At 37.9% G+C, this 57,671-nt stretch carries 60 protein-coding genes, 1 pseudogene and 1 riboswitch (1 of these 62 running past the window's edge); of the genes and pseudogenes, 23 read left to right on the top strand and 38 right to left on the bottom strand.

What is annotated here, in order from left to right:
• On the top strand, positions 1 to 577 hold the 3' portion of the coding sequence (locus BAZO_RS16515) for a helix-turn-helix transcriptional regulator (RefSeq protein ID WP_004431757.1). The gene continues 380 nt to the left of window position 1, outside the view; only the last 577 of its 957 coding nucleotides appear in the window; the start codon falls outside the window, past its left edge; its stop codon occupies positions 575 to 577.
• 244 nt (positions 578 to 821) lie between these two features.
• Positions 822 to 1,022 carry a cold-shock protein CspD gene (gene cspD, locus BAZO_RS16510; protein WP_004431754.1) on the top strand — a complete coding sequence of 67 codons (201 nt, stop codon included), beginning with the start codon at positions 822 to 824 and terminating at the stop codon, positions 1,020 to 1,022.
• A gap of 144 nt (positions 1,023 to 1,166) precedes the next feature.
• Here cspD and BAZO_RS16505 read toward each other — a convergent pair whose 3' ends face one another.
• From BAZO_RS16505 to BAZO_RS16460, 10 genes are all read right to left on the bottom strand, one after another.
• Positions 1,167 to 1,310, bottom strand: coding sequence for a FeoB-associated Cys-rich membrane protein (locus BAZO_RS16505; RefSeq protein WP_004431752.1), 144 nt, complete (start codon positions 1,308 to 1,310; stop codon positions 1,167 to 1,169).
• A 66-nt stretch (positions 1,311 to 1,376) separates the two neighbouring features.
• On the bottom strand, positions 1,377 to 3,404 hold the full coding sequence (feoB, locus tag BAZO_RS16500) for a ferrous iron transport protein B (RefSeq protein ID WP_004431748.1): 2,028 nt from the start codon (positions 3,402 to 3,404) through the stop codon (positions 1,377 to 1,379).
• Positions 3,401 to 3,628, bottom strand: a complete 228-nt coding sequence (locus BAZO_RS16495; protein WP_004431746.1) for a FeoA family protein — start codon at positions 3,626 to 3,628, stop codon at positions 3,401 to 3,403. The genes feoB and BAZO_RS16495 overlap by 4 nt, the downstream gene beginning before the upstream one ends.
• A 159-nt stretch (positions 3,629 to 3,787) precedes the next feature.
• Entirely contained in the window at positions 3,788 to 4,018 is a 231-nt protein-coding gene (locus BAZO_RS16490) for a MoaD/ThiS family protein (RefSeq protein ID WP_004431743.1), read from the bottom strand.
• Complete coding sequence (locus BAZO_RS16485; protein WP_004431740.1) at positions 4,011 to 4,487, bottom strand: molybdenum cofactor biosynthesis protein MoaE; 477 nt, start codon at positions 4,485 to 4,487, stop codon at positions 4,011 to 4,013. Before BAZO_RS16485 ends, BAZO_RS16490 begins: the two co-directional genes overlap by 8 nt.
• Positions 4,480 to 5,007: a molybdopterin-guanine dinucleotide biosynthesis protein B gene (gene mobB / locus BAZO_RS16480; protein ID WP_004431736.1), complete on the bottom strand. Its 528-nt coding sequence runs from the start codon at positions 5,005 to 5,007 to the stop codon at positions 4,480 to 4,482. The genes BAZO_RS16485 and mobB overlap by 8 nt, the downstream gene beginning before the upstream one ends.
• Positions 4,998 to 6,266, bottom strand: a complete 1,269-nt coding sequence (locus tag BAZO_RS16475; RefSeq protein WP_004431733.1) for a molybdopterin molybdotransferase MoeA — start codon at positions 6,264 to 6,266, stop codon at positions 4,998 to 5,000. The genes mobB and BAZO_RS16475 overlap by 10 nt, the downstream gene beginning before the upstream one ends.
• A 191-nt stretch (positions 6,267 to 6,457) precedes the next feature.
• Positions 6,458 to 6,796 (bottom strand): DsrE family protein, encoded by a 339-nt coding sequence (locus BAZO_RS16470; RefSeq protein ID WP_004431730.1) that lies wholly within the window; start codon positions 6,794 to 6,796, stop codon positions 6,458 to 6,460.
• A 22-nt stretch (positions 6,797 to 6,818) separates the two neighbouring features.
• On the bottom strand, positions 6,819 to 7,130 hold the full coding sequence (locus BAZO_RS16465) for a metal-sulfur cluster assembly factor (RefSeq protein ID WP_004431728.1): 312 nt from the start codon (positions 7,128 to 7,130) through the stop codon (positions 6,819 to 6,821).
• Positions 7,131 to 7,393: 263 nt separating this feature from the next.
• Positions 7,394 to 8,167, bottom strand: coding sequence for a prolyl oligopeptidase family serine peptidase (locus BAZO_RS16460; protein WP_004431726.1), 774 nt, complete (start codon positions 8,165 to 8,167; stop codon positions 7,394 to 7,396).
• 180 nt (positions 8,168 to 8,347) lie between these two features.
• Between BAZO_RS16460 and BAZO_RS16455 the strand changes: the two genes are divergently transcribed.
• The 3 genes from BAZO_RS16455 (at position 8,348) to BAZO_RS16450 (ending at position 9,593) form a co-directional block, all read left to right on the top strand.
• The gene (locus BAZO_RS16455) at positions 8,348 to 9,160 is read left to right on the top strand and encodes a Cof-type HAD-IIB family hydrolase (protein WP_004431724.1); all 813 of its coding nucleotides are present in this window, start codon (positions 8,348 to 8,350) and stop codon (positions 9,158 to 9,160) included.
• A 77-nt stretch (positions 9,161 to 9,237) separates the two neighbouring features.
• Entirely contained in the window at positions 9,238 to 9,396 is a 159-nt protein-coding gene (locus tag BAZO_RS22705; protein WP_004431721.1) for a hypothetical protein, read from the top strand.
• A 2-nt stretch (positions 9,397 to 9,398) separates the two neighbouring features.
• Positions 9,399 to 9,593 carry a DUF3813 domain-containing protein gene (locus BAZO_RS16450; protein WP_004431718.1) on the top strand — a complete coding sequence of 65 codons (195 nt, stop codon included), beginning with the start codon at positions 9,399 to 9,401 and terminating at the stop codon, positions 9,591 to 9,593.
• A gap of 55 nt (positions 9,594 to 9,648) precedes the next feature.
• On the opposite strand, the gene BAZO_RS16445 is transcribed toward BAZO_RS16450, so the two are convergent.
• The 3 genes from BAZO_RS16445 to BAZO_RS16435 form a co-directional block, all read right to left on the bottom strand.
• Positions 9,649 to 10,608, bottom strand: a complete 960-nt coding sequence (locus BAZO_RS16445; RefSeq protein WP_004431715.1) for a methyl-accepting chemotaxis protein — start codon at positions 10,606 to 10,608, stop codon at positions 9,649 to 9,651.
• Between the two features lie 127 nt (positions 10,609 to 10,735).
• Entirely contained in the window at positions 10,736 to 11,248 is a 513-nt protein-coding gene (locus BAZO_RS16440) for a Gmad2 immunoglobulin-like domain-containing protein (RefSeq protein WP_004431712.1), read from the bottom strand.
• 82 nt (positions 11,249 to 11,330) lie between these two features.
• Complete coding sequence (locus tag BAZO_RS16435; protein ID WP_004431709.1) at positions 11,331 to 12,173, bottom strand: YitT family protein; 843 nt, start codon at positions 12,171 to 12,173, stop codon at positions 11,331 to 11,333.
• Between the two features lie 151 nt (positions 12,174 to 12,324).
• On the opposite strand from BAZO_RS16435, the gene BAZO_RS16430 reads away from it, so the two are divergent.
• Positions 12,325 to 13,182: a DegV family protein gene (locus tag BAZO_RS16430; RefSeq protein WP_004431705.1), complete on the top strand. Its 858-nt coding sequence runs from the start codon at positions 12,325 to 12,327 to the stop codon at positions 13,180 to 13,182.
• A gap of 64 nt (positions 13,183 to 13,246) precedes the next feature.
• A complete protein-coding gene (locus BAZO_RS22095; RefSeq protein ID WP_004431701.1) occupies positions 13,247 to 13,390 on the top strand; it encodes a DUF3941 domain-containing protein in 144 nt (47 codons plus the stop codon).
• A gap of 43 nt (positions 13,391 to 13,433) precedes the next feature.
• Here BAZO_RS22095 and BAZO_RS16425 read toward each other — a convergent pair whose 3' ends face one another.
• A complete protein-coding gene (locus tag BAZO_RS16425) occupies positions 13,434 to 14,309 on the bottom strand; it encodes a CvfB family protein (protein ID WP_004431698.1) in 876 nt (291 codons plus the stop codon).
• A gap of 112 nt (positions 14,310 to 14,421) precedes the next feature.
• On the opposite strand from BAZO_RS16425, the gene BAZO_RS16420 reads away from it, so the two are divergent.
• Positions 14,422 to 14,913 (top strand): YajQ family cyclic di-GMP-binding protein, encoded by a 492-nt coding sequence (locus tag BAZO_RS16420; RefSeq protein ID WP_004431695.1) that lies wholly within the window; start codon positions 14,422 to 14,424, stop codon positions 14,911 to 14,913.
• A 57-nt stretch (positions 14,914 to 14,970) separates the two neighbouring features.
• Here the strand turns inward: BAZO_RS16420 and BAZO_RS16415 are convergent, their stop codons facing one another.
• Both BAZO_RS16415 and BAZO_RS22090 read right to left on the bottom strand, forming a co-directional pair.
• Positions 14,971 to 16,455: an aldehyde dehydrogenase gene (locus tag BAZO_RS16415; protein WP_004431692.1), complete on the bottom strand. Its 1,485-nt coding sequence runs from the start codon at positions 16,453 to 16,455 to the stop codon at positions 14,971 to 14,973.
• A gap of 189 nt (positions 16,456 to 16,644) precedes the next feature.
• Complete coding sequence (locus BAZO_RS22090; RefSeq protein WP_235786747.1) at positions 16,645 to 17,052, bottom strand: EamA family transporter; 408 nt, start codon at positions 17,050 to 17,052, stop codon at positions 16,645 to 16,647.
• A gap of 44 nt (positions 17,053 to 17,096) precedes the next feature.
• On the opposite strand from BAZO_RS22090, the pseudogene BAZO_RS16400 reads away from it, so the two are divergent.
• Positions 17,097 to 17,967 (top strand): annotated as a pseudogene (locus tag BAZO_RS16400) (LysR family transcriptional regulator).
• An 18-nt stretch (positions 17,968 to 17,985) separates the two neighbouring features.
• Here BAZO_RS16400 and BAZO_RS16395 read toward each other — a convergent pair.
• Positions 17,986 to 18,906: an EamA family transporter gene (locus BAZO_RS16395; protein WP_004431683.1), complete on the bottom strand. Its 921-nt coding sequence runs from the start codon at positions 18,904 to 18,906 to the stop codon at positions 17,986 to 17,988.
• 136 nt (positions 18,907 to 19,042) lie between these two features.
• Between BAZO_RS16395 and BAZO_RS16390 the strand changes: the two genes are divergently transcribed.
• The 5 genes from BAZO_RS16390 (at position 19,043) to metH (ending at position 27,335) form a co-directional block, all read left to right on the top strand.
• Positions 19,043 to 19,405 (top strand): YueI family protein, encoded by a 363-nt coding sequence (locus tag BAZO_RS16390; protein ID WP_004431680.1) that lies wholly within the window; start codon positions 19,043 to 19,045, stop codon positions 19,403 to 19,405.
• A 153-nt stretch (positions 19,406 to 19,558) separates the two neighbouring features.
• Positions 19,559 to 21,289 carry a CoA-disulfide reductase gene (gene cdr, locus BAZO_RS16385; RefSeq protein ID WP_004431677.1) on the top strand — a complete coding sequence of 577 codons (1,731 nt, stop codon included), beginning with the start codon at positions 19,559 to 19,561 and terminating at the stop codon, positions 21,287 to 21,289.
• Positions 21,290 to 21,480: 191 nt separating this feature from the next.
• Positions 21,481 to 21,687 (top strand): aspartyl-phosphate phosphatase Spo0E family protein, encoded by a 207-nt coding sequence (locus BAZO_RS16380; protein WP_004431675.1) that lies wholly within the window; start codon positions 21,481 to 21,483, stop codon positions 21,685 to 21,687.
• A gap of 138 nt (positions 21,688 to 21,825) precedes the next feature.
• Positions 21,826 to 21,912, top strand: a riboswitch (SAM riboswitch).
• 106 nt (positions 21,913 to 22,018) lie between these two features.
• Positions 22,019 to 23,860 (top strand): bifunctional homocysteine S-methyltransferase/methylenetetrahydrofolate reductase, encoded by a 1,842-nt coding sequence (locus tag BAZO_RS16375; protein ID WP_004431669.1) that lies wholly within the window; start codon positions 22,019 to 22,021, stop codon positions 23,858 to 23,860.
• A gap of 58 nt (positions 23,861 to 23,918) precedes the next feature.
• On the top strand, positions 23,919 to 27,335 hold the full coding sequence (gene metH / locus BAZO_RS16370; RefSeq protein ID WP_039957670.1) for a methionine synthase: 3,417 nt from the start codon (positions 23,919 to 23,921) through the stop codon (positions 27,333 to 27,335).
• A 164-nt stretch (positions 27,336 to 27,499) separates the two neighbouring features.
• Here metH and BAZO_RS21300 read toward each other — a convergent pair whose 3' ends face one another.
• Positions 27,500 to 27,946: a helix-turn-helix domain-containing protein gene (locus BAZO_RS21300; RefSeq protein ID WP_004431666.1), complete on the bottom strand. Its 447-nt coding sequence runs from the start codon at positions 27,944 to 27,946 to the stop codon at positions 27,500 to 27,502.
• A gap of 361 nt (positions 27,947 to 28,307) precedes the next feature.
• Between BAZO_RS21300 and BAZO_RS16360 the strand changes: the two genes are divergently transcribed.
• Together BAZO_RS16360 and BAZO_RS16355 are read left to right on the top strand one after the other, a co-directional pair.
• The gene (locus tag BAZO_RS16360) at positions 28,308 to 28,511 is read left to right on the top strand and encodes a helix-turn-helix domain-containing protein (RefSeq protein ID WP_004431663.1); all 204 of its coding nucleotides are present in this window, start codon (positions 28,308 to 28,310) and stop codon (positions 28,509 to 28,511) included.
• A gap of 129 nt (positions 28,512 to 28,640) precedes the next feature.
• Positions 28,641 to 29,912, top strand: coding sequence for a putative bifunctional diguanylate cyclase/phosphodiesterase (locus BAZO_RS16355; protein ID WP_004431659.1), 1,272 nt, complete (start codon positions 28,641 to 28,643; stop codon positions 29,910 to 29,912).
• 94 nt (positions 29,913 to 30,006) lie between these two features.
• Here BAZO_RS16355 and BAZO_RS16350 read toward each other — a convergent pair whose 3' ends face one another.
• The 7 genes from BAZO_RS16350 to BAZO_RS16320 all read right to left on the bottom strand — a co-directional run bounded on the left by BAZO_RS16350 (position 30,007) and on the right by BAZO_RS16320 (position 33,737).
• Positions 30,007 to 30,864, bottom strand: a complete 858-nt coding sequence (locus BAZO_RS16350; protein ID WP_004431658.1) for a DUF421 domain-containing protein — start codon at positions 30,862 to 30,864, stop codon at positions 30,007 to 30,009.
• Between the two features lie 25 nt (positions 30,865 to 30,889).
• Complete coding sequence (locus tag BAZO_RS16345) at positions 30,890 to 31,096, bottom strand: DUF1657 domain-containing protein (protein ID WP_004431654.1); 207 nt, start codon at positions 31,094 to 31,096, stop codon at positions 30,890 to 30,892.
• A 21-nt stretch (positions 31,097 to 31,117) separates the two neighbouring features.
• Entirely contained in the window at positions 31,118 to 31,471 is a 354-nt protein-coding gene (spoVAE, locus tag BAZO_RS16340; protein WP_004431652.1) for a stage V sporulation protein AE, read from the bottom strand.
• Entirely contained in the window at positions 31,472 to 32,497 is a 1,026-nt protein-coding gene (gene spoVAD, locus BAZO_RS16335; RefSeq protein ID WP_004431650.1) for a stage V sporulation protein AD, read from the bottom strand. It abuts the gene before it with no gap.
• Positions 32,498 to 32,509: 12 nt separating this feature from the next.
• Positions 32,510 to 32,977 (bottom strand): stage V sporulation protein AC, encoded by a 468-nt coding sequence (spoVAC, locus tag BAZO_RS16330; protein ID WP_004431648.1) that lies wholly within the window; start codon positions 32,975 to 32,977, stop codon positions 32,510 to 32,512.
• A gap of 17 nt (positions 32,978 to 32,994) precedes the next feature.
• Positions 32,995 to 33,459 (bottom strand): hypothetical protein, encoded by a 465-nt coding sequence (locus BAZO_RS16325; RefSeq protein WP_004431645.1) that lies wholly within the window; start codon positions 33,457 to 33,459, stop codon positions 32,995 to 32,997.
• Positions 33,460 to 33,533: 74 nt separating this feature from the next.
• Complete coding sequence (locus tag BAZO_RS16320) at positions 33,534 to 33,737, bottom strand: DUF1657 domain-containing protein (protein ID WP_004431643.1); 204 nt, start codon at positions 33,735 to 33,737, stop codon at positions 33,534 to 33,536.
• A 193-nt stretch (positions 33,738 to 33,930) separates the two neighbouring features.
• On the opposite strand from BAZO_RS16320, the gene BAZO_RS16315 reads away from it, so the two are divergent.
• The gene (locus BAZO_RS16315) at positions 33,931 to 34,494 is read left to right on the top strand and encodes a DUF2777 family protein (RefSeq protein ID WP_004431642.1); all 564 of its coding nucleotides are present in this window, start codon (positions 33,931 to 33,933) and stop codon (positions 34,492 to 34,494) included.
• A 29-nt stretch (positions 34,495 to 34,523) separates the two neighbouring features.
• Here BAZO_RS16315 and BAZO_RS16310 read toward each other — a convergent pair whose 3' ends face one another.
• The 3 genes from BAZO_RS16310 to BAZO_RS16300 all read right to left on the bottom strand — a co-directional run bounded on the left by BAZO_RS16310 (position 34,524) and on the right by BAZO_RS16300 (position 37,509).
• Complete coding sequence (locus tag BAZO_RS16310) at positions 34,524 to 34,880, bottom strand: YisL family protein (protein ID WP_004431640.1); 357 nt, start codon at positions 34,878 to 34,880, stop codon at positions 34,524 to 34,526.
• A gap of 88 nt (positions 34,881 to 34,968) precedes the next feature.
• Positions 34,969 to 35,757 (bottom strand): SDR family oxidoreductase, encoded by a 789-nt coding sequence (locus BAZO_RS16305; RefSeq protein ID WP_004431638.1) that lies wholly within the window; start codon positions 35,755 to 35,757, stop codon positions 34,969 to 34,971.
• Between the two features lie 150 nt (positions 35,758 to 35,907).
• Positions 35,908 to 37,509 carry a long-chain-fatty-acid--CoA ligase gene (locus BAZO_RS16300; RefSeq protein WP_004431637.1) on the bottom strand — a complete coding sequence of 534 codons (1,602 nt, stop codon included), beginning with the start codon at positions 37,507 to 37,509 and terminating at the stop codon, positions 35,908 to 35,910.
• A 172-nt stretch (positions 37,510 to 37,681) separates the two neighbouring features.
• Between BAZO_RS16300 and BAZO_RS16295 the strand changes: the two genes are divergently transcribed.
• The 6 genes from BAZO_RS16295 to BAZO_RS16270 all read left to right on the top strand — a co-directional run bounded on the left by BAZO_RS16295 (position 37,682) and on the right by BAZO_RS16270 (position 39,741).
• Positions 37,682 to 37,903 carry a spore germination protein gene (locus BAZO_RS16295; protein ID WP_004431635.1) on the top strand — a complete coding sequence of 74 codons (222 nt, stop codon included), beginning with the start codon at positions 37,682 to 37,684 and terminating at the stop codon, positions 37,901 to 37,903.
• A gap of 23 nt (positions 37,904 to 37,926) precedes the next feature.
• Positions 37,927 to 38,115, top strand: a complete 189-nt coding sequence (locus tag BAZO_RS16290) for a spore germination protein GerPB (protein ID WP_004431633.1) — start codon at positions 37,927 to 37,929, stop codon at positions 38,113 to 38,115.
• Positions 38,116 to 38,180: 65 nt separating this feature from the next.
• Positions 38,181 to 38,810 (top strand): spore germination protein GerPC, encoded by a 630-nt coding sequence (gerPC, locus tag BAZO_RS16285; protein WP_004431632.1) that lies wholly within the window; start codon positions 38,181 to 38,183, stop codon positions 38,808 to 38,810.
• Positions 38,811 to 38,812: 2 nt separating this feature from the next.
• On the top strand, positions 38,813 to 38,992 hold the full coding sequence (locus tag BAZO_RS16280; RefSeq protein ID WP_035195799.1) for a spore gernimation protein GerPD: 180 nt from the start codon (positions 38,813 to 38,815) through the stop codon (positions 38,990 to 38,992).
• A gap of 22 nt (positions 38,993 to 39,014) precedes the next feature.
• Positions 39,015 to 39,440 carry a spore germination protein GerPE gene (locus BAZO_RS16275; RefSeq protein WP_004431629.1) on the top strand — a complete coding sequence of 142 codons (426 nt, stop codon included), beginning with the start codon at positions 39,015 to 39,017 and terminating at the stop codon, positions 39,438 to 39,440.
• An 82-nt stretch (positions 39,441 to 39,522) separates the two neighbouring features.
• Positions 39,523 to 39,741: a spore germination protein gene (locus BAZO_RS16270; RefSeq protein WP_004431627.1), complete on the top strand. Its 219-nt coding sequence runs from the start codon at positions 39,523 to 39,525 to the stop codon at positions 39,739 to 39,741.
• 70 nt (positions 39,742 to 39,811) lie between these two features.
• Here BAZO_RS16270 and BAZO_RS16265 read toward each other — a convergent pair whose 3' ends face one another.
• The 10 genes from BAZO_RS16265 to addB all read right to left on the bottom strand — a co-directional run bounded on the left by BAZO_RS16265 (position 39,812) and on the right by addB (position 57,322).
• Positions 39,812 to 40,978 carry a phenylacetate--CoA ligase family protein gene (locus tag BAZO_RS16265; RefSeq protein ID WP_004431624.1) on the bottom strand — a complete coding sequence of 389 codons (1,167 nt, stop codon included), beginning with the start codon at positions 40,976 to 40,978 and terminating at the stop codon, positions 39,812 to 39,814.
• Entirely contained in the window at positions 40,978 to 41,766 is a 789-nt protein-coding gene (locus tag BAZO_RS16260; protein WP_004431621.1) for an ABC transporter ATP-binding protein, read from the bottom strand. The genes BAZO_RS16265 and BAZO_RS16260 overlap by 1 nt, the downstream gene beginning before the upstream one ends.
• Before the next feature lie 59 nt (positions 41,767 to 41,825).
• Positions 41,826 to 43,070 carry an ABC transporter substrate-binding protein gene (locus BAZO_RS16255; RefSeq protein WP_004431619.1) on the bottom strand — a complete coding sequence of 415 codons (1,245 nt, stop codon included), beginning with the start codon at positions 43,068 to 43,070 and terminating at the stop codon, positions 41,826 to 41,828.
• A gap of 104 nt (positions 43,071 to 43,174) precedes the next feature.
• Positions 43,175 to 44,236 carry a branched-chain amino acid ABC transporter permease gene (locus tag BAZO_RS16250; protein WP_004431618.1) on the bottom strand — a complete coding sequence of 354 codons (1,062 nt, stop codon included), beginning with the start codon at positions 44,234 to 44,236 and terminating at the stop codon, positions 43,175 to 43,177.
• Positions 44,237 to 44,239: 3 nt separating this feature from the next.
• A complete protein-coding gene (locus BAZO_RS16245; protein WP_004431616.1) occupies positions 44,240 to 45,124 on the bottom strand; it encodes a branched-chain amino acid ABC transporter permease in 885 nt (294 codons plus the stop codon).
• Entirely contained in the window at positions 45,121 to 47,034 is a 1,914-nt protein-coding gene (locus BAZO_RS16240) for an AMP-binding protein (RefSeq protein ID WP_004431614.1), read from the bottom strand. The genes BAZO_RS16245 and BAZO_RS16240 overlap by 4 nt, the downstream gene beginning before the upstream one ends.
• Before the next feature lie 13 nt (positions 47,035 to 47,047).
• The gene (locus BAZO_RS16235) at positions 47,048 to 47,818 is read right to left on the bottom strand and encodes an ABC transporter ATP-binding protein (RefSeq protein ID WP_004431613.1); all 771 of its coding nucleotides are present in this window, start codon (positions 47,816 to 47,818) and stop codon (positions 47,048 to 47,050) included.
• A gap of 221 nt (positions 47,819 to 48,039) precedes the next feature.
• The gene (gene acsA / locus BAZO_RS16230; protein ID WP_004431610.1) at positions 48,040 to 49,761 is read right to left on the bottom strand and encodes an acetate--CoA ligase; all 1,722 of its coding nucleotides are present in this window, start codon (positions 49,759 to 49,761) and stop codon (positions 48,040 to 48,042) included.
• A gap of 258 nt (positions 49,762 to 50,019) precedes the next feature.
• Complete coding sequence (gene addA, locus BAZO_RS16225) at positions 50,020 to 53,760, bottom strand: helicase-exonuclease AddAB subunit AddA (RefSeq protein WP_004431608.1); 3,741 nt, start codon at positions 53,758 to 53,760, stop codon at positions 50,020 to 50,022.
• Positions 53,753 to 57,322, bottom strand: coding sequence for a helicase-exonuclease AddAB subunit AddB (gene addB / locus BAZO_RS16220; RefSeq protein ID WP_004431603.1), 3,570 nt, complete (start codon positions 57,320 to 57,322; stop codon positions 53,753 to 53,755). The genes addA and addB overlap by 8 nt, the downstream gene beginning before the upstream one ends.
• Between the last annotated feature and the right edge of the window lie 349 nt (positions 57,323 to 57,671).

Genomic DNA, 57,671 nt, shown 5'->3' with positions numbered 1-57,671 from the left:
GTACAAAGGTGAAGCGGATATTGTCAGCACCCATCTAATTGACGGGGATACGGCAGAATACAATATTCCTTATATTCGAAAAATCCTAGTCAGCCATCATTTTATCGTTTTAAATCTTATCTCTCGTTTGGCTGGTTTTTATGTAAAAAAGGGAAATCCATATAATATCCGAACTTGGGAAGATCTAAAAAATAATCAAAAATTAAAGTTTGTTAATCGGGAAAAAGGCTCCGGTGCAAGAATACTTGTAGATGAAATGTTGAGGGTTCATAATATTGAAGAATCTGAGATTAATGGCTATTTACAAGAGGAAAACTCTCACCTTGGTGTGGCTGGAATGGTCGCAAAAGGTGATGTTGATTTGGCAGTTGGGATTGAAAAAGCTGCCCAAATAGCCGGAATTGATTTTGTACCATTAGTTAAAGAACGATATGATATCGTTATTTTAAAAACCGAACATAACAAAGAATTAATCGAACTAGTTACCGAAATTCTTCAGTCCCATAAATTTAAAGAAGAGCTTTTGGCGTTAGGATACGATGTCACTCAGACGGGAAATATCCTTTATGAGCAATAATACAATATTCCAAATATTATGAAAGGGCTTTCTTAAAGTATTTGACATTGAATGGGTCTAGTGGTATTCTATAATAGACCGTTTACTTCATATATAGGTTTAAGCAATAATGAAATGATCATTAGTAATTCAGCTGTGTTCTGTCTCGCGATGAGAAAATCGTTATTTAGAATTTATGTAAGTCGTAATGGTTCAAGATTACAAAGCACATATCGAAGTGCAAGGAATTTTAGGAGGCAAACACATGCAAACTGGTAAAGTAAAATGGTTTAATGCAGAAAAAGGTTTTGGATTTATCGAAGTTGAAGGCGGAGACGACGTATTCGTTCATTTCTCAGCTATTCAAGGCGAAGGCTTCAAATCATTAGAAGAAGGTCAAAACGTTGAATTCGAAATCGTTGAAGGCAACCGCGGACCTCAAGCTGCTAACGTTGTTAAAAGATAATAACTGCTAAATGTCAAAGGATGTCCTATTAATAGGGCATCCTTTTTTAAATGGTTAAGAAAGTATGCATTTTGCGCATAATTGTCTAGCTCCAGCACCCAGCGACTAGTAAACTTCGCTAAACGGGTGCTTGCGCTTTTCTAATCAAATACACTTATCTTTAGTCTGACATGAATTTTCAATAGCACAGCCTGCACATTTTCCTTTTTTACTGTTTTTAATATATTTTATTAATGCCCAACCGGCGTAACCAAAAATTGCAGCACCGATGATTATACTTGCCAACACGGAATTCCCCGCCCTTCTATAAGAATATCAGCCGAAAAAACGCAAGATTTCCGGCTGAATCAATCTTTAAGCATATCCAAGCGCACGACCCACCTGATATATGATTAAACATAATACATAAGCTAATACAAGTGCGTATCCGATCGCAAATAATGTCCATTTCACTGATCCGGTTTCTTTTTGAATAGTTGCTGTCGTTGCCAAACATGGTACATATAACAGAACAAACGCCATGAATGTAAAAGCAGAAAGTGGTGTATAAGCACCTGCTAGCATCCCTTGTAACGAATCAACATCCGGTACATGATAAATAATATTCATCGTTGATACAACAACTTCTTTAGCAAAGAAACCCGTTAATAATGATGCACCCGCCTGCCAAGTGCCGAAGCCAATTGGAGCTAACAGTGGTGCAAACACGCTGCCAATCATAGCAAGAAAGCTATCGTCCATTTCTACCGCTAAGCCATGAGGACCTGCATAAGATAACAACCAAATTACAACTGAACCTGCAAAAATGAATGTTCCGGCTTTACGAACAAATCCTTTCCCTTTATCCCAAGTGCTTCGTGCCAATGTCTGAAACTGTGGAACACGATATGGGGGAAGTTCGATTACAAATACCGATGTTTCACTTTTTAATATTGTTGAAGAAAATATTTTAGCTAAAATAAGTGCCATGACAATTCCTAATACATAGAGTGCTAGTACAACAAATGCCTGATTTGCGGCGAAAAACGCACCAACAAACAATGCATACACAGGCAAACGTGCTGAACATGACATTAAAGGAGTCAATAATATTGTTAATAATCTTTCCTTCGGCTGTTCAATCGTTCTTGCCGCCATGACACCCGGTACATTACAGCCAAATCCAATAATCATCGGAATAAATGATTTACCATTTAACCCGACTGATTCCATAAGACGGTCCATTACTAATGCGACCCGTGCCATATAACCTGAATCCTCTAAAAACGATATGAAGAAAAACAAAATAAAAATTTGTGGGACAAACACCAAGACGCCTCCCACACCTGCGACGATTCCTTCCAATATAAGCGATTGTATAAAATCAGAAGCTCCAATACTTACTAAGCCAGCAGTAAGCCATTCAGTTAATGGTCCTGAGAAGAACGCATCAAGTGCATCTGATAACGGAAAGCCTAGCCAGTTAAAAGTAAGCATAAACATTAAATACATGAAGAATAGAAAAATCGGAATTCCTAAAATTTTATGGGTTACGATCAAATCAATTCTTTCAGTGAGCGGAAGCTTATCAGCTTTATTTCGTTTTGCTACACCATCAATGATTTTGTCAATGAACTCTCTTCTTACATTGTAAATTGCCTGATGCAAGGATTTGCCTTCATTTTTTTCAATAAGTTTTGCTTCTGTTTCGAGAAGTAATTGTTCCAACTCTTCACTAGAAATAAATTTCTGTAAATAGTCGAAAACAACCTTGTTTCCTTCGTAGAACTGTAGGGCTAACCATCTTAACGGTGGCAATTGCTCTATAATTGATTTTTTCTTCCCAACAACTAATTGAGAAAGTTTATCAATCCCTTTTTCAATTGCAGAACCATAATACAAATTGAGCGGTTCTTTTCTTTGGGTTGACGTTACAACAAGAAGTTTGCTTAATTCATCGCAGCCTTTACCCGTACGGGCAATAATTGGAACAATTCGGACTCCTAATAGGTCGCCCAATAATCTTTCATTTATATCGATGCCTCGATTTTTGGCAACATCCATCATATTTAAACCGATGATCAACGGCTTGCCGAATTCTAATAATTGAACCGTTAAATGTAGATTCCGTTCAAGCTGTGAAGCATCGACAATATTTAATACCTCTGTAAAAGATTCGTGAAGCAAAAAGTCAGTAACGACCCTCTCATCCTTTGAAAGAGGGTTTAAAGAATAGATACCAGGAAGATCAATGAGATGTCCTTGTTTGTTGCGAAGTAAACCAACCTTTTTCTCAACGGTTACTCCGCTCCAGTTTCCTACGTATTCATAGGAACCTGTTAAACTATTAAAAAGTGATGTTTTTCCTGTGTTCGGATTTCCAAATAAGGCTATTTCAATCATGATTTATCCACTCGTATAGTTGAGGCTTCATTTCTTCTTATGCCGACACATTGACCATATGTTTCAATCATACAAGGACCACCAAAAGGCATATTGCTCTTTAAACACACTTCCACACCTTCATAAATACCCATATCTATTAATCTACGTTTCACTATATCTGAAAGCATAGAAAAATCTTTTATTCTAGCTTTTTCACCTTGCTTTAAATCTGATAAAACCAAGGTTCATCCCTCCACACTTGGATAATGATAATTATTCTCATTCTTAATTATAAAAAAAAATTGTCCTGTTTTCCACAAGAAATTATTTATTCAACAAAAATGTATAAAAAAATAACATTAAATAGACATAAGTTGCTTATCAAAAGGAAAAGGGGGATATCATCCCCCACTTACAGGTGGTATTAATGCTACTACATCTCCAGCTTTTAATTCGAGTTGATCTTCCGCGTATTCTTCATTTACGGCAACCATTACTGATTGAAGCGGTAAATTATACCTTTGAGTTATCTTTTGTTTCAGATCCCCTACGGTTATCGGCAATTCTGTCCAAGTAACGCTGGGTTCACCAATTGCTTCCCCAAGATGGGCAAATAATAAAATATTAATCATTACCAAAGTCCTCCTTTTCAGGTTTTCCGGAAGGATAGGCTTTTCTCTCAAGCTGATCGCCAATCCACGATTCGCCATCTTCCCAATGTTCCTTTTTCCAAATAGGAACAATTTCCTTAATTCGCTCAATAGCATATCGGCTTGCTTCAAACGAATCAGCACGGTGTGGAGTTGAAACAGCGATTACAACAGCAATATCTGATATTTCAAGTCTGCCAATTCGGTGGGTAATGGCAACAACTGCGTCACGCCATTTTTCTTTTATTTCGTCACCGATTTGTGTCAGCTTTTTCTCAGCCATTGATTGATAGGCATCATACTCTAGATAAAGCGTTTTTTTACCCTTAGTCAATTCACGAACCGTTCCAATAAAAGTATTAATTGCACCTGCTTCACGGCGTACTACTTTGTTAGTAACTTCTTCAATCGAAATCGGGTCTTTTGTTATTAAAAACAATTGTTCACTCAATCAAATCTATCCTTTCAAAATAGGATTTAACCCATTTCAGATAATCATTTTCATCATTAATATGAAATTGGTTCCCTATTTTTGTCTCAAGTGGTTTGTACCAAGAAATTACAGCTTGAATATTTTCCAGCTGTTCCAAAAGCACTTCGTCCTCCTCCGACCGTAAAAGAACAACTTTTGGAAAAACCTCCCTCTTAAACCCTTCAATCAAAATTATATCAAGTGGTAGGTTATTATAAAAAGATAACATCTCAGGGAGCGTCCATCCTTCACCATTAAATGCATGTAACTGGAGCATTCCTGCCCCTTCAACACCTGTCACGGTTGCACCAGCTTGCCGATGCTTAGCTGTGTCCTTGTCCGTATCATATGAATCCGGAAGGCCACCATGTCCATGATGTTTAATTGTACCAACCTTTATTCCGCTTGCACTCATTCCTTCAATTATCTTTGTTAGCAAAGTTGTTTTGCCACTATTTTGAAAGCCAACAATCTGTAGTACCGGGATGGTTAATTCCACGGCCACTCACTGCCTATTTGATCTTCTAATAATAAAACGTCTACTTCATCACCCTTTGTAAAACCTCTTGTTCCCCCAGGCAAGATGATAAGTGAATCACAATCTACTAATGAAGTTACAACGTTTGATTTGTCCAAGCCGGATGGTTCTACAAACAATTTCCCCTCATTAAACAGTAATTTACTTCTTACGAATCTTGTAAACGGATTTGCTTTTGTAAAATCACTATTTAACGTTGCCTTTACCTTTTGCATATGTGGTTTCTGTGAATGGAACCAGCTGCGTATGATCGGTCTTGCATAAAGTTCAAAGCCTACAAAACAGGCGGATGGATTACCGGATAAACCAAATAAAAGTTTACCATTGTACTGGGCAACGGTTGTAACACTTCCAGGTCTCATCATAATTTTATTAAACAGGACTTCAGCCCCTAGTTTTTTATAGATTTCAGGGACATAATCATAGTCTCCAACTGAAACACCGCCGGTTGTAATGAGAATATCAACTTCATCCAATGCTTTTTTTACTGCTTTAAAGCAAGTGTCAAAGTCATCTTCAAGTTTACCGTAATATGTTGCTTCAGCACCTACTCGATTGATCTGTGAAGAAATCATGTAAGCATTGCTGTTACGAATTTTTCCCGGCTCCATTGGTTCATTAACGTCAAGAAGCTCAGTCCCGGTAGCATACAAACCGACAACCGGTTTTTTTACAACTGGAACTCTACCATATCCAAATGTAGCTAATAATGCCTTAACACCCGGATTAATTCTGCGACCTTCCTGAACAAGTACTTCCCCGGCTTTCGTTTCTGAACCTTGGTAGGAAACATTATCACCTGGTTTATATGATCGTTTGATGACCATATACGGTTTTCCATCCTTTTCAATGTCTTTTGCCAGCTCAAGCATGACAACAGCATTGCATTCCTTTGGCATTAAGGCACCTGTCATAATTCGAACAGCTTGGTAAGGACCGACTTCTTTCTTTGCGATATAACCAGCACCAATCTCTTCAATAACCTCGAACTCAACCGGATTATCTAAAGAAGCATGGACTGAATCTTCAGCGCGAATGGCAAAACCGTCATATGGTGCACGATCAAATGGGGGAATATCATGACTAGCCTTGACTGCGTCCCCCAAATACCGCTGGTCACATTTATCTATTGATACATATTCGATTTCCCCTTTAGGGGCATATTTCATAACTTGTTTTACTGCTTCTGGGACAGCGATTGCATCTCTTTTATCTAGCACATTCCGTGCCTCCTTTTAAGAGTGTTTCTTTAAACATAGTTTATTCTAATAATACAGGCATATTATGACTGTGATGAATTTCACGTTTTCCACTGATACTTTTATCAATATACAGAAAAACTCCATTTGCAGCCGCTTTTTTATAGTAAAAATTCAAAAAACGGCCATAAATAGAGTTGTTCTTTAATTGATTATGATAATGTTAAAACTTCATATTGCGAAGATAATTCAATAAACTTATCCATTCCACTGATTTTTCCAGCCGTAAGTTTATCTGAAACCTCATAATAATCTGCACATGTTTTGCATGCTAAGACTGATACCCCTTGATTCTCCAGTTCTTTCAAGTGAACAGAAACAAGCGACTGATCAGTCATAGTAAAAACGCCACGGTTCATACAAAAAATAGCTTTTGGCTTTTGCTCTTTTTGTTTTAAAAGAGTAAAAAAGGTTTCTAAAATACCTTCCCCTAAATTCTTATCTCCTTGACCAAGCTGATCAGAAAGCACCAAAATTACTTTATTTTCCACTCTCTTCTCTCCTTAATTGCTCTTAATCTGGAATACCTAATGCAATCTTGGCATAACGAGACATTTTATCCTTAGACCAAGGTGGTGTCCAAACAATTTTCACGATTGTTTCCTTTATTTCAGGTAAATCTGCTAAAGCATTTCTAACATTAGCTTCGATTGAGCCTGCTAACGGACAACCCATTGAAGTTAAAGTCATTTCAACTGTTAAAACCCCATTTTCATCCATATCCAAACCGTAGACTAGTCCTAAATTAACAATATCTACACCAAGTTCAGGGTCTAGGACATTTTCTAATGCGCCAAGAATATTTTCTTCCAAATCTTTATCCATTTCTCGCAACACCTTTCCTTCTATCAAATACGCCTTGGCGTATTTGCACCCAGATTTTTTAGGCCCACAGGAAGTGGGTCACAAAGACGTTGCCACAGGAAGTGGCGTTTTTAGTCTTTGATCTTAGCTCGAAAATCTTCCTCTGAAAATCTGAGGCATCCGCCGGAGGCCTTAACTTTATTCATTAATGAATAAAGTTAAGCTTTTCTTATTTCTTTTAGTATACCGAAAAATCAGGTCGGATAAAAATGATTTACATCAAGTTACAAAAATTTGCGAAACCATTGGACAGTTTCAAGCACCCCATTTCTTGAAACCTTGTGTCCTGCCTTTGGTTCACTCAAGAATTTAAATTTTTCAGGATTATTTTTGTAGAGGTCTTTATTATTTACATAAAACTCATAGGCATAATCATATGGAACAACTGAATCCTCTTTGCCATGCCAAAATAATAATGGACGATTATAAAGCTTTTCCGGTTCAAGTGATAAATCATATGGTTTCAATTCATTGATTTTTTCTTCTAATTCTTCATCTGTAAAAGGCAGCTTTTCCCCTTGCCTTTTAATTTCAGTGATTAGTCCATTTGCGAATTGCTTATAGGCGGGGCAACCCATTAAGGAGACCGCTGTTTTTATCCATTCGTATTGTTTTAGGGCACCAAGCGTGATGATTCCACCCATCGATAACCCTGCTAAACCAATTCTCTGTTCATCAATAAGCGCTTTTCTTACTAGCTCTTTTCTAATTTCATTTAATTCGTGGATTGTTTGGATAACCATATCCCAGAATTTATAATATATCTTTTCTGTACTAATATTGGAATGGTCCAACCGCTCCCCATGCAAATAAACCTCCGGTAAATAAACCCGGAAACCTTCATTTGCTAGCAAGTAGGCATAATGTAAGTTATGCTCTTTTGCACTTGTGAATCCATGGATAAAAAATACTACTGGAGTCTTTTTATCCAATAAGCTTTGATTAGATACATGTAATGTCGGAACACCGGCGATCACTTCATGATTTATTGTAAACATACCTTGGCTCCCTCAAAGAATAAAGTTAATCAACTATTATATCCTACCATTTTTTCCTAATCCCTAAAAGTTTAAAGTCCTTTTGGAAAAGTGTTTTTCTAGACAAAAATTTCAAATAAAACTAAACTTAATGTACTGGACATTTTGTATCGAACTTTGCCTAGAAAGGACTTGACACGGATGAAACCACATTTAATTGCAATTGATTTAGATGGAACACTTCTTAGAGATAATAAAACAATATCAGAACGAACATTGAATACAATCAATCATGTGCGTAAACTTGGCCATCATGTAATGATCGCTACTGGAAGACCTTTTCGTGCAAGTCATGTATATTACAAGCAAATGGGGTTAGATACGCCTATCGTAAATTATAATGGTGCTTATGTTCATCATCCACATGATGCTGCCTGGGGTACTTTCCATTCACCGCTTGAACTTAATGTAGCCCAACAAATTATTGATACCTGTGGAAAATACAATATTAGAAATATTATGGCACAGGTTAAAGATGAAGTTTTTTTACAAAATTATGATGAAGCAATTATGGAATTTCTTACATTCGGTACCCCTCCAAAAATTGAAATTGGTCATGTTCGCGAAAAATTAAAAACTGAAACAACTTCCATCCTTATTCATTCAAAGGAAGAAGAACTTGACACTATCCGCCATCATCTCGCAAAAGAAGTTGGCAATTATATCGAACACCGGACTTCTGGTTCACCATGGAATATTATTGAAATTATTAAGGCGGGTATTAATAAAGCGGTTGGTGTAAAGAAGGTTGCGGCCACGTATGAGATTCCTGAAGAACGGATTATTGCCTTTGGTGATGAGGATAACGATCTTGAAATGCTCACGTTTGCGAAATATGGGGTTGCTATGGGGAATGCAATTGATGAAGTTAAATCAGCTGCATATGATGTCACCAATTCAAACGAGGAAGATGGTTTGGCTCAATTTTTGGAAAAATTCTTTAAAATTTCCTAAGCATAGATCCCGTCATCTTGATTCAAAATAAAGATGAGTCATCTTGAAATTTGAACTCAAGAATAGGGGGAACAACTATGAGTAAAAAAAGTAAAACAAAACGTTTTTACCAACAAAGTGCTGATGCGATGCAACGATACCATGAAAAAATCCCTTATTATTCTACCTTAGCGGAAGCTGAAGAAAAACAGCGAAAACATGAAGAACAGGTTAATTCTTCACTTGGGGGCATTTAAGGATGGGAAATAAACTTTTTCAGATGGCTAAAGAAGCCGTTTATTGGGCGGAGACAACCTCTAATTTAGATGATATTGAAAAAGCCAAAAATCAAATTTCATCTGCTTTTGCAAACTCAACTGCTGCAGAACAAATGCAGCTTCAAGAACTCCAACAAAGATTGGATGGAGTGCAAAATAGCTCCAACGGCTCCTAATTAGAAAAAAGTACAAGCGCCTAGATGGAGCTTGTACTTTTTTGTTTAATAACATTTAGAACTTTGTTTTTGCATGTTTTATTTGATTAATTCCAGTTGCCAATTTTTGATCGACAAGTTCAGCGTCATCTATATGCTTCATAATGGCATCATTTACTTCTGAAAAAAGATCTGTAGTAACACTAATTTCTTTCATAACGTCGCCACTATATTCTTTTTGTTCTTTAATCGTTTGAATGACGTCATTGACCTCACCTTGGACGGAGCCGATTACTTTTTGGATATCGTCGATTTTTTCTGTTGTTATCGTACTTAAATCGATTCCTTCTCTTACAAAGATAATACTTTTTTCATTTGCTTTTAAGGCTGCATCGATCTCTTGTTGGATTTTCTTTGTTAGTTCACTAATATTTTTTGTACTGTTTGCTGTGTTTTCAGCAAGTTTTCGAACTTCACTGGCAACCACAGCAAAACCTTTTCCGTGCTCACCAGCACGTGCGGCTTCAATAGAAGCATTTAGAGCCAACAGATTAGTTTGCTCTGCAATATCAGTAATTACTTTCACGATATCCTCAATTTCTTTTGAGCGGACCCCTAATTGCGTCATGCTTGATGAAGTTTCGATCGACTGTTCTCCAAGTTGTTTAATTAGCGATTCTACCTTACTAACGGAATCGCGACCTTCGATTGATTTGTTTACCATTTCCGTCGTTGATTCAATTAGAACTTGTCCTTTTTCTGTCATCGTTGAAGAAATTTGATTAGATTGTGCGCTAATTGAATTAACTTTATCAAATCGTTCTTTTATTTTAGAAACAAAATCAGCCAATACATAATGTTGGTTATTTACGATTTCATGCTGATCAACAGTACCTATTAATTCTTGATATAAGCTATCTAATAAAACCTGAATATCATTTGTTGAATATTGATTGTTCTCTATATCGTTTAATCTTTCTTTCAGTTCGGCATTTTCCGCCCTTAAACGTTCTATCTCCCTTTTTTGACCAAACATTCCAAAATCCTCCTTTATCCCTAGGGATAAACTCATATCATATAATTACTTATTACTATACATGAACTTTAAAAATTATTTAACAAAAAAACTCTCATAAATGAGAGTTTTTTGTGAATTTTATTGTTTAGAAGCCGAATTCTTCCAACTTGACGAAAGTTTCATTGATTACAGAACCATCTTTCGCGCTCTTTTCATATAATTCTAATGTCAAAGTTCCGTTTATTGGAAGTTGATCTTCTGGAATTGAAATTTTCAATTCAAAAGGAGACCAAGCAGGTGCACCTTCATCAGCAGTTACTTTTGTTTCCTCAATTAAATACTCATGGCCTTCTTCGACAGAATAAAAGAATACCGCTTCAAATACCCTTGCTTCACCGTTAACAACATATTCGCCATTTTCCCCTGACACTGAGATATTTCGAAAAGCAGTCGACTCACTTTGTTCATCATTCACTTTCGGTGGATTTTGTGAATCTTCGATTGGAGTATCTGTTTCCGGCGTTTCTGGTTGATTAGCTGGTGTTTCAATTTTCTCAGTCCCATTACCATTTTCAGTTTTCTGGTCCCCGGTCCCACAAGCAGTCATGATCATTAGCACACCAAATACAATACAAAATCCTAATTTTTTTACATTCACCCTTCTCTCTCCTCTCTAGAGTCTTTATACATTAGTCGTTCAAATGCCGTAAGAGTTTCATGTTACCACAAATATACAGGTTTTAATCTTTACGAAAGAACCCAAAAATTCCTGCTGTTTCAACAATATTAGTAAATGCTTTAGGATCTACAGTTCTAATTATTCTTTCTAAATCAAATAACTCATACCTCGTAATCACAATAACCAACATTTCTTTCTGTTCCTTTGAATAGGATCCTCTAGCAGGAATTGATGTTATTCCTCTTACCAACCTTTCATGAATCGCTTTTGTAAGTTCTTCCCCTTTATTTGTGATAATCATGGCAGTCACTTTTTCATGCCTTGTATGTATCGTATCAATGATACGTGTCGTTACATAAAGCGTAACTAATGTATATAACGCTTTTTCCCAACCATATAATAACCCGGCCATTATAATTATAACGGCATTCAAAGCAAAAATATAGGTGCCTACAGGCTTATCCTTCATTCTTGATAGGTACATGGCAATAATATCAACCCCACCCGTAGAAGCACCCCATCTTAACGTAAAACCAACACCAACAGCTAAGATTACTCCACCAAACACCGCATTTAAAAGGATATCCTCAGATAAAGGATAAACGGGAATGATTTCTAGGAAAAAAGTCGTTGCCGCTACACTAATAAAACTGTAGAGGGTAAAGGATTTCCCAACTTTCATCCACCCTAAAATCGTTACTGGAACGTTTAAGAGGAATAAGAGAATTCCCGTAGAAATAGTTATAGGTGTATACTGTGTCAATATACTAGATAAGAGCTGGGCAATACCGGCAAAGCCACTAGAATATACATTTGCGGGAATTAAAAATAAATTTAAACCAGCTGCCGTTAACATTGCACCTGCTAATACAACAAGTAATTTTTTCATTTCCAGCCAAAGCACAGTGTTACCTCCGTCCCTAAATTTTTTAAATACTTTCACGTATTACCAATGTTTCCATATGTCTTACGATTCATTACAAAAATTGAAATTATGGCGTGTAAAACGTACAATAAGAAGAGAAAGGAAAATATTTCTGAGAGGAAAGATTCCAATGAGTGTAAAAATTCTCGCTGACAGTGCTTGTGATTTACCCTTAGAGCTATTCGAATCACTAAATATAGATTTACTGCCACTAGTAGTTCAGATAGATGATCAACAATTCTATGATTTAGAAACCATTCAACCAAAAGAATTATATGACGAGATGCGCAATGGAAAGGCGCCAAAAACGGCACAGGTTCCACCTGCAAGGTTTGAGGAAGCGTTCCTAAAATATGCCGAAAAGAATGAAACCTGTATCTATATCGCATTTTCTTCTGAGCTTTCCGGTACATATCAAACCTCTACGCTTGTAAAAGATGATGTATTAGAAAAATATCCAAATTTTGATTTAACGATTATTGACACAAAAGCCGCCTCACTCGGCTATGGTTTAATCGTAAAAAAAGCGGCCGAATTAGCACAGGAAGGAAAATCAAAAGATGAAATCCTGTCTGAAATTGAATTTTACTGTACCCATATGGAGCATTTATTTACAGTAGATTCATTGGAATATTTATATCGCGGTGGACGGGTGAGTAAAACCTCTGCCTTTGTTGGAGGCTTACTTAATATAAAGCCAATTTTAAATGTTGAGAATGGAAAACTGGCTCCTTTGGAAAAAATAAAAGGTCGAAAAAAGGTCCTCAAACGCATCGTTGAGATTATGAAAGAACGCGGTGACGGATTAAATAATCAACTTGTAGCCATCAGTCATGGTGATGACCTTGAAACAGCCGAAGCAATGCGTGACTTAATTAAAGAAGAATTTGGTACAGAGGAGTTTCTTATTCATACAGTTGGTTGCTCGATTGGAGCCCATTCCGGCCCAGGAACAATCGCAATTTTCTTTTTGAATAAGCTTAACTAAGGCATAAACCTTCCTATTTTAGCAAAAAATAAGGCTTGAACGAAAATGGAAGGAGCGAATATTCATGCAGCCGTGGAATTCAATTGAAAAAGATAATGATAAAAAACCAGTAGACAGAAACGCACAGCGCCAAAAGAAAAACGAAATGATTGAGAAAAATCGTCAAGCTGGCAAAAACCAGTTTTCAAAGGAAACGAATCATTTGTAGACAAAATGAAATCAGTGGGTTTTATACACCCACTGATTATTTTTTACTGTTCTTTTTTAAAATACGTCCAGCCGTTTTCTTGGTATACCTTTCCTTCCTTCATCAGCTTTCCAAGTGCACGCTTGAAGGCTCCTTTACTCATACCAAACCTTGCTTCAATATCTTCTGGCTGGCTTTTATCCCAGTAAGGCATCGCCCCGTTCCTAGTTTCCATATAGGCATATATTTTTTCGGCGTCATCGCCCATTGCCTCATGCTTTCTTGGCAACAGCGATACATTAATGGTGCCATCCTCTTTAATATCAATAACACGCCCAGTTACCTTCTCGCCAATCCGCGGCTCTTCATTCCGTTCGCTTTCATGAATAAAGCCAAGATAACCATCCTCTGTAAAAATAAATGACCCTGCATATAAAGTCCGATAAATTCGGCCAGTTACATTTTTATTAAATAATGATTTGTCTGCACTTTTTGCAATATCCCAAAAATCTGCTTCCTTGGCAAGTCTGACAAACAAACGCCCATTGTGACCAATTTCCAATGTACAATAAATTTCATCATCAATCTGTGGCCAAACTTCTTCAAGCGGTGGTAAATCATCTTTGGATAACAGCATTGCTTTATCAATGCCAATATTAACAAATACACCCATTCCACGTTTAACTTCTTCAACCTTGGCCCAACCAAACGTATGTATTGTAATGGAAGGTATCGTCATTGTTGCCGTTAGCCTGCCTTGACGGTCTTGAAATAAAAATACTTCTACTTCCTCATCTTCACGTAATTCATCACGAGTCATCTCATTATGGTGAAGCAAAATATCCTCCTCTTGTTCACCACTTTCTAGAAAATAACCAAACGGTGATTCATGAGATACCTTTAAAGTCGTAATTGTTCCCGGCATCATGTTGCCCATCATTTTCCCTGCTTTCTTTCCTTAAAATAAATTCACTACATTATCCATTATGTTGCATTTTACCAACATTTAATAGAAAATAAAAGCAAATCGGCAAAATTCTGGAGGGATGAAAATGGCATCTGAAAGTTCTTTTGATATAGTATCAAAGGTAGACGCCCAAGAAGTATCAAATGCAGTTACAATGGCACTTAAGGAAATTGGAACACGTTATGATTTTAAAGGAAGTAAAAGTGATATTTCTCTTGAAAAAGAGGAACTCGTCCTCATCTCTGATGATGAATACAAGCTGGAACAATTAAAAGACGTTCTTGTCAGTAAATTAATTAAAAGAAATGTTCCAACGAAAAACCTCGACTACGGAAAAGTCGAGCCAGCATCCGGCGGTACTGTTCGCCAACGGGCTAAGCTTGTACAAGGAATTGACAAGGACAACGCTAAGAAAATTAATTCGATCATTAAAGACTTAAAAATTAAAGTAAAGTCACAAATCCAAGATGATCAAATCCGCGTATCCGGAAAAAGCAGAGATGATCTCCAACAAGTTATTGCTGCCATAAGAGGTGCAGATTTACCGATTGATGTGCAGTTTATTAATTACCGATAAATAAAAAAGCTAACCGGAATTTTTTTTCGGTTAGCTTTTTACTTCTGCTAGATAAAGTTATAGCTTCACGCAAATATTAGTTATTTCTGTATAGAACTCCCAGCTGTGAACCCCTCCGACACGGCCTAGGCCGCTATCTTTCGTGCCACCGAACGGAGTTCTTAGGTCACGTAGGAACCAGCAATTGATGTAAGATAATCCAGACTCAATTGACTGTGCAACACGGTGTGCGCGACGAATATCATTAGTCCAGATCGTGTTACTTAAGCCCATACGAGTATCGTTTGCTTTTGCGATTACTTCTTCTTCTGTATCAAATGGAAGAACACATACAACAGGCCCAAAGATTTCTTCTCGAACAAGACGGGAGTTGTCGTCTAAACCAGTGATAATCGTTGGTTGGATAAAATATCCCTTATCCAACCCTTGCGGACGTCCACCGCCTGTTACAAAAGTACCGCCTTCTTCTTCAGCAATCTTTAGATAGCTCATTACTTTGTCATAGTGGACCTTTGCTACTAACGCACCTTGATCATTGTCCATATCAAATGGATCACCGACTTTTAATGCTCTTGTTTTTGCTGCAAACTTTTCAACGAATTCATCAAAGATTGGACGTTCCACATAGATTCTTGAACCACTTACACAAACTTCCCCTTGGTTTGTGAAGCTTGATCTAATAGTGCCATCAACGACTTCATCAATATCTACATCGGCAAAAATAATGTTAGGGTTTTTACCGCCTAATTCGAAAGAAAGCTTTTTCAATGTAGGTGCAGCTTCCGCCATGATTCTAGCACCTGTAGATACTTGACCGATAAAGCCGATACCAGCGATATCAGGATGTTTGTTAATGGCGCTTCCTGCACCAGGACCGAAGCCATGAACTAAGTTAACAACGCCATTCGGAACACCAGCTTCTTGAAGAATCTCCATTAGTAACGTTGCTGTCATTGGTGTTAATTCAGATGGCTTAATTACGACTGTATTTCCTGCTGCTAAAGCTGGTGCTAGTTTCCAAGTTAACAAGAATAATGGAAGATTCCACGGCTGAATTAATCCAACGACTCCGAGCGGACGGCGATATCCGAAGTTAAGCGCCTTATTCGTTTCATCTTGGAATGCTTCTGTTCCTACTGAAATCATATAGTCAGCAAAGAAATGGAAGTTTTTCGGCGCACGAGGTGCATCCACGTGACGCGAGAATTTAAGATGTTTACCAGTATCCAGTGATTCTAGTTGGGCGATTTCTTCTTGGCGTTCTAAAAGGATATCACCAATTTTACGGATAATATTTGAACGTTCTTGTGTGCTCATTTTTCCCCAAGGACCTTCTTTAAGAGCACGTTTTGCTGCTTGTACCGCTAAATCAATATCTGCTGCACTACCTTCCGCAACAGTGCCATAAACCTCTTCCGTTACAGGGTTAACATTATTAAAAGTTTTTTTATCTACGGATTCTACAAATTTTCCATCAATATAATGTAGACAATCAAATGGTTTTACAATCTTTTCAACAACTTTTTGTGTTTGTACCGCCATTCTATAACTCCTCCTATAACCTTAATTTTTATTTATATTCTTCATAATTTTATGATAATAGTCATTTGTTTCATATACAACTCCATAGTTGCTGTATACGAAACATTTTAGTGATTTTTTTCTATTTATTTTTAATTTAGCCTCAGTAAGAAAACCCGCCGCAAATATTGTGGTGGGTTTTAGAAATCTTTATGACGCGCGTTCGCACAAATGTGTTTGAACAGGCTGCTTTGATCCTATTCTTTGTAGCATTCTTACAAAAATATTATTGGACAAAAGTGAAACGATGATAAGGAATGTACCTAGAAGATCGTACACTGTTATGCAATTCCCTTGAAAAATTGAGACTAAAAGTGTTGTAACAGGAACAAAGTTTATGAATAACAAAGCATTTAAAGGTGATAAAATAGTCACACCAATATTCCATCCAACGAGCGCAATCGCTCCAGGGAATATAATCATAAATAATAAATGCGGGCTTACTGCTAGAATATTTTCCGCTGAAGGGACAGGTAAAACTCCAAACAAAGATGCCCCAACTGTAATAACAATAGCCGTAATTGTTCCAAGTAAACAGCTTAATGTTGAATATCGCAATTTTGATATTATGAAATTATATAAAAATTTAAAGGTGGATCATCATGGAATTTAAAGATTTAGAGATTTTTCAGATGGTGGCGGAAAAAGGAACGATTTCTGAAGTAGCAAAAGAATTAAAGTACGTGCAATCCAATATAACAATGAGGATTCAGAAACTCGAACAGGAACTGAATACCCCATTGTTTAACCGCCATCGTCGTGGGATGAGTTTAACACCAGAGGGGAAAAAATTACTGGCCTATAGTAAAAAAAATATTATTGTTAACCGCTGAAATGAAAAAAGCCGTTCAAAGTAAAGAAGAACCATCTGGAAAATTAGACATCGGAACCGTTGAAACCGTCATACATTTACCGAAAATATTGTCTACCTTTATTAAAAAATATAAAAATGTAGATTTATCTTTATTTACTGGCGTGACGGAAACATTAGAAAAAGAGGTATTGCATCATAAATTAGACGGAGCGTTCGTTACAGAATCAGACTTTCATCCCGATCTTGTATCGCATGAAGTGTTTCGAGAGGAGCTTGTACTCATTTCAGATAAGCACTCCTCCTCTTTGGAAGAGTTGAAACAGGAGCCATTCTTATGCTTTAGCGAAGGCTGTGGATACCGCGCACGTCTTGAGGCTTGGGATAGGGACCAGAACATCACACCGCAGAAAGTGTTGGAATTCGGCACATTAGAAACGATCTTGCAAAGTGTTGCCGCTGGATTAGGCGTTACATTTGTTCCAAAGTCAGCAGTCACCCATATGGAACAAAATGGACTCATCCATTGTCATACACTCCCTGAAAAATACAGCAAGATAAAGACTGTTTTTATAAGAAGAGCCGATACTTACTTAACATCAACAATGGAAAAATTTATTGAAACAATCGAAAAGAATAATCAAGTGGGTCCATCCTTATGATAGCCCACTTTTTTACTCTCATTTCGTTGCCTGTTTAATATACTCAACTTCTTGGTCTTGTTCAGGTTTACGAACACTTTTGTTTTTTGGTGCCATTGATACTACCACAATGGCCATGAAGATTAAGGCAACACCAAGCCATGATGTCAATGTTAAATTTTCGCCGACTAAAAATGCGCCTAAGAGTGCTGCTGTTAGCGGTTCAAACAACGATAGAGTAACAGCCGTGTAGGCGGGGATTTTCACTAATCCTTTACTAAACAGTAAATAAGCAATTCCTGTTGCGAATACACCTAGATAAAGGCTTGTTCCAATTCCATTGATTTGGAATAACCATGATAGGTCAAATAAGAATAATAATGGAGCCAACATTATGGCTGCTAATGTAAATACGACAGCAACTACGGTATCCGGCGCCTGTGTTTTGAGCAATTCTTTACTAACTAATGTATATGTAGCAAATGATAATCCAGCTCCAAGTGACAACAGTATTCCGAAGGGTTGCACTTTTACCGCTCCGTTAGTTGTAAATAGAAGCAGGCATCCACTGATGGCAACAACGGTTGCAAGCCACCACGATTTTGTCGGCATTGTCTTTTTAAATATCCATTCCATGATGCCGGCTAAAATAGGAGAACTGCCGATTGCTACTACTGTTCCGATAGCGACCCCTGTTATTTTTACAGCTGAGAAAAAAAATGGTTGATAACATGCCATACATAAAGCAGCTAGGATAACCTCTTTCAATGGCCAATTTTTAAGCTTCAATTTTCCTTGCAATGCTATAAAAAGTAATAACGTAGTACCACCAAAGGCTAATCTCATCGCTCCAAATGAAATCGGATGAGTATCAGGCGGGGCAAATGTTTGCGCTGTACCTGTCGTCCCCCATAAAACAGCAGCCAATAAAACTAAAAATGTTGATAATCTGTCCTTCAAAATTCCGTTCCCTCCCCCCAACCATTATCAAAATCATATCACATTTCAAGCTCTTTAAAATATATATACATGAATACTATCTTTTTACCAATTCTAAAACTTATATGGAGAAATAAAACTGAAAGGATGGATTAAGTTGGCAAAAGACATTGAAAATATTTTGCAGGAAGGTATCCATGGTCCGAAAGAAATTAATCCCGAAGAAAGAAAAAAGTTCCTAGGAACATTAAGGGAAAGAATTTTAGCAGTGTTAACAAAATCTCAAGTCAGAGCATCCGGAACTAATAGTCAAATTCAAGATTTACTTAAACAGAATCCAAAGGTCAAGATGATTTTAAATGGGGATATTGACTACTCATATTTAAGAAAATACATTAAACTTGCGAACGATAATCATATTCCTTTTACTATTTCAAATGACCAGGAGCATCCGACCGATATTGGATTAGTTTTAGCTTATGATTATGCTGTCGATATAGAAAATATATATATTCAATGACATTTTCTTGACATGTATTCAACTTCCAATCTTTGGATGATAAAATTCAAATAGATAAATAAAAGAGTTGACTGTTACTCTGGATAAGTTTATCTTATCTTTATACCCTTGTAGGTATAAAGAATAATTAATATTCCATTGGGAGGAATAAACATGGGGAATAAAATTATTATCGTGGGTGGGGTTGCCGGAGGTGCAACTGCTGCAGCTAGATTAAGACGATTAGATGAAAAATCACATATTATTATGTTTGAAAAAGGCGAATATATTTCATTTGCAAATTGTGGACTTCCATATTATATTGGAGAAGTTATAAAAGACAGGAAAAAACTGTTAGTTCAAACTGTCGACGGCATGTCAAGCAGATTCAACATGGATATTCGCAATTTAAGTGAAGTAACAAAGATCAATCGTGACGCTAAAACGGTTACTGTTCACAATTTAAAAACTGGGGAAACCTATGATGAAAGCTATGATCAGTTAATATTATCACCGGGTGCGAGACCTATTGTCCCTCCGATCCCTGGAATTAAAGAGGCAAATAATTTATTTACACTTCGAAATATTCCAGATACAGATGCAATCAAGGCCTATGTGGATGATAAGAAACCAAAGAAAGCGGTCGTTATCGGCGGTGGTTTTATTGGTGTTGAAATGGCTGAAAATCTTCATGAGCGCGGAATTGAAGTCACATTAGTTGAAATGTCAAACCAAGTAATGGCTCCTTTCGATTTCGAAATGGCATCCATTTTACACACTCATATGGCCCAAAAAGGTGTCAACCTCATTCTCGAAGATGGTGTCCAAGCTTTTCAGAATAATGGTACAAAAGTAATTTTAAATAGTGGAAAAGAAATTGAAACAGAGATGATTTTATTAGCAATCGGAGTAAGACCGGAAAATGAACTAGCAAAAGATGCTGGTCTTGATCTTGGAGAACGCGGCCATATTAAAGTAAATGAATATCTCGAAACAAGCGATCCGGATATTTATGCTCTTGGTGATGCAATTGAAGTTACAGATTATATTAATGGTACCACCACTTCTATTCCACTCGCATGGCCAGCAAACCGCCAAGGTCGGATTGTTGCCAATAATATTTACGGAAAAAAAGAGAAATATAGTGGAACAATGGGTACTTCAGTCGCAAAAGTATTTGATTATACTGCTGCAAGTACCGGTAATAATGAGAAAACATTGAAACGCTTATGTATTAACAATTATCAAGTCATTCATATCCATCCCGGTTCACATGCCGGCTATTATCCAGGAGCAGCGCCAATCGCCTTAAAGGTCATCTTTGACAAAGAGACTGGAAAAATTTACGGCGCTCAAGGCATTGGAAAAGATGGTGTCGAAAAGCGGATTGATGTTATCGCAACCGCAATCAAAGGTGGCTTATCTGTGCTTGATTTGCCCGATTTAGAGTTGGCCTATGCCCCACCCTATTCATCTGCAAAAGACCCGGTGAATATGGCTGGTTATGTAGCTTCAAATATTATCGAAGATGCCGTTGAAACGGTACAATGGCATGAAATCGACGATATTGTAGCGAATGGCGGCTATCTTGTAGATGTACGTAATCCAAGTGAATTGAAGCTTGGATTCATCAAAGGAGCTGTAAATATACCACTAGATGAACTTCGTGATCACCTTGATGAACTTCCAAAAGATAAACCAATTTATGTGAATTGCCAAGTTGGTCTTCGTGGTTATCTCGCCGCAAGAATATTGACACTTAATGGATTTAAAGCAGTAAACTTGGATGGTGGTTGGAAAACTTATTCCACAGTTTATGGAACTGGAAAAGATTCAAATTGTAACATCGTTACAGATGACTCTGGTGTAGCACGATTCGATTGCGTTGGTAATCCAATTAAATAGGCAATTATAGTCATTGACAAAGGGTGGCCAGGAAAAAAACTCCTGTTCCACCTTTTTGGTATTTTTACCTTTATTGTAATATTTTCAATAAATTGTAAACAAATTGTGATCAAATTCACATCAAATTTAGAAGAAAAAAAGTTATAATTCAATTACACTATTATTACTATTTTTAAAATGGGGACTGCTCGATGGAAACAACTTCTACAAAGGTGCAATTAGATCAACTAAATTCATTAAATTCTTTAATTGAAAAAAAACGGAAACAAATGATAAATAATGGACTTCAATATGGTTTTACTAATAAAAGGACAATCATGATTAGCCAAGAATTGGACAAGCTTATTAATGAGGTTCTCCTCCTTGGAAATTTATTAACAAAAGAATGTAAAGAGTAATATCCACAACCTTAATAAGTTGTGGGCATTTTTTTGACAATTGGTACTATTTAATAATTCAAAAAAATCACTTGTAAATTTCGGTGTACTATAGTAAATTAGTGTAAACAAAAATACTACCCTAAGTATAAAACTATATTCTTATCTCGAGAGGTGGAGGGACTGGCCCTATGAAATCTCAGCAACCAGCCTGAAGGTCAGGTGCTAATTCCAGACAGATAAGAAGAAGAATTGCAATGCAAAAAGTCTTCTTCTTAATGGAGGAGACTTTTTCTATTTTGACGTATTTTTAGTTTGACTTAATCAAAACTATTAGGTAGTAGGTGAAAACATGGGATTTTTACAAGATTTGCAAAATCGTATTTTAATAGCTGATGGTGCGATGGGGACACTCCTTTATTCATATGGTGTTGATTTTTGCTTTGAAGAATTAAACCTCTTGCAGCCGGACCGTATTACACAAATCCATGAAACCTATATTAAGGCTGGAGCGGATGTAATACAAACAAATACGTATGGCGCTAACTATATAAAACTTGGTAGGTACGGTCTCGAAGATCAGGTCAAAGATATTAATACAGCTGCCGTACGCCTTGCAAAAAAAGCTGCTAAAGAAAATACGTATGTGCTAGGAACTTTCGGTGGAATACGAGGAATTAAAAAAAGTGCAGCAACGATTGATGAAATTAAACGGTCTTTTCGTGAACAGCTCTACAGCATTCTGATGGAAGGTGTAGACGGATTATTACTTGAAACATTCTACGATTTCGATGAAATAAAGACCGTTCTAGAAATTGCTCGAAAAGAAACCGATTTACCGATCATCTCCCAGGTTTCTATTCATGAGGTTGCCGTCTTACAGGACGGAACACCACTTCGTATTGCCTTAAAAGAACTTGAAGATCTCGGGGCTGATGTTGTCGGTTTAAATTGCCGTCTCGGGCCCCATCATATGACCCAAGCGTTGGAAGAAGTACCATTGCCAAAGAAAGCGTTCCTTTCAGCCTATCCAAATGCAAGCTTACCAGATTATGTAGATGGGAGATTAATATATGAATCAGATGCCGAATATTTTGGCGAGTGTGCCGTTAACCTCAGAAATCAAGGTGTTCGCCTCATCGGTGGCTGCTGCGGAACAACGCCCAAACATATTAAAGCTGTTAGCAAAAGACTAAAGGGACTAGCACCTGTTACACATAAGGATGTAAAAATTAAGGAAAATAAAAATATTATTACTGTTACAGCCAAACCTACTCAACCACACCTGCATGAAATTGTTACAAAAGAACGGTCCGTTATCGTTGAGTTGGACACTCCAAAAACATTAAATACTACTGCATTCATAGAAGGAGCTAAAGCTTTAAAAGAGGTCGGCATAGACGCTCTTACAATGGCAGATAATTCATTGGCTTCACCAAGAATAAGCAATATGGCAATGGCAGCGATTGTTAAAAATGAAGTGAAAATACGCCCGCTTGTGCACATTACCTGCCGGGACCGAAATTTAATTGGACTTCAATCCCATTTAATGGGTTTGGATGCTTTAGGGATCGACCAAGTGTTAGCTGTTACCGGTGACCCTACAAAGGTTGGGGACTTTCCGGGTGCCACATCTGTTTATGACTTGTCTTCTTTTGAATTAATTAGTCTTATTAAGCAATTTAATGAGGGGATAACATTTTCAGGAAAACCCCTGCAAAAAAAGACTTCCTTCTCAGTTGCAGCGGCCTTTAATCCAAATGTTCGCCATCTAGATAAGGCTGTTAAAAGGCTGGAGAAAAAAATTGAGCATGGTGCCGATTATTTTATTAGCCAGCCCATTTTTAATGAACAGCAATTTTTACACGTTTACGAAGAAACGAAGCATATCACAAAACCCATTTATATTGGGATTATGCCAATTGTAAGCAGCCAAAATGCCGAATTTCTTCACAATGAGGTGCCGGGAATTAAATTGACCGATGTAATAAGAAGAAGAATGGCTGATTGCGGAACAGACCGCGAAAAGGCTGCCATCGAAGGCATCGCGATTGCCAAATCTTTAATCGATATGGCGTTCGATTTATTTAAAGGAATTTACTTAATCACACCGTTTATGCGCTATGAAATTTCGGTTGAACTTGTGCAATACTTAAAAACTAAAAACTCCAAAAATTTACTAACAAGAAATTAAAAGTTTTCTTAGCTAAGAGAGGAAGATAAGATTGTCACACAATACATTGCAAGAACAGATGCAGAAAAAAATACTGATTATTGATGGTGCAATGGGAACAATGCTGCAGCAAGCAAATCTCGCCGCAGCAGATTTCGGTGGTGAACTATATGAGGGCTGTAATGAGTATTTAAACTTAACAGCTCCCCATGTTATTGAATGGATTCACCGCTCCTATTTTGAAGCTGGCGCAGATATCGTCGAAACAAATACATTCGGTGCAACAAAGTTGGTATTAGATGATTATGAGCTTGGTGCTAAAGCTTACGAGATTAATAAGGTAGCTGCCGAACTTGCTTGTAAAGTAAGGGACGAATTTTCTAGCGCGGAATGGCCCCGCTTTGTCGCCGGATCAATGGGTCCTACAACAAAGTCATTATCGGTAACTGGAGGGGTTACCTTTGATGAGCTAGTTGATAATTACATGGAACAAACACGTGGTTTAATTGACGGCGGTGTTGATCTTTTACTGCTGGAAACAAGTCAAGATATGCGCAATGTGAAAGCAGCCTTTGTTGGGATTGAAAAAGCGCGCGAGTCTTCAGGCAAAAATATTCCTTTGATTATTTCCGGAACAATCGAGCCAATGGGAACAACACTGGCAGGACAATCGATTGAAGCTTTTTATATATCTGTGGAGCATATGAAGCCTTTAGCGATTGGCATGAACTGTGCAACCGGACCGGAATTTATGCGCGACCATATTCGCTCCCTATCCGACCTTTCTATAACAGGTGTAAGCTGCTATCCGAATGCCGGATTGCCTGACGAAGATGGTAAATACCATGAATCACCAGAATCACTAGCGGCAAAACTCGCCGGCTTTGCTGAAAAAGGCTGGCTCAACATGGCCGGCGGCTGTTGTGGTACGACACCAGACCACATTCAGGCACTTGCCGAAATTTTAAAGGACTACGAACCGCGGCAAATTCCTACAGAAACCCATCATCATGTTGTCTCAGGAATTGAGCCCCTTCTTTATGACGATTCAATGAGACCATTATTTGTTGGGGAAAGAACGAATGTCATTGGTTCACGAAAATTCAAAAACCTAATCATTGACGGCCAATTAGATGAAGCGGCTGAAATCGCCCGAGCCCAAGTGAAAAATGGTGCCCATGTTATCGATGTTTGTTTAGCAAATCCAGACCGCGATGAACTGGAGGATATGGAGAATTTCTTAGATGTACTCGTTAAAAAAATTAAAGTACCACTCGTAATTGATTCAACAGATGAAAAGGTCATTGAGCGAGCCCTAACCTACTCTCAAGGTAAAGCTATTATTAACTCTATTAATCTTGAAGATGGTGAAGAACGATTTGAGAAAATCGTACCTCTCATCCACCGCTATGGTGCGGCTGTTGTCGTCGGCACCATCGATGAAACCGGTATGGCCGTAACAGCCGAGCGCAAACTCGAAGTTGCCGAACGGTCCTATCATTTATTGGTAGATAAGTATGGACTAAGCCCAGAAGATATTATTTTCGATCCGCTTGTTTTCCCTGTCGGAACAGGCGACGAACAGTATATCGGTTCAGCTAATGAAACAGTTGAAGGAATCAGGCTTATTAAAGAAAAAATGCCAAGAAGCTTAACGATATTAGGAGTTAGTAATGTTTCATTTGGACTTCCACCTGTAGGACGTGAAATTCTAAATGCTGTTTATTTATATCACTGCACACAGGCCGGACTAGATTATGCGATCGTCAATACAGAAAAGCTGGAGCGTTTTGCATCCATCCCTAAAGAAGAAATTACTCTTGCTGAAAAGCTTTTGTTTGAAACTACTGATGAGGTGTTGGCGGAATTCACTAACCTTTATCGTGATAAGAAAAAAGAAGTAGCGGTTCAAAAAAATGATATGACACTTGAGGAAAGGCTTGCCTACTATATTGTTGAAGGTACTAAAGAAGGTTTAGTCCCTGATCTTGAGCTTGCCTTAAAGGAATATGATTCACCGCTTGATATTATAAATGGACCCTTAATGGCTGGTATGGCTGAAGTTGGCAGACTTTTTAACGAAAATCAACTCATTGTCGCAGAGGTTCTGCAAAGTGCCGAGGTCATGAAAGCATCTGTTTCCTTCCTAGAGCCTTACATGGAAGCAACAGAAAATGACAGCGGTAAGGGTAAGGTTTTGCTAGCTACCGTAAAAGGTGATGTCCATGATATTGGTAAAAATCTAGTCGATATCATCCTGACAAATAATGGTTTTAAGGTTATTGATTTAGGGATCAAAATAGCACCAGCTGATTTAATTAAAGCGATTAAAGAAGAAAAACCAGATATTGTCGGCTTATCAGGGTTGCTTGTAAAATCAGCACAACAGATGGTGTTAACAGCCCAGGACATGAAACAAGCCAATATCTCTGTTCCGCTCCTTGTTGGTGGTGCCGCTCTTTCACGGAAATTTACGGATACGAGAATCTCTCCGGAATATGACGGTCCGGTTCTCTACGCCAAAGATGCGATGAATGGATTAGATTTAGCGAATCGATTACAGGACGCGGAAGAGCGGACAAAAATCATAAACGAAAAGATAGAGGCTCGAAATACCGCAAAAGTTGAGGAACAACAACGTAATCGTTCTACTATACTAGCTGAAAATATGCGTTCTACAGTCTCAAAAGACGTACCCGTTTTTAAACCTAGAGACCTTGAACAGCATATCTTAAAAGAGTATTCGATTGCCCATGTTGAACCTTATATTAATATGCAGATGCTCCTAGGGCACCATTTAGGATTAAAAGGGAAAGTAGCCAAGTTACTTGCGGAAAAAAATGAGAAGGCTGTTCAGTTAAAAGAAACAATTGATGGTTTGCTTACGGAAGCTAAAACAGGGGATTTTCTGCAGCCATCGGCCATTTATCGTTTCTTCCCAGCCCAATCTAATGGGGATTCAGTCATCATCTATGATCCAGATGATGTAACAAAAATAATCGAAACGTTTACGTTTCCACGTCAACACAAAGAACCTTATTTATGTCTTGCTGACTATCTTCGCTCAGTTGATAGCGGTGAAATGGATTACGTTGGCTTCTTAGCGGTTACAGCCGGAAAAAATGTACGGAAGTATTCAGAGAAATTTAAAGAGGAAGGCAATTTCTTATTAAGTCATGCAATTCAATCATTAGCCCTTGAAACGGCTGAAGCCCTTGCAGAACGGGTTCATCAATTGATAAGAGACCAATGGGGCATTATTGATTCAACGGACCTATCAATCCAGGACCTGTTTGCGGCTAAATATCAGGGTCAACGCTATTCATTTGGCTACCCATCATGCCCAGAAATTGAAGATCAAGCCAAACTATTTAAGCTAATACGCCCTGAACAGATTGGAATCCAACTAACGGAAGGGTTTATGATGGAACCTGAGGCTTCTGTAACAGCCATCGTATTTGCCCATCCAGAAGCACGTTATTTTAATGTACTTTAAGCTTTCAAGAGAAAAAAGTAACTATCCTATCCATTGGTCGTGGCAGTGATAGTTACTTTTTTCTTATTTCTTTGATGAAATTATATAAAATTAACGCTCTTTTGGGAGCTTTTTTGTCCCTTTTACCGGGATCATGATACGAAAACACATCAAAAAGGATAAAATTAAGCGTGTTTCTTTTCTTTACTCGCTGCTCCTTCTCCACTCGGAAATATAGATGACTCCCCTTTTTTTGATTCTTGTGACTCGAAAATCTTCATTTCAAGCATTCCTTCGATTTTTGCTTTATCTTTATTGCTAAGTTGCCTATATAGTGTGAGAAATTTGATTTCATCATCAGTTAATTTTCCAAAAGAATTACTGTCAGGTATACTGTCATCAGTGGTTTGCTGCCTTGCTTTTGTTTCTTTGCCTGTCAGCAAATATTCCATTGATAGTCCTAATAATTTTGAAAGATTATAAAGAATTGTGGCATCGGGAATCCTTCCATTAACATAATTAGTCATAGCATTTTTAGATAATTTAAGTTCTTCTGTAGCCCTTGCTTGAGTATAACCCGCGTTTTTTAAAGCTTTTCTTAACCTTTCTCCAAAGTCATTAACTCCATTCATAAATTACCCCCACAAGCATGTGTCATTATTTTAAAATAAAGACAAAAAATTTAGACATTTTCAGTTGACACCCCACGAACGTGGGGTTTATAATTTGTTATAATACGGTTGTGCATCATAATTTTACCACTCCTGTATGGAAAAAATAATATTTAGAAAATATTTTATTTTTTCATACTTATTCTTAGTTCTTTTTTTGTAACATTTTTCAATTATAATATTGCAAAATTGAATTGAAAAACGTGGAAAATAATAGGATGAAAAACAAGCATCAATTGGCCGAAAAATCTTTAAATAGATCAGGTAACTATATAATTCATTGGGGGCCTATTAAAAAAAATAAAAATAGGAGTAGATAAATTTGTCTAATAAAAAGCACATTCCATTTTTCGGAATTATAGTAAAAAAAAGACTTATTGAGCTGAACATGACACAAAGGCAGTTGGCGAAGAAGATTGGAGTTAATGAAAATTATCTAACTGATATTCTAAATGGAAGACGTTCAGGAAAAAAATACATTGACCAGCTAACAAAGACACTAGCCCTTGATATAGATGAAAAGTAACTTATATAAGAATGAAGTTGAAAAGAATATGTTTGACCTTGAGCGGAAAATTTAAACATAAAATTTATTTCAAATTAATGAGAAAAATTATCATAATTACATTTCGTTAAGTATTAGAGGTGGAATCCATTGTTAGCCTATGATCAATTATTACATTTGTCAAATCGCAGAAAATATGAGTATGAATTGCAACGTGCGATTGATATAGAAAATAATGTGGGAATCTTATTTTTAGATTTAGATCGTTTTAAATATATAAATGATTCGCTTGGGCATAGAGTTGGAGATAAGCTCATTGTATCAGTTGCAAAAAGGCTAAAAGATCTTGTTGACAATGATACGATTGTATTAAGGCAAGGCGGTGATGAATTTACTATACTTGTCAAAGGTATAGGAAAAGACAGTATTTCAAAACTTGCAAAAGATATTTTAGATCACATGAAAAAACCTTTTATTATTGATCAACATGAAATATTGATAACATGTAGTATTGGTATAAGCATTTATCCAGAACATGGCAAGGATATTGAAACGCTAATGAAAAATGCAGATGCAGCGCTGTATTGGGTAAAAGAAAACGGAAAAGACAATTATTCAATTTATGAAGGCTATATGATTGAAAAATCTGCTAATATTATGGAATTAGAATTAGAGCTTCGAAAGGCAGTTGAAAATCAAGAATTCATCCTCTATTATCAGCCTAAAATTGATCTAAATACAGAGGAGATTGTTGGTTGTGAAGCATTAATTAGGTGGGATCATCCTAGAAGAGGGATTATTTCCCCAGAAAAGTTTATACCGTTGGCTGAAGAGACTGGTCTAATTAATCAAATTGGGGAATGGGTGCTTAGAGAGGCATGTAAACAAAATAAAAAATGGCACGATACAGGCTGGTCTGATATTCAAATGGCGGTCAATATGTCTGTTTCCCAATTAAAACAATCGAATATAGTTACAACTATTGAAAGTCTATTAATTGAAACACAACTTGACCCGAGATTTTTAGAGATAGAAATAACAGAGAGTATTTCAATGGTAACTGAGGAAGAAAAAATAAAGCAGTTATTTGATTTAAAAGAATTTGGTATCAGTTTAGCCATTGATGATTTCGGTACGGGCTATAGTTCCCTGAAATATTTAAATAAATTGCCTGTCGATACATTAAAAATAGACAAATACTTTATAGACGAAGTTGGAATGTCTACTTATTCTACATCTTCATTAATGGTAAATGCGATTATTTCTTTGGCAAAATCATTAAATCTTAAAGTCGTTGCTGAAGGAATTGAAACACAGGAACAAATGAAATATTTAAAAAAACATCAATGTGATATTGGACAGGGGTATTTCTTATGTAAACCACTGCCAGCAGATGAGCTGGAAAAGTTTTTTAAAAGGTAATACTTGGTACATAATATCAACAAAAGGAAAAATTCTTTTATAAGTGGATGGCTGTTTCAAAAATACAATGCATTTAAAACAGCCCTTAGTATAATTATTGTAATAAAGTTTGAACTTTACGTATAACTTCCTCAACCTTTTTGGCATTTTTCGAATACATTTGTTTTGCTTTCTCATTTTCAGTGGCAAGTGCAAATAATTCCAAATCTGCTTGGCACTTTTTTATTGAAGATAACAATAAGGGCATTTCTGTTGGCTTTGGAACTTGTATCTTATCATCGAATAAATCTACAGTTAACTGTCCAAAGGAATCCACTTGACCTAAAAACACATTTTCGATTGCGACCCCTTGTTTATCAAGTTCAGTCTTTAACCAGGCTTGATTTAATCCAAGTGTAGCCAATGGTTCATTTAGAATTTTTCCATCCATTATAACCGCTTGCGGTTCTTTTTCATCTGGTATTTTTACATTTAAATCTTTAAGGGTAAGCGGCTGGCGGTCTCGTTTTAGCAACACATTTAACTCCCCCGTTGGTTCAAGGACTGCAAATTCGACATCTGCAAATTTAAACGCATTTTTTGTCCGTAATTGTTTTAGGAGCATGTCAGTTGTAAATTGTTCCTTTTTTAGGTTATCCTCCATTACCTTTCCATCTTTTATTAAAACAGTACTCTTGCCATCAATAAAGGCTCGGACAACTTTGCTTTTAAGGGCAAGAAGATCTAGTAAGTATGTAATCCCCACCCAAACAACAACTGCTAGAATACCATAATAAAAGTTGACCTCTAAATGTAGGATTGTAATGGCTGCAATTCCACCAAGTGTAATGCGCGAAATATAATCAAAATAAGAAAGCTGGGCCACCTGCTTTTTTCCGGCTAATTTGGCGGCAAAAAATAATAACATTAGCATTCCGATTGCACGAAGTATAACTTCAATCCAATTTGCCATAACACTATACTCCTTTTAGTTGAAGTTAAAGTCCTTTATATTGTGGTTCCTCCATTTCAAGCTGCTCCACCCGTTTATCTAAATCCATCATAACTTCATTTAAAGTATCTTTTGCTTCATTAAGTATTTTGCGGGCTTCATCTTCCTGAGTTCGAGTTGATAAATTTAGTAAGCCTTGTTCTATACCTTGCAAGGTAAACTTACACTGTTTCACTTGTGCAGCAACTGTCATTATTTTACAACTCCTTTTTCCTTATCCTTTTGGCTTAAACAACACTGCACCGATAAATCCGAAAATAATAGCTGCTGATATACCGGAACTGGTCACCTCAAACATCCCGGTGATCACCCCAATAATCCCATGTTTTTCAGCCTCAGCCATTGCACCGTGAACTAAAGAGTTACCGAAGCTTGTTATTGGCACCGTTGCACCCGCCCCGGCAAATTCGATGAGCGGTTCATAAAGGCCGAATCCGTCTAGAACGGCTCCTAGACAAACTAGTGTACTTAAGGTATGTGCTGGAGTAAGCTTAAACACATCAAACATAATTTGCCCCATCACACAAATGGCTCCGCCTACTACAAAGGCCCAAAAATAAATGGCCATCTATAATCCACCTCCAGCGCCTACTTCAGTTTCTATAGAAACTGCGTGTGCAATACAAGGGATTGTTTCTTTTTGTTGAAATGTTAGTGGGGATAATAAGGCTCCTGTTGCTACTACTAATATTCTTTTTAAATTTCCATTTTTCATTTCATTTAGTAAATGTCCATATGTGACAACGGCTGAACAACCAGCACCACTTGCACCGGATAATACAGGCTGGCCCTCCCGGTAAATCAAAATTCCGCAATCTTTATATGTCTCTTCCGTTACTCCAATCCCATGCTTATTTAAAAGACCAAGGGAAATTTCATGTCCGATACGCCCTAAATCACCCGTGATAATTAAATCATAATAGGATGCCGGGACATTCCTTTCTTTAAGATGGGCCTCAATCGTATCGACTGCCGCCGGAGCCATTGCCCCACCCATATTAAATGGATCAGATAACCCCATATCTACGACTTTTCCAATAGTTGCAGATGTTACAAATGGCCCATCCCCTTCCTCGGCAATAACGGCTGTACCCGCACCGGTAACGGTCCATTGGGCGGTTGGTGGCTTTTGTCCGCCATATTCAGTCGGATAGCGGAATTGTTTTTCAACTGCTGTATTATGACTGACAGCACCGGTTAATACGTATTTAGCGCCCTTTGCGTTCACAACAAAGGCGGACAACGCCAACCCCTCCATCGAAGTCGAACAGGCACCAAATAACCCGAAATAGGGTGCACCCAAGGTCCTTGCCGCAAAACTACTGGAGGTAATTTGATTGCTTAAATCACCACAAAAAAAGAATTGAATATCCTCTTTTTGTAATCCCGCTTTTTTTATCGATGCTTGACATGATTCCTCCAAAAAAACCTTTTCTGCCTTTTCATAGGAATCCTGCTCAAGCCATAAGTCATCGTGGATAATATCGAAGTCGTCAGCTAATCTGCCATTCCCTTCAAACGGTCCAACAACGGTAGCTGAAGATTTTATGACCGGTTTATTTTCAAAAATCCACGTACGGTGTCCGACTAACATTTATAAACCACCTCACATAGTTAAAAGTGTTTTAATTAAAGCGACAACAAAAGCAGAGAAAACACCAAACATAATAACAGAACCTGCCAATTTAAACATATTACTGCCTGTCCCTAAAACTAATCCTTCTGTCCGATGTTCAATTGCTGCAGAAATAACCGCATTTCCAAAACCAGTCACCGGTACGGCAGTCCCTGCACCTGCAAATTGGGCAAAGCGGTCATAAATCCCAAAGCCGGTCAATAGCATCGTAATAAAAATCAAAACAGCAACAGTTGGGTTTCCAACCGTTTGTTCAGTGAAATTAAAATAGGTCATAAAAAATGTTTGAATCATTTGACCAATAAGACAAATAAAACCACCAACTAAAAAAGCACGAATACAATTTTTAACAACAGGACGTTTTGTCTCCCGCTCTTTTTCATATTGTTGGTACTCCTGCATCGTTGGTGTGAGATTTTTCTTTTTTTGATTAGGCATTGTAGTGCTTCCCCCTTTTATGTTTGTTCTTTCATAAGTTGATTTATTTGCTGCAATTCTTTATCCAGTTTCTTTTTTGAAATGTCATGGTTAATAATTTTTTCCTCAAGTTTTTCTAATTCAATAAAAATTTTATGATCTGTTGTTACTTCAACGTTTTTTATGTTTATTTCTTTTTCTAACGTTTTTTTCATTTCTTTAGTTAATATTTTAGACTTAAAGGTATTCCAATGCTCTAACTCAACGGCAGCAATTAGAAGATCCTTTGACTGAACCGAACGAACTAACTTTACTTGGTCCTTCTTTAATAAAATATTTTTTGCTTTATTTGCTTCATCTTGATCAATGGTCTGTTGACTTTCGGAGGTGCTCATTTTAACAGGTCGTATACCGTTATTTATCGTATCCGGTTCCACCTGACCACAACCTGATAATAAAAAATATAAAAAAGAAATAATAAATAAAAATGGCGTTTTTTTCATGCAATCATCCTTTTATGTGACATGAAAGAGGCTGTATTAGCAGCCCCTTAATTACAGTGTTTTCGAAAGTTACGTTAGCTGTTATATTGTGGTTCCTCATTTTGAATTTCTTGAACACGGGCACTCAAAGAGTCGATAATTTGCTGGGTTTGTTGGGCAGCATTTTGATACATTTGTTTTGCAGTTTTATTCTCCGTTTGAAGGGCAAATGTTTCAAAGTTCGCTTGTGCACCTTTTAATCCGGCTAAAGTTTGTTTTACCTGTGTTGATACAGTCATATTTCTACCTCCCGAAAAAATAAGTTTTTAAAATTTTACAATTGTAGTATCAGTTAAAACCGACATGTTATACAAAGTCGCAATTAGGAATTTGCTTCCAGCAGAAAATAAGTAGCTATCCCCCCTGAAATTTTGTATTTTTTTACGAAAAGTGTGAAACGATAGTAAAAAGTTATAAAAGGGGTAATTTAAATTGAACTTACATAGAAAACTTGCTGTTATTCCTTTTCAAGAAAGAGCTTTTGTCGAAGGCACACTAGAACAAATCGGGGATGAATGGATTTTTTTCGATGAAATCAATGAGGAAGCCTTTGATCTTGGGGAATTGTCCGTGGAACTTGAGGTATTCTTAAAAGGAATATGGATGAAAGGGATTATCATTGATAAAAGTCTTCTTTATATCGAAAACGATTTTCATTATTTTAAAGATGGGGACCGTATTCGATATAAAAAAAACCTAACCCATTCCTTTAAAAAACTGATTGAAGAACTTTCAGAAGAATCATATATGAGTTTTGTAGAAACCTTAAACTCACTTTCCTACTCGTTGTATGATTGTGTTTTCTGCAATAATTTTCTCGATTTACTGCAAATGAGACAAGCTAAAGAGGGAATGAACGTCATAATCTTTGATAATGAAGAACAAATTTGTGTTGTTCAACATTATTTTTCCAGACATTCCGACAATAAAATCGAGGACCGGTTTGAGTTCGCATTAAGCGACGGCAAACGAATCATCGGTTCATTTATATCATAATTAAAAAAGCTGCCGAATTGGCAGCTTTTTTATAAAACAACATAACCGAAAAATAACACGATTAATAATGATACAACAAATTGAATCCAAAATAGTTCGGTAGATTTACCTTTCGCTTGCTTCATTAAAAGCATCTCCATTGAAGCAATAACCCACAGTCCCGCTAAAGCTTTCCAAAATACAGCAGACGTAAATATACCTGAACCTAGACTAGAAGCATAAATTCCAAATAAATGTCCGCCAGTAGCTAAAATCAATATATAAAACAGACGTAAAATCATCTTTGTAATTTTAGCTGGTTTTTGTTTCCCTTTTTTTTGCATAGAATAACTTACAAACAATAAAATTATTGCTATAAACCAAGTTGTGACGTGCGCATGAATCAATCTATTTCCCCTCCAAGTCTTTTCTATATAACTCACAATCAAATTCCATTATACACGTAGATGATTCAAACTCAAAAAATATTGTCTGTTATAATGCTCGGATTAAACCACCATCTACTAATAATGCCTGGCCTGTTACATATGAATTGGCCCCGGAACATAGAAACACAGCAATGTTGGCAAACTCTTCCGGTTGTCCGTAGCGACCAAGTGGAATGGAGACTGCTTTTGATGCTCTTATTTCTTCAAGCGTCATTCCTGCTTTACTTGCACCAATTTGATCCAGTTCAGTCAATCTGTCAGTTCCAATCCGTCCAGGTCCTAGTGTATTAACTAAGATTTTATCTTTACCTAACTCGGTTGCCAGGCTTTTCGCTAAACCTGCAATACCATTTCGAAACGTATTCGATAAGATCAGTCCATCAATCGGCTCTTTAATCGACGAAGAAGCAATATTTAAAATCCGTCCGCCGCCTTGTTTTCTCATATGCGGCAATACTTCACGTGTAGCTCGTACAAAGCTTAGTAAATTCAATTCAAAAGCTTTTTGCCATGCATCATCTTCGAAGTTGTCAAATCCACCAGCTGGAGGACCGCCGGCATTATTCACAAGAATGTCTACAGGACCAAATGCCTCGACTGCCGCTTGAACAGTTTCCTTTATTGAGGTTGGATTCGTAATATCACAAACTGTATAATGAACATTTCCATTTGTTTTATTTCTAATTTCCTCCGCTGCTGTCTTTAATGCATCCTCACTTCGGCTTGCGAGCATAATATTTGCGCCTTCTTCAGACAATTTCATAGCGATGGCCTTTCCTAATCCACGACTTGACGCCATCACTAAAGCTGTTTTCCCATTCAATCCTAAATCCAAATCAATAACCTCCCTATTCATCCCAATTATGTATCTTTTTTAACCTTATATGTATTTTCATATTATTCAAAAAAAATGTCAAAAAATAAGATCTATTAAAACAAACAGGAAGCAAATGGAACTACATCCTGCTTCCTGTTTGATCTTTTATTAGTTTACAAAACGGCCATCTTTCGATTTTCCGCTCTCTTCCCATTTTTGGTTGCGGAGATGGATTTTTTGAATTTTACCAGAAGCCGTTTTCGGTAACTCATCAACAAAGGTTACACCGGTAACAGCTTTAAAGTGAGCAAGTTTACTTCTTGAGAATTGGATAACCTCTTCTTCTGTTAGTGCTACTCCTTCCTTTACTACTACAAATGCATGTGGAGTTTCTCCCCATTTTTCGTGCGGCAAGGCAACAACGGCGGCCTCTAATATACTAGGATGTTCATATAACACACCCTCTACTTCAATTGAAGAAATGTTCTCTCCACCGCTAATGATGATATCTTTTTTACGGTCAACGATTTCAATTGTTCCATATTCGTCAACTGTTCCCATATCCCCTGTATGCAGCCAACCATCTTGGATCGTTTCCATAGTTGCTTGTTCGTTTTTCCAATAGCCTTTCATAACACTGTTGCTTCGTGTAATGACCTCGCCAATTTCTTGGCCATTCCAAGCCACTTCATCACCTAAGTCATTGACAACCTTTACTTCACAACCTATCATCTGAATTCCTGCTTTTGCTTTTAAGCGATACTTTTGCTCTTTTGTTAAATCTTCCAAATGTGGTCGGATTGGTGAAAACAAGCTAAGTGGTGATGACTCTGTCATGCCATATACTTGAATAAACTCCCAACCGATTTCCTCTTCTACTTTCGTCACGAAGGCTGGTGCAGGCGCAGACCCAGCAATTACAATGCGAACGTCATGGTCAAACGTTGGTTTCTTTTGATCATAATATTGCAGCAATCCATTTAATACCGTTGGAGCCATATGCATAACAGAAACTTTATGCTTTTGAACCAAATCCATAATCGTTTCCGGTACAATCTTTCTTAACATCACTTGTGTTGCGCCATTTGCCGTGTAATAAAATGGAGACCCCCATCCATTTACGTGGAACATCGGCAAAATATGCAATAATGTATCTTTGTCGGAAACACGAAGATGATGTTGTACAGATAATGCATGGAAGTAATTGTTACGGTGTGTTAACATTACTCCTTTAGGATTTCCTGTTGTTCCGCTTGTGTACAACAAACTACATACATCCTGCTCGTCCATTTCCGGACGATCAAAACGGTTAGAAGAAAATCTGCTTAACCATTGATCGTAGTTAATATCCTCACAAGTCTCATCAGCATAATGAATTAAAACGCTTTCAACTGTTTGCAACTTTTCACGAATCGGAGCAATCTGATGATATAGTTCCTGATCGCATACTAAAATTTTGGTTTCGCTATGGTTCAGTATAAATAGATAATCTTCCGGAGTTAAACGTGTGTTAAGCGGTACCATGATTGCACCAGTTTGAAAAACACCGTAAAATCCTTCTAGCATTTCTAAAGTATTTGGAGCAAGATATGCAACACGATCCCCTTTTTGTACCCCTAATGACTGTAACCCATGTGATAACTGATTCACTCTTTCATTTAACTCGGAATAAGTGTATTCTCTTCCGTCTGTATTAATAACTGCTTTTTTAGAGCCGTATAATTTAACAGCGCGGTCCAGAAAATCATTTAATAACATTGGTACGTACATGAAAATCCCCCTTGTGTTGAACTTTTTAGAAAATTCTAACACAAATATAGCATATATTACCCAATAAATGCCTAAAAAATTTTGCCCACTTCCTATAATTTTTTGTTCTGTAACACAATCTGGGTAAAAGTCATAAGGATATAACAAGTAATTAAACTAAAAGGGTGTTTTTATGCCAGCTATTGTAGGAGCAATTAACGTTGTAAATATCGGTACAGGTGCGGTCATAAATATCGGTGACGTCTTTACAATTGCACCAAAAGCATCCGCCAAAACATTTTCTGGTGCAGGGTCTTTTAATACAGGCGATTATAATACACTTACAAATTATTATAGCAACACAAATACTTATGAATCTGATGCGGTTGATCAGCCGATGGCCTTTAATTTATAAAAAATATTAAAGGGGGTTAACATATGAATTTTTACGTGAATCAAAGCATTATCATACAATATATTAAAATTGGCGGTATATCAAATTCATCCGTCCTTCAAATTGGTAGTGCCGGGATTATTAAACCACATTCCTATTTAGCTAATACAGGTGGTTATACGAAGCCGGCACCTACAGTAAAACCAAAACTTGTTCCTTTAGCCCCACCATAATTAATATAGGCATTCACCTATTCAGACTCGAGTCATAGGATATGTATTAGAAAGAGGTGAAGCTTATGTTTGGAAATAAATGCGGAATCAATCTATACCATTACTTTAGCCAAGTTGATACCTATTTACGGACACAACAAGAACAGATAAGAAAATTGAAAGAAGAAATAACCACTCTCAAGGAAACCATTAACCAATTACGCGAAAATCGAACTACAAATATAGATAAAATTGAGTACAAGTTTGACCAATTAAAAATCGAACGTTTAGAAGGAACTTTAAATATCGGGTTATCTCCTCAAGGCATGGCTGACCCTGAAGCATTCGAAAATTTTTCTGTAAACCAGAATCCACCTTCAAATATACCGATATTACAGCAGCATCCAGATCTTTATCCAACACTTAAACAAGATATCCGGCAGTTCATGGCAACAGATTGTCAACAGTTTATTGACGAATGCGCCGCAAAGTATAACATGAACCTGGGCGGTCCACACAGGTCATTTATTACGCAAGATATAGAAAGGCAGCTGGATGCGCGCCTTCATCATTACTTAAATCAAGCAGCACAAAACCATTTACGTGAAGGCAGTATGGAGGAAATCTTCCAATTTGTATCATCAGCAGTAAAAAAGGATATTGTTAATGCCATCGATGCCTTTGTTAAGCATATTCCAATGGGAGGGAGTTTTTAATGATTAATTATACCGTAATAAATCGTGAAGTATGTGTCGGTGACATTAAAATCATCGGGGTTTCCACCTCTTCGGTGTTCCTTGTAGGTGATACCAATACAATTTCAATGGTATCAGCCTTTGACACACCTCCAGAATCATTAATAATCGGCCCGTTTGTTCCATTAAATCCGCTTGGCTAGGAAGTTACTAGGAAGTGATATATTGAAATACAGACTTTCCATTGTTGATAAGTTTAAACTACGTACTCTATCCTACAGTTCTATCCTTGAGGTCGGAGATTCAAATCAAATTCTTCCTTACTCTTTAGCACTAGCCGTCCAACGGGAACAAGAAATATTTTTTGGAAATGAAGGGCATTTTAATTACCCGGTTTTTACTACTCCGATACCAAGACCGCTTATTACAGAACAAATACAGATAAATACAATAAATGAATCGCCCAAAATATATGTCCATTCAGTAGACATAACAGCTGCTTCTGTTTCGGGTGTCATTCAAATTGGATCCACAAATACTATTCAGGGAGAATCTAGAATTAAGCATATCCGTCAATTAGTAAATATCGAGGAAGAAGAAGTGGAAGAAGCTCAGACACAGCAGGCGGTACAACAATTATCTGGAAGTTAATAACCAAAATACCCGAACACTTTTTTCAGAATTTCCATACATTAATAATAGGACTAAGTTAGTATTAAAAAGGGTGTTCAGTATGCCTTCAGTAATTGGTGGACCGATAAATATTGGCACGGCAAGTGGAGTTGTTCATTTCGGTGATTCTTTTTATATTTCTCCAAAAAATGTTTCCAAATTGTATTCCGGATCTGGTGGAAGTAACACAGGAAATTTAAACGTGACTAATAATGGGGTAAGTGCGACGAATACATTTGACCCTGATGCTGCAGATCAACCTAATGCACAAAATGGATAAAGAGTGAATAATCATAACCTTTTATGATTTTCACTCTTTTTTCGCTATCTTCATCTGTTTGCTTCCCTACCTAGTTCCACTTTCGAGTATCAATTAATTTCTTTGAATCAGGTTTTAAGGAGCCTTTGGGAAGAACTTTAACAATAGGTGTTACACGTATTATATCTTTAATTTTCGCAACAATTTGGTCATTGATCAATTCAGCAGTTTCTATCATGATCTCAATCTGATCTTGATTGTTTTCCCTTGAAACGATAGCTTGATAAGTTTGAAAGCCTAATTCTTGAATGGTATTCGTTAGTTGCTTTTCACGGACAAACATTCCTTTTACCTTTACCCCATCACTTACTCTGCCTAATACACCTTCTAATCTTTGTCCTTCAAAACCTTTCACCCAACGTGATAGGTCCCCAGTACCAAATCTTATGAGCGGATATATTTCATCAAATAATGTTACGACTACTTCTCCTTCTCCCCCATCCTGTGGCAACTCTTTCCCTGTCAATGGATCACATAACTGAACTAATGCGGTTTCGGTTAGCTTTAATCCTGGGCCCTGTTTATCTTGATAGGCAATTAATCCGCAATCAGCTGTACCATATCCTTCATATGCGCAAATATTTAGCTTGTCACATCTTTGCTTTATTTCAGCAGTGACCATTTCTGCTGTAAAAAAAGCCTTTGAAAGCTTCAATTCATCCCCAACATTCCACCCTTTTTCCTCTGCGGCATCTAATAATATTGTTAAAAAACTAGGAGTCCCGACATATCCGGTTACTCCTAAGTCCTTCATAACCTGAATTTGCAGTTCCGTGTTTCCTGTTCCAGCGGGAATAACGGTAGCACCTAATCTCCGTAGGGCACCATCAAACATAAAACCTGCCGGTGATAAATGGTAGGAAAATGTATTTTGAACAATATCATTTTCGTTAAAGTTTGCAGCTTCTAAAGCTTCAGAGAATCTCCAATTATCACCCTCAATCGATTGGGGATCATAAATGGGACCCGGTGACATAAAGATTCTCACCATTTTCGATGCTTCCATTGTTGTCATTCCGCCGAATGGGGAGAATTCCTTTTGAAGGGTCGGCAAGTCCTCTTTTTTTAAGACGGGGAGTTTACAAAGGTCTTCCCTTGCCTCTATGTCTCGTGGCTCTAAATTAGCTGCAATCATACGATTTCTAAAGTCGTCCGAATTTTTATAGGCATGTTGAATAATATTTTGTAATTCGATCATTACAACCACCGCTTTCTCCGTTTATATGACTTTAAATCACGATAACTTTTTCTGCCTTTATCACTTAAACCAAGGTAAAATTCTCGTACATCTTCATTGGATAGAAGCTTGTCAACAGGACCATCCAATACAATTCTGCCGTTTTCCATAATATAGCCATAGTCCGCAATCGAAAGGGCGATATTCGCATTTTGTTCCACCACAAGAATAGTGGTACCTTCCTCTTTATTAATTTGTTTAATGATACTGAAAATCTCTTTAACTAGTAAAGGTGCGATCCCAAGGGATGGCTCATCTAATAGAAGGAGCTTTGGCTTCGCCATCAGTCCTCTACCGATCGCAAGCATCTGTTGCTCTCCACCAGAAAGATAGCCTGCTTGGGCGTGCTTTAACATTTCAAGCTTTGGAAAATAATGATACACCTTTTTAATATCTTCTTTTAAATTTTTTCTGTCCTTCCTTGTATGGGCACCAGCAATTAAATTATCTTCAACAGTTAAATGTTTAAAAACACGCCGCCCTTCCATACATTGAAAGATCCCTTTTTTAACAATCGTTTCGGCACTATTTTCATCAATTCTTTCTCCGCTTAAATTAATTTGCCCGTCGGTAACTTCTCCACGTTCACTTTTTAATAAGCCGGAAATAGCTTTAAGAGTTGTAGTTTTTCCTGCACCATTACTTCCTAATAAGGCAACGATCTTTCCTTCAGGAATGACCATTGACATCCCTTTAAGAACAAGAATGACTTTATCGTACATAACTTCAACGTTATTTAGAGTGAGCATATTTAACCTCCCATCTTAAAAGAAGGGTGTTCCCATTAGAAACACCCTCATTTTTTGTATTAATGGCCAATGTAATCTGTGATTACTTCAAACTTTCCGTCTTTTACTTGAGCAAGGCGGATTTGATTTGTTCCAGCGTGATTATCAGCAGAGAATGTTACTGGTGCTGCCAGACCTTGTAAATCCAAGTTATTGATTTTTTCTAACCCAGCGCGAATTCCTTCACCAGTAGTTGGATCGTCTGCAAGTCTGATACCTTCAACCATGATTTTTGCAGCAACCCATCCTTGAACGAATTTTTGGTTCTTGTCTTCAAGTTTTTCGCCTTTACTTTCAAGGAAAGTTTTAATTTCTGCTAAACCTGGAAGATCTTCATAAGGGAATGCATGGGTTACGACACCGATAAAGCCTTCAGCAGCGTCACCTGTGATAGGTAGCAAGCCTTCACCTGTTGCCCAGTTTAAGCCAATAAACTGTGTAGTAATACCTAGCTTTTTAGCATCTTTCAGAATTGTTGCTGTTGCGCCCCAAGTTTCTTGGATAATTGCATAATCCGGATTTTTCTTTTGCATATTTAGTAATTGAGGTGTTGCATCTAACGCTTTCAGGTCAACGATTTGTTCATCAACAACTTCTATCCCAATTTCTGCAGCAAAATCTTTAGCATCTTGAATTGGAGACTTACCAAAGGCTGTATCATTATAAAGTAAGGCTACTGTTGGTGTTCCTGCAGTGTGATTATCTTTAATCCACTTTAACGCTGAGCGAGCTTGGTCAGAGTAGGACGCAGCTGATAAAAAATTGTATGGGCTCTCATCCATATTTTTTAGATTCTCAGAATAGGAAGCTGAAATAAATGGAAGCTTATCAGCAGCCACTAGTTGACGTAGTGCCTCTGTATCTCCAGTACCCCAGCCAAGAATCGCAGCTACTTGATCTTTAGATTTTAATTTTTGATAAAGCTTTGTTGCTTCAGGAATTTTGTATGCATAATCATCCCCAATTAATTCTAATTTGTAGCCATTTACAGGACCCTGTGTTGCTAAGTATTCAAAATAGGCTTTCTCCCCTTCTGCATATGGGGTTCCAACGTCACCAGTTCCACCGGTTAAATCAAAAAGGCCTCCAACCTTGATTGTTCCTTTTATTTCTTCCGCGGATATTGCTGTTTCCTCGGACTTTGCTTCCCCTTCATTTTTGTTGGTTGCTGCCGTTTGAGATGCTTTCTGCCCCCCACCTGAACATCCAACTAACATTCCAATTGCCAATACTGCCATCAAAACAAGCGACCAAAACTTCTTCATACTGCTCCCCCTTTTTTCTAAAAAATTACTATGCTATTGAAATAACGATAAGCGTTTTTTTGTATTTTCCACTTATCGGTTACCCCCGTTTTAAGAAAAATCAATCAATACGAAAATGGCCACAATTTAAAATAATCCTTAATGTTCTGCCATATTTTCGCCAATCCTTGTGGCTCGTAAATTAAGAAAATAATAATCACCAAACCGAAAACAACTTCCTTTAGACCATTTAAGACGTCAGCTAAATCTGGAAAAATACCACTAAACACCTCAATCACAGAACGAAGGACAACCGGTAGGAGTGTAATAAAGACTGCTCCATAAATGGAACCAAATACACTGCCAAGACCCCCAACTAAAATCATCGCTAAATATTCAATTGAAACAGTTGTACTATATAGTTCCGGGCTAACCACCATCATGTAATGGCCTAATAAGGCTCCGGCAATTCCTACGAAAAAGGAGCTAACGAAAAACGCCAGCACTTTATATTTGAATAAATCAATGCCAATAACCTCAGCAGCCACATCGCGGTCACGTACGGCTATAAAAGCGCGTCCAACCCTTGACCTAAACAAATTGAGTGAAAATAGAACAGTAGCTACTAAGATTACAAACATTAAATAATAGTAGCTCGTTTCACTATAAAAAGAGAAACTGCCAATTTCCGGCCGGTTTAAGACAAGACCCGCTGTACCCCCTGTTAAGGAATCCCATCTGGAAATGACAAACAAGATGATGACCTGTGCCGCGAGTGTTGCAATCGCCAGATAAAGTCCTTTTAAACGGAGTGATGGGATTCCAAATAGGGCACCTATCAAGGCCGTAATGACTCCTGCAACCGGCATCGCAACCCAAAAGCTTAAGCCAATCTTAGTAGTCAAAATCGCAGATGTATAACCACCAACCCCAAGAAAGGCACCCACACCAATCGAAATCTGGCCTGTAAAGCCCGTTAAAATATTAAGTCCAATCGCACCGATTGCTGCTATCCCACATAGTGACGCGAGGCCAACAATATAGTCGGAAGCAAATAACGGGAAAATCGCGAACAGAATAACAATGGCCAAAATACGCATCCGCACCCGCGATATTTTCCAAATCGCCATATCTTGCTTATAGTTCACATGGAATTCACCACAGTCCATGACAAATGGATTTCTCAATTCTTACACCCTCTCTATTTCTTTTTTGCCAAATAATCCATATGGCTTAAACATTAAAATGAGTACAAGGATGATAAATGGCATGACTTCTTTTAATCCCCCACCTACTAGAGGATCAAGATAACCACCTGTCATACTTTCAACTACGCCAATGATAACTCCACCGATAATGGCTCCAGGGATACTATCAAGACCACCAAGAATTGCTACCGGAAGTACTTTTAAGCCAATAAAAGCGAGGGAAGAGTTTACCCCATTAATATTCCCGATTAAAACCCCGCCAACTGCTGATACGATGGCAGCTATCGCCCATGCACAGGCAAAGATAACCTTAACGCTGATCCCCATGGACATTGCTGCTTGTTGATCATCTGCTGTTGCCCGCATCGCAATCCCCATCTTAGAATATTTGAAAAATAGGGTGAATAGTAAAAGCATGACAATAACAATCGCAAGCGACCATAAATAAACAGGTGCTACTACAACACTGCCAAGTTTTACAGGTGTTTCGGAAAAAATGCTAGGAAATACTTTCGTTTCATGACCCCAGATAATATGAACAATCCCTAACAAAACGCTTGATAAACCAATAGTTGCCATGATTAAGGAAATAACCGGCTCCCCTATGAAAGGCCTTAAGACAATCCGCTCGATGACCAACCCTAGTACTGCACTAAATAGAAGGGTAATGATCAGTGCTGGAATAAATGGGATATGATAGCTTGATACGAGTGTCAAACACACATATGTACCAACAAGCAAAAACTCCCCTTGAGCAAAATTGATCGCATCACTAGATTTGTAGATTAAGACAAATCCTAGTGCAACCAAGGCATAAACACTGCCAATAACAATTCCCGTCACTAGCATTTGCAGAAAGAACGTCATGCAATCCCCACCTCTTCTTCCCATAATGAGATGACCTGTAAGGTTGTACGAATGGTTTGTTGTTTTCCATCCCGATATTTAATTAATCCTTGAACATCAATTTTTTCATTCTCTGAATACAACCCTTCGATGAGATCCTCATATTTTTTAGCGACAAATTGGCGGCGCACCTTCTTGGTACGAGTCAATTCCTCATCATCTGCATCTAATTCTTTGTAAAGGAGAACAAATTTCTTGACTCGAGCTTTTTCAGGTAAGGCTTTGTTCACTTCATTCACCTGTTCCTGAATGAGGTCAAGGACCGCTTCCTTTGATGATAGATCCGTGTACGTTGTATACGTAATCTGGTTTTTCTCTGCCCAGCGGCCGACATTTTCCATATCAATATTGATCATCGCAACAACATATGGTCTTCCACGTCCAATCGCAACAGCCTCTTTAATATATTGACTAAACTTTAATTTATTCTCGATAAATTGCGGTGAGAACATTTCTCCTGTTTGCAGGCGGATTACATCTTTTACCCGGTCAATGATGTACAGATGACCACTTTCATCCAGACTGCCTGCATCTCCAGTACGCAACCAACCGTCTTCAATTGTTTCTTTTGTCGACTGTTCATTTTTATAGTAGCCTTTACAAACACTAGTACTTTTAATTAGTATTTCTCCTTCTTCAGAAATCTTCACCATTGTGCCTGGTAAAGCAACACCGACGCTGTCTATTTTTATATCACCGTCACGATGAACGATAGAAATACCGGAAACCTCAGTTTGTCCATAAATGCTCTTTACATTTACACCGATACTATGGAAAAAGCGGAATACGTCCGGACCAAGCGGAGCACCACCTGTATAGGCACGCTTTATTCTTAATAACCCTAAATGATCCCGAATTGCACTAAACATTAGATAGTCCGCGAGATTATACATTATTTTCGTTCCGGTGCTTATAGTTTTATTGTTTAAATGGGCATCGGCCACTCTCTCACCAATAGGCTTACACCATTCATATATTTTGCGTTTGAGCCAGCTTGCATCTTGAATTTTCACTTGAAATCTTGAAAGCATATCTTCATAAATTCTTGGAGGCGAAAACATGACATGAGGGCCAATTTCCCTAATATTTTGTAAAACAGTCGAAGGTTCTTCTGGAAAGTTTATGGTTAGACCGTTATAAAGTCCAAGTGCTATTGACATCATTTGTTCCCCGATCCATGCCAGCGGGAGAAACGAAAGATATTGATCATTTCCTTCCAATGGATCAATACTTGAAAGATTTTTTGCCATATCAAATAAATTTTGATAGGTTAGCATCGTTCCTTTTGGATTTCCTGTTGTTCCGGACGTATAGGATAAGATTGCAACATCCTCATATTTGCCCTTTTCAAGCTCTTGTTCAAATAGTTTGGGATCTATTTCGTTTACCTTTTTACCAATAGATTGGACATCTTTAAAAAATAATAGATTAGGATCGTTGTAATCTCTCATTCCACGATCATCATAATAGATAATCCATCTAACCTTTGGAATTTCTTGCTTGATTTCTAATAACTTATCAACCTGCTCTTGATCTTCCACAACAACAATACAGGCATCAGAATTATCGATAATATAGCTGATTTCGTTCGGGAGTGACTCTTGATAGATTCCAACCGAGACCCCGCCTAAGCTTTGCGTGGCTATTTCACTTATGACCCACTCTGGCCGATTGTCGCCAATAATAGCCAACTTATCGCCTCTTCTTAAACCTAATTCTGAAAGGCCCAGTGCAAATTGCTTCACCTGCTCAAGATAGTTCAAGTACGTGTATTCATTCCAAATACCAAAGTCTTTTTCACGTAAAGCAACTTTTGCCCCTTCTTTCCTTGCCCTTTCTACTAGAGCCTGAGGAAATGTCAGATTTATCATTCAATCTCCCCCCTTATCCTACTTTCTCTTCACCAAGATAGGCTTCTATCACTTTAGGATTATTCTGAACTTCAGTTGGAGTTCCATAGGCAATTAGCTTTCCAAAATCAAGTACTGCAATATGATCTGATAAATCCATTACGACACCCATATCGTGCTCTATTAAGATGATCGTAGTTTTCATCTCTTCATGTATGTCAATGATATAACGAGCCATGTCTTCCTTTTCTTCCGTATTCATACCTGCCATTGGTTCATCTAACAACAATAGCTCCGGTTCCAGCGCTAGGGCTCGACCCATTTCAACCCGTTTTTGCAGACCATAGGAAAGTGTCCCTACCGGTATGTTTCGAATATCTTCTATCTCTAAAAAATCGATAACATCCTCTACTTTCCTGCGGTGCTCTACTTCCTCACGCTGTGCCTTTCCCCAATAAAACCCGCTTGCCAAGAGTCCAGTTTTCATTCTGACATGCCTTCCAAGCATTAAATTATCCAATACAGATAAATGTGGGAACAGCTCAATGTTTTGAAACGCCCTGGCAAAACCAAGGGCCGCTCTTTTGTGAGGCTTTAAGTGATTGATTTTTTCCCCATTAAAAATGACCGACCCCTCAGTCGGATGGTATAAGCCGCTGATACAATTCAGCATACTTGTTTTCCCAGCCCCGTTAGGTCCTATTAATGAAAAGATTTCCCCTTTGTTTACAACATAACTAACGTGATCAAGGGCAAGTACGCCCCCAAACCGTAATGTTACGTCTTTTATTTCTAGAACTCCCAATTTTCCCCCTCCTATTATATAACAGAATTGAAAGCGTTTACCAATTGATGATAACATCGTTTTAGTTAGAATACAACGAAAATTTATAATTTTCTTACAACATATTATGTTTTATGCAAAGATTTTTTAATTAATGATTGATTTAACAAAATAAGTGTACAAGTTGTATAGTAAAAAAAATGAGGCTACCCCATAAGGAGTAGCCTCACTTTATTTTTATATTAGTCTTCCATTGTTGATAGGTCGCCTGTTGGTAGACCAAGCTCCCATGCCTTTAGGACACGGCGCATGATTTTTCCTGATCTTGTCTTAGGAATTGTTTCACGAACCTCAATCATTCTTGGTGCGGCATGTGCAGCTAAACGTGTTTTAACAAATGAACGAATTTCTTCTTTTAATTCATCACTATCAACGAAACCTTCACGAAGTGTAATGAATGCTTTAATTACTTCACCGCGAACTGGGTCAGGGACACCAATTACTCCTGCCTCAGCAACAGCCGGATGTTCTACAAGCTTGCTCTCAACCTCAAATGGTCCAACACGCTCACCAGATGTATTGATAACATCGTCCACACGGCCCTCAAACCAGAAGTAGCCATCCTCATCCTTGTAAGCAGAGTCACCAGTTACAAACCAGCCAGTTTCAAAATATTGATCATACTTCTCTTGGTTATTCCAAATAGCTCGTACCATTGCCGGCCATTTTGGTTTAATCGCCAAGTTGCCCATTCTGTTTGCCGGTAATTCATTTCCTTGGTCATCAACGATGGAAAGTGTAATGCCTGGAAGCGGCTTGCCCATTGAACCAGGGCGAATTGGGTTACAACGGAAGTTCGCACAAATACAAGAACCAGTTTCAGTCATCCACCAGTTGTCATGAATCCGATGATTTAATACCTCTAATCCCCAACGAACAACTTCAGGATTTAATGGTTCGCCAGCTGAAAGGATATGGCGCAGCTTTGATAAATCATATTTCTTCGGAAGCTCATTTCCTGCTGCCATGATCATTCGTAAAGCTGTTGGTGCACTGAACCAAACATTTACACCATACTTTTCTAGCGTTTGGAACCACTCTTCAGCTTTAAAACGTCCGCCACGGAGAACAGCGGTTACACCATTTAACCAAGGTGACCACATACCTGCTGAAGTTCCAGTTACCCAGCCTGGGTCAGCTGTACACCAATATACATCGCCCTCGCGAAGGTCATACGTCCATTTTCCTGCTAGGTATTGATGAATCATGGCATCATGTACTTGAAGAACCCCTTTTGGTTTTCCCGTAGATCCTGACGTATAATGAAGCAGCATACCCGTTTCACGGTCTACCCATTCAATTGTATATTCATCAGACTTGCTCATTAAATCTTGATATAAAACTTGATTATCAGCTGTTGTCTCTTCTCCGCCTACTAAAATGACATGTTTTAATTCAGGTAGTTCATCAACTGGAATCCGTTCTAGTAAGGCAGGTGTTGTTACAACTGCTACCGCTCCACTATCACTCAAACGGTCTTTTACAGCTTCCTCCATAAACGCTTCAAACAACGGACCTGCGATCGCCCCCATACGAATAATTCCTAAAAGCGAAATATACAATTCCGGTGTACGAGGCATGAAAATAAAGACGCGATCCCCTTTTTCCACACCATATGAACGCAATCCGTTCGCAAATTGACTTGAAAGCTTTTGGATATCCTGATAAGTATAGGCTTCATCACGGACACCATCTGTAAAAAACAAGGCAGTTTGATCCGCTTTTCCATTGTTTACGTGACGGTCGATTGCTTCGTAAACCATGTTAACCTTTCCTGTTTGGTACCAAGTAAACGTCTTCTCAATCTCTTTCCAGTCAAAATTGGCAACTGCTTCATCATAATTTTTTAGATTTGCTGTTTCATCAATCAATAGTACTTCATTTGTCATTGCGTTCGTTGTCATATCCCCTGACCCCCAATAATAAGATTTTCTCTTGTTATATAACACTACCACATATCGACAAAACTTTAAATATTCTTTAAAATGTTCACAAAATTTTATAAATTTCTTACAAAAGAATAATACGCTTTCAAGCAGCTTATTTTAGGTTGAAATAAAATATTTACACCATTAGACAGAATTCGCTAAATAAAAAACTCGTATTACTTGGTAAATGCAACCAACTGTAATACGAGTTTTTAGTAAATTGTTATATAACATCTACATTTCAATCAAAAGGCTTCCATCAAACAAAAATAGATATTTTTCGACAGATGGCAGCTTCCAAATGTCCTGAAGTGCCTTTGCGTATAAATCAATTTGCAAACGATAGCGTTCTTCCAATGTTTTCTTGGCAATTTCCTCATTTTTAAAACGGCCGGTAATTGTATCGGTTTTATAATCGATTAGCACGACTCCATTATCATCTTTAAAAACGCAATCCATAACCCCTTGAACTAAAACATGGGCAGTATCCTCCTCCGCCCAATCAGGATAGGCATCTTTCGCAGGAAGTGCCAAGCTAAAAGGTACTTCACGACGAACCTTATCCGCCTTTACTAATCGTTGTCCTAACGGAGTTTCAAAAAACTGAATGATACTGTCTATTTCAATTACTGTACTTTGTTCTTCAGTTAATAGCTCCTTAATCACCATCGATGCTAGTAAATTAGCCAGCGATTCAGGTGTGATTTCTGCACGTAAATCAATATGCTGCATCACCATATGCATTGCCGTTCCTTTTTCAGCGGCCGTTAACGATTTCTGCTGTAAAAACTTTGGGCGATCCTGTAATGGGGCCCGGAACCTTTGGATTAATGCTGTATCCGCATACGCATCGGTCACTTGTTTTCTAGATTTTATCTCAGATACGGATTGCTTCGAGCGTTTGATTTGTGCTTGCATAAATGGATAGTTCCATGAAAGTTGATGATAAACATCATTTTTCATTGCGCTTTCGATTGGGACAGCCCGCCAATTTTCAATATCGCTTAGTAATTCTAAATTTTGTTTCACAGATTCACTTGAATCCTTAGGAAAGTTTTCGGCATTTAGAACATTGACCTCCCATTTAGAAGAATGGGAAGAAATTTCGTTGGCATATTCTTTGGCGCTTAATACGGTACAATCTGGGTGACGGATTAAGGCTGGTCCAATCCAGTCTAAATAACATTTTGCTTTTGCCCGCACATAATCCGGTAATAACCATTCGTCCTCGTCTATTTCACTATTCCACTTATCCATCGTTTTCTCCATATCCTTTACAGTGCCGACAAGGTAGAGTTTTTCTTTTGCTCTTGTCAGGGCAACGTAGAGAACACGCATTTCTTCAGCTAACAGCTCCATTTGCAGCCGTCGTTTCATCGCAAGAAGAGGCAGCGTTGGATATGTAATACGAAGCTTGGGATTAACAAGCTTAGAGCCAAATCCGAGTTCTTTATGCAACAGCACTTTTTTTCGTAGATCCTGCATATTAAATTGTCGGCCAAGACCCGCTACGAAAACAATTGGAAACTCCAAACCTTTACTTTTATGAATCGTCATCATCCGGACGACATCCTCTTGCTCTCCAAGAGCTCTAGCCGTTCCTAAATCTTCCCCGCGGTCCTGCATACGTTCTATAAATCTCAAGAAACGGAATAAGCCACGGAAAGACGTTTCCTCATATTGCTTTGACCGATCATAAAGAGCCCGTAAGTTAGCTTGACGCTGTTTTCCACCAGCTAGACCACCAACATAATCAAAATACCCTGTATCCCTGTATAACTGCCAAATCAATTCAGATAAAGCCCCTTGCCTTGCTCTTGTTCTCCATGCCTTTAATTCTTTGTAAAATAAATCTAGTTTTCCGGCTAATTCATGATTGGCACCAGATCTGATATAGCTTTTTACACTCTCAAAAAAACCATTATTTTTATCGTGAATTCGAATCATTGCCAGCTGTTCTTCCGTTAAGCCGACAATCGGTGAACGGAGGACAGCGGCTAATGGGATATCCTGATACGGATTATCGATTATCTTTAAAAGGGAAAGCATCACCGTAACTTCTGTTGCTTCAAAATAGCCAGTAGAAAGCTCGGCATATACCGGAATTCCAAGCTCCTTAAATTCTTCCATAATCGTTTCCGCCCATGGCATCGACCGTAATAGAATGACAATATCACGATACGTTACGTTTCGCTCGTTCCCGCTTTTATCTGTCACTTTATAAGGCTTTTCTATTAATTCTTTTATTTTTAAACCTATAACCCTCGCCTCTAATTGAACAGTTTCCAATTCTACTATATCCGCTGAGATTGATTCGTCCTCATCATCCCCGTCGTCATTTACCTCTTTCTCAGTTGACTTGTCTTTCCGATCGATCAAGAGAAGTTCGGCTTTTGTCTCTTCGGATTCAGGGTAATTCAGATTCCCTAGCTTTAGCTCCGCATCATCATCGTACTCAATTTCTCCAACAGTTTTATTCATGATCTGCTTAAAAATAAAATTCGTTCCCACTAATACTTCAGCACGGCTACGGAAGTTTTTTGACAAATCAATCCGAATTCCTGCGCATTCTTCAGAATCTTCTTTTTGGAACAATCTATATTTTGTCAGAAATAGATGTGGTTCTGCTAACCGGAAACGATAAATCGACTGCTTCACATCGCCTACCATAAATAAATTATTAGAGCAGGACACTAATTTAATAATTGTTTCCTGAACTAAGTTTGTATCCTGGTATTCATCCACCAGCACCTCTTGAAATAAATCTCTGTAGCTTTCGGCTACCTCGGAGGGTACAAGCCCGCCAGCCGTTGACATTTCGTTCTTCAAAATTTGCAAACAAAAATGCTCTAAATCTGCAAAGTCGACAATTCCTTTTTCTTTTTTTACTATTTCATAGCGATTTGAAAATTCTTTAACGAGCTCAATTAATGTTTCAACAACCGGTTTCATCTCCTGAATATCCTTAAGAAAATACTCAGGTTTGCGGCTGAAAAGCTCGTCTTTTATTTTTTCAAATTGATCCTTTGCTTTTTCGCGAAGACCCTTCACATTTTCCTGCATGGTTTTTAAATATTCATCACCTTTACAAGGCTTAAGTTTACCAAAAGACGCTGTTTGCATGACTTCATAAATGTTTTGCCATGACTGTTCACTTGCGAATAGAAGGTCTTGGATTAGTTGTTGGTTAAGATTGATATTATCAGCATAGGGAGCAGGTCCTCCGGGCTGTTTCGTTATTTCCAAAGCACGATTTAGGAGCTCCCTACATCCTTGCAGTTGAATTTTGATATCCTCTCTTAGATCCTTCATCCATGATAATTCATCAATCTCACTTATATCATCAATATCATAGGCCTGAACGATTTGCTCCAACCATTCAGTAGGCCATGGATAGGAACGGGAGAAATCGTATAATTTTCTAATTAAGAGCTGCAATTCTATATCACTACGGTCATCACTGTATCGATCAACTAAATCATAGAAACACTCATTGTTTTCTAAACTATATTGCTCCTCAAAAAGCTCCTCCATTACTTCTTCCATCAACAGTTCTGCTTCTGTTTCATCTGCAATACGAAAGCCAGGATCCAAATCAATATAGTAATAATATTTTCGCAATACGTTGAGACAGAATGAATGGAGCGTCGAAATGGATGCTCGGTTTAATAGTGTCAATTGTCTGCGCAAATGGAGAGAGGAAGGAGATTTAGCAATTTCTTTTTCCAACGCTTCGCCAATTCTTTTTCTCATTTCAGCTGCAGCTGCATTCGTAAACGTAACGACTAATAAGCGATCGACATCAACAGGGTTATTGACGGACGTGATTTTTTTAATAATTCGTTCAACCAAGACCGCTGTTTTACCTGACCCAGCTGCCGCCGCAACGAGTATATCCTTCCCGCTTGTGGCGATTGCCCGCCATTGGTCGTCCGTCCATGTGCTGTTTTCTGGTTTTTTAAGTTCATTATTCAAGGTCTTTTCCTCCCTCCATACGAATTTTTTCTAAGATATCTTCATTTTTTTCAGGAATTAAAATATTATATTTGTTCTCTTGGAATGAACGGTCAAATTGACATATCGATTTATAGGAACAAAATGCACATGGGGTGTGATTTTTCATTTTATACGGTTCAATATCAATAACTCCATCTGTGATCGCTGTGCCAATGTCTCGAATTTTTGTACGGACAAAGCTCCTAATATGGTCAAAATCCTTCCCGCTAGCAACGGAGGAATTGCTATAAAAGCCACCGTCTTTTTTCAAAGCAACTGGAATAACATCCGAATAGCCTGTCTCAAGTGATCGGTCCATAAGACGGATCGATTCTTGGTCAGCAACAAGCAAACCTTTCATTTTAAATCGTTTATAGATTTCTTTTTCAATCTCTTCAAATGTTGGAATAGTAGACTTATTAAGCATTGGATTATGAACATGGAAATATAGTACTCCAGCCGGAGAGGCTTCTGTACCAATCCACTGCTTTGAATTAGTGATCACAACATCAAGATAGGTCAGCATTTGTAAGGCAAGCCCATAATAAACCTCTGTCAGATTCAAAGCTTTTTGGCTTGACTTGTAATCAATCACTCGGAGGTAAACGCCATTTTCGCCGGCAGATTTATCAACTCGGTCAATTCTGCCAACAACCTCCATTGTGCAGCCATTTTTCAATGTAAACCGGAGCGGTGATAACGGCCCCTTTGGTCCGAAAGACAACTCAAGACCGATCGGTTCAAAACCACTTATTTTGGCATGCTCACTTAATACGATGGAGGCCCGTCCAACGACCTGCTGCAGCTTTCTTTTAATGTAATGAAAGCGATTTGAACTCAGCAATATTTCTTTTTGAATGTTTGGAGCCAACCGTTCTACCGCCTCAAAGGCTAGCTGCTCACATTGTTTTCTCGTAAGGTTCGACCAATTCAAATCATTTTGTTGAATGATATCCGTAATCAATTTTAAAGCTGCATGGAATAACTGTCCGATATCCGGTGCTTCAAGCCGGAAAATTTGCCGCTCTTCTAAACGCAGCCCATACGAAATAAAGTGGGAATATGGACAGGACTGGAAAAGCTCCATTCGTGACACACTTGCTTTTATTTCCTCACCATATAATTCACGACTAATATCCTCAGGAAGTTTTTTGGTAGTGTTAATGAAAAATAAACTTCCTAACACCTTTTTACCGTAATTTTCCCACTTTTCTTGTTCAGAGATCCAGTTATAAACGTCCCACCATAATTCATGAACAGGATAACCCCTTTTCCAATTTTGCAGCTGAAGTGACAAATAGGACATCGTCTTTTTAGGATTTGTTATATAGTTCAGCTGCTGCTCCGGTGCTTCCTCATTCGGCTCGTTTAAGATGAGGTTTTCTTTTAATGCCGGGAAAAGGTCTTTAAGACGATTAAATAAAATCGATGGAACAAGAGATTTCCCTTCATCATCAGCCATTGGATAGCTTAAATACAGTAACTCTGAAGCACTCGTTAAAGCAAGATAAATTAAAAATTGTTCATCCAAGAGCTGCTGCTTACTTCCGGGTGCTAATGTGAAGCCGGTACTTGCTAAAAACTCTCTTTCTTCTTCGGTTACAACTCCCTCTTCTACGGGTTTTAATGGAATGACGCCATCATTCACCCCAAGAATGAATGTACATTTTATATTTGAAAAACGGGAGCGTTCCATATCTCCAACCAACACTTGATCCATGGCTGGTGGTACCGTCGCAAAATGCATACTTTCCAAGCCGGAATGTATCATTTTACGGAAAAGATCGAAGGAAAGCTCTTCCTCCCCCATTAAGGATGCCATTTGGTCTAGAAGATCAAGGACAGATTGCCATACTTGACTATGATCTCTTGATTCGGTTAAGTTGCCAGCTTCCTCGGCCTCAATGCAAAGTCGATTCACTTTATCCGGAATTTGTAATCCTTCTAAAAAGTAATAAAGTGCCTCACAATAATCACGGCCAGTTTTAGCTTTTTTTGAATTCTTCTCGAATGCAAGGAAAGGTTCTGTGATTAAGCTGCGTAACTTATTGATTTTTTTCTCGTAATCTTTTTCTTTATCTGTTTTAGGGATACTTTGGCCCTCAACCGCTTGGAAACGTCTATATTCCCATGGCTTTTTATCAGTCCAACGCTTCCCCTGAATCCCGTAAGCCAACACATAATTTTCAAACTGATCCATATCTTCACGGATTCGGTCTCTATTACTGTCAAACGGAAACAGTACATCCGTTTTGACACATCGAAAGATAGGTTCGTAGCGCCATCCACCTTGAATTACGTCCAACGATGAACGGATAAATTCAATGAGCGGATGATTTAACATTGATCGTTTTTGATCTAAAAACAATGGAATATGGTAATCCTCAAAAACAGTTTTTAAAAGATCATGGTAGGAGTGGCTGTCTCTTAATAAAATAGCGAAATCACGCCAACGGTAGTTTTTAGTTTTTACTATATGCAAAATTTCTCGAGCAACACTTTCGACCTCAGCGCGGCGGTTGACAGCGGCATTGATGTTAATCGCTAGATTTTCTGTTGGTTTGTCAGTCTTGTTTGCATTGGTTGTTTTATCAGTTGTTGCGGCTTTATCAGAAAACTTAACACTTGGACGGCTGTCGTAATGCTGTTCAAGATGATGCAGTGCTGGTGATTTTATAAACCTGAACGGCTCATTCAAAAGCACAGGTTTTTCAAGCCCTATGTTGTTCTCCTTAGCAGAATTTAAGATGCTAAAGTATGTACTAACTGTCATTCGATATAAATTTAAATCATGGATATCCTGATGAAGATCAGTTGGGTCAAGTGTAAGAGCAACGGTAACACTGTTACACTGCTTTAACAACTCGCTAAGAACCTCCAATTCCTGCGGTGTAAAACTATGGAATCCATCAATGTACACGTCTGCGCCTTTTAGTTCCTCGGACTTTGATATCTTTTCAGCTAAAAGGCGAAGGTAATCCTCGGAATCCACATAATGCACCAATAAATGACTTTCATAATCATGATAAATTAACTGAAAGTCATTAAGTTTATTAGCTAATATTTCTTTATTGGAATTACTATTATCTGTGTGAGAAAGCTCCACACTTTTTTCTTGAAGGAGTTCCGGAGTAATACAATACCGCTTAAATTCTGCGATCATTTCTTCAAGCTGTTTGATAAAACCGTTTTGATCGGCAGCTCTTGTAAACACCTTCAGTTCATCCTTGCGGTGCTCTACAATTTTCCGAAGAAGCATATGTAGGCCGACACTATTAAGATGAAAGCGGCTAAAGCCTTCCGTTTCTTGTAATATCCTCCAAGCTAAGCGCGTAAAACTAAACACTTGCGAACGGATCATACCATGTAATCCTGGTGTATTTATTAATTGATATTCTATTTGAAAGGTCATTTGGTCGGGTACTAGATAGATGATTGGTGGGCCTAACGGGTCTTGCTCTAGTTTATCGATAACCTCGTTTAATAAAAAGGTTGATTTTCCGCTCCCCGAACGTCCTAGGACAAATCGTAACGATGACATAATTCTCCCCCCTACTTGCTAAATTGAATGAATGTTGATTGATTCATGAATTCTGATGAATGGTTATGCTGTAAATTATTATACCATTATGGGAATGACTGAAAAAATAATTGGAGTTGTGAAGTGAAGGGAATTCTGAATGGGAATGAGAGAATCGGGCTGATTCACATGCTTTGATTCCCGGTGTTGTGGTTTGGAGCCTTGGGTGGGAATCATACGGGGGCTTGGATTCCCGGGTTTGCTGTATGGAGCTTGGGGTGGGAATCATTTTCTAAAATCAACATTTATAAAAAACAAAAAGATCAAGAATTATCTCTTGATCTTTTTCTATGACCCGTACGGGATTCGA

This window comes from Schinkia azotoformans LMG 9581 (assembly GCF_000307855.1).
GTDB classification, from domain to species: domain Bacteria; phylum Bacillota; class Bacilli; order Bacillales; family Bacillaceae_J; genus Schinkia; species Schinkia azotoformans.
The sequence above is the reverse complement of the archived record's forward strand: the minus strand, read 5'-3'. Positions and strand labels throughout refer to the sequence as shown.

Coding starts and splice junctions, on each gene's coding strand:
- cspD (WP_004431754.1), top strand. CDS start 822: ATGCAAACTGGTAAAGTAAAATGGTTTAATGCAGAAAAAGGTTTTGGA.
- feoB (WP_004431748.1), bottom strand. CDS start 3,404: ATGATTGAAATAGCCTTATTTGGAAATCCGAACACAGGAAAAACATCA.
- BAZO_RS16490 (WP_004431743.1), bottom strand. CDS start 4,018: ATGATTAATATTTTATTATTTGCCCATCTTGGGGAAGCAATTGGTGAA.
- BAZO_RS16465 (WP_004431728.1), bottom strand. CDS start 7,130: ATGGATAAAGATTTGGAAGAAAATATTCTTGGCGCATTAGAAAATGTC.
- BAZO_RS16460 (WP_004431726.1), bottom strand. CDS start 8,167: ATGTTTACAATAAATCATGAAGTGATCGCCGGTGTTCCGACATTACAT.
- BAZO_RS16455 (WP_004431724.1), top strand. CDS start 8,348: ATGAAACCACATTTAATTGCAATTGATTTAGATGGAACACTTCTTAGA.
- BAZO_RS22705 (WP_004431721.1), top strand. CDS start 9,238: ATGAGTAAAAAAAGTAAAACAAAACGTTTTTACCAACAAAGTGCTGAT.
- BAZO_RS16450 (WP_004431718.1), top strand. CDS start 9,399: ATGGGAAATAAACTTTTTCAGATGGCTAAAGAAGCCGTTTATTGGGCG.
- BAZO_RS16445 (WP_004431715.1), bottom strand. CDS start 10,608: ATGTTTGGTCAAAAAAGGGAGATAGAACGTTTAAGGGCGGAAAATGCC.
- BAZO_RS16430 (WP_004431705.1), top strand. CDS start 12,325: ATGAGTGTAAAAATTCTCGCTGACAGTGCTTGTGATTTACCCTTAGAG.
- BAZO_RS22095 (WP_004431701.1), top strand. CDS start 13,247: ATGCAGCCGTGGAATTCAATTGAAAAAGATAATGATAAAAAACCAGTA.
- BAZO_RS16425 (WP_004431698.1), bottom strand. CDS start 14,309: ATGATGGGCAACATGATGCCGGGAACAATTACGACTTTAAAGGTATCT.
- BAZO_RS16420 (WP_004431695.1), top strand. CDS start 14,422: ATGGCATCTGAAAGTTCTTTTGATATAGTATCAAAGGTAGACGCCCAA.
- BAZO_RS16415 (WP_004431692.1), bottom strand. CDS start 16,455: ATGGCGGTACAAACACAAAAAGTTGTTGAAAAGATTGTAAAACCATTT.
- cdr (WP_004431677.1), top strand. CDS start 19,559: ATGGGGAATAAAATTATTATCGTGGGTGGGGTTGCCGGAGGTGCAACT.
- BAZO_RS16380 (WP_004431675.1), top strand. CDS start 21,481: ATGGAAACAACTTCTACAAAGGTGCAATTAGATCAACTAAATTCATTA.
- BAZO_RS16375 (WP_004431669.1), top strand. CDS start 22,019: ATGGGATTTTTACAAGATTTGCAAAATCGTATTTTAATAGCTGATGGT.
- metH (WP_039957670.1), top strand. CDS start 23,919: ATGCAGAAAAAAATACTGATTATTGATGGTGCAATGGGAACAATGCTG.
- BAZO_RS21300 (WP_004431666.1), bottom strand. CDS start 27,946: ATGAATGGAGTTAATGACTTTGGAGAAAGGTTAAGAAAAGCTTTAAAA.
- BAZO_RS16350 (WP_004431658.1), bottom strand. CDS start 30,864: ATGGCAAATTGGATTGAAGTTATACTTCGTGCAATCGGAATGCTAATG.
- BAZO_RS16345 (WP_004431654.1), bottom strand. CDS start 31,096: ATGACAGTTGCTGCACAAGTGAAACAGTGTAAGTTTACCTTGCAAGGT.
- spoVAE (WP_004431652.1), bottom strand. CDS start 31,471: ATGGCCATTTATTTTTGGGCCTTTGTAGTAGGCGGAGCCATTTGTGTG.
- spoVAD (WP_004431650.1), bottom strand. CDS start 32,497: ATGTTAGTCGGACACCGTACGTGGATTTTTGAAAATAAACCGGTCATA.
- spoVAC (WP_004431648.1), bottom strand. CDS start 32,977: ATGCCTAATCAAAAAAAGAAAAATCTCACACCAACGATGCAGGAGTAC.
- BAZO_RS16325 (WP_004431645.1), bottom strand. CDS start 33,459: ATGAAAAAAACGCCATTTTTATTTATTATTTCTTTTTTATATTTTTTA.
- BAZO_RS16320 (WP_004431643.1), bottom strand. CDS start 33,737: ATGACTGTATCAACACAGGTAAAACAAACTTTAGCCGGATTAAAAGGT.
- BAZO_RS16300 (WP_004431637.1), bottom strand. CDS start 37,509: ATGTACGTACCAATGTTATTAAATGATTTTCTGGACCGCGCTGTTAAA.
- BAZO_RS16295 (WP_004431635.1), top strand. CDS start 37,682: ATGCCAGCTATTGTAGGAGCAATTAACGTTGTAAATATCGGTACAGGT.
- BAZO_RS16290 (WP_004431633.1), top strand. CDS start 37,927: ATGAATTTTTACGTGAATCAAAGCATTATCATACAATATATTAAAATT.
- gerPC (WP_004431632.1), top strand. CDS start 38,181: ATGTTTGGAAATAAATGCGGAATCAATCTATACCATTACTTTAGCCAA.
- BAZO_RS16270 (WP_004431627.1), top strand. CDS start 39,523: ATGCCTTCAGTAATTGGTGGACCGATAAATATTGGCACGGCAAGTGGA.
- BAZO_RS16265 (WP_004431624.1), bottom strand. CDS start 40,978: ATGATCGAATTACAAAATATTATTCAACATGCCTATAAAAATTCGGAC.
- BAZO_RS16260 (WP_004431621.1), bottom strand. CDS start 41,766: ATGCTCACTCTAAATAACGTTGAAGTTATGTACGATAAAGTCATTCTT.
- BAZO_RS16255 (WP_004431619.1), bottom strand. CDS start 43,070: ATGAAGAAGTTTTGGTCGCTTGTTTTGATGGCAGTATTGGCAATTGGA.
- BAZO_RS16245 (WP_004431616.1), bottom strand. CDS start 45,124: ATGACGTTCTTTCTGCAAATGCTAGTGACGGGAATTGTTATTGGCAGT.
- BAZO_RS16240 (WP_004431614.1), bottom strand. CDS start 47,034: ATGATAAATCTGACATTTCCTCAGGCTCTAGTAGAAAGGGCAAGGAAA.
- acsA (WP_004431610.1), bottom strand. CDS start 49,761: ATGACAACGAACGCAATGACAAATGAAGTACTATTGATTGATGAAACA.
- addB (WP_004431603.1), bottom strand. CDS start 57,322: ATGTCATCGTTACGATTTGTCCTAGGACGTTCGGGGAGCGGAAAATCA.